General features: G+C 73.8%; 47 protein-coding genes (1 of these 47 running past the window's edge). 29 read left to right on the top strand and 18 right to left on the bottom strand.

The window, feature by feature from the left end; genetic code table 11:
- The 7 genes from cobN to ABT095_RS00205 all read left to right on the top strand — a co-directional run.
- Positions 1 to 2,052, top strand: partial view of a cobaltochelatase subunit CobN gene (gene cobN / locus ABT095_RS00235; RefSeq protein ID WP_350526955.1) — the 3' portion only. Its footprint begins 1,569 nt before the window's first position; only the last 2,052 of its 3,621 coding nucleotides appear in the window; the start codon falls outside the window, past its left edge; its stop codon occupies positions 2,050 to 2,052.
- Positions 2,053 to 2,525: 473 nt separating this feature from the next.
- Positions 2,526 to 4,364: an NAD-dependent epimerase/dehydratase family protein gene (locus tag ABT095_RS00230; RefSeq protein ID WP_350526954.1), complete on the top strand. Its 1,839-nt coding sequence runs from the start codon at positions 2,526 to 2,528 to the stop codon at positions 4,362 to 4,364.
- Positions 4,361 to 5,812 carry an MFS transporter gene (locus tag ABT095_RS00225; RefSeq protein WP_350526953.1) on the top strand — a complete coding sequence of 484 codons (1,452 nt, stop codon included), beginning with the start codon at positions 4,361 to 4,363 and terminating at the stop codon, positions 5,810 to 5,812. Before ABT095_RS00230 ends, ABT095_RS00225 begins: the two co-directional genes overlap by 4 nt.
- Positions 5,813 to 5,894: 82 nt before the next feature.
- Complete coding sequence (locus ABT095_RS00220; RefSeq protein WP_350526952.1) at positions 5,895 to 7,157, top strand: nucleotide sugar dehydrogenase; 1,263 nt, start codon at positions 5,895 to 5,897, stop codon at positions 7,155 to 7,157.
- Between the two features lie 37 nt (positions 7,158 to 7,194).
- Positions 7,195 to 9,036, top strand: a complete 1,842-nt coding sequence (gene asnB / locus ABT095_RS00215) for an asparagine synthase (glutamine-hydrolyzing) (protein WP_350526951.1) — start codon at positions 7,195 to 7,197, stop codon at positions 9,034 to 9,036.
- Between the two features lie 97 nt (positions 9,037 to 9,133).
- Complete coding sequence (lnt, locus tag ABT095_RS00210) at positions 9,134 to 10,762, top strand: apolipoprotein N-acyltransferase (RefSeq protein ID WP_350526950.1); 1,629 nt, start codon at positions 9,134 to 9,136, stop codon at positions 10,760 to 10,762.
- Between the two features lie 5 nt (positions 10,763 to 10,767).
- The gene (locus tag ABT095_RS00205; protein ID WP_350526949.1) at positions 10,768 to 11,871 is read left to right on the top strand and encodes an NADAR family protein; all 1,104 of its coding nucleotides are present in this window, start codon (positions 10,768 to 10,770) and stop codon (positions 11,869 to 11,871) included.
- A 7-nt stretch (positions 11,872 to 11,878) separates the two neighbouring features.
- Here the strand turns inward: ABT095_RS00205 and ABT095_RS00200 are convergent, their stop codons facing one another.
- Positions 11,879 to 12,640, bottom strand: a complete 762-nt coding sequence (locus tag ABT095_RS00200; protein WP_350526948.1) for a VOC family protein — start codon at positions 12,638 to 12,640, stop codon at positions 11,879 to 11,881.
- Complete coding sequence (locus ABT095_RS00195; protein ID WP_350526947.1) at positions 12,637 to 13,557, bottom strand: NADP-dependent oxidoreductase; 921 nt, start codon at positions 13,555 to 13,557, stop codon at positions 12,637 to 12,639. Before ABT095_RS00195 ends, ABT095_RS00200 begins: the two co-directional genes overlap by 4 nt.
- Positions 13,558 to 13,728: 171 nt before the next feature.
- Between ABT095_RS00195 and ABT095_RS00190 the strand changes: the two genes are divergently transcribed.
- The 7 genes from ABT095_RS00190 (at position 13,729) to ABT095_RS00160 (ending at position 18,687) form a co-directional block, all read left to right on the top strand.
- A complete protein-coding gene (locus ABT095_RS00190) occupies positions 13,729 to 14,376 on the top strand; it encodes a GTP cyclohydrolase II (RefSeq protein WP_350526946.1) in 648 nt (215 codons plus the stop codon).
- Between the two features lie 198 nt (positions 14,377 to 14,574).
- Positions 14,575 to 15,372, top strand: a complete 798-nt coding sequence (locus ABT095_RS00185; RefSeq protein WP_350526945.1) for a GNAT family N-acetyltransferase — start codon at positions 14,575 to 14,577, stop codon at positions 15,370 to 15,372.
- A gap of 414 nt (positions 15,373 to 15,786) precedes the next feature.
- A complete protein-coding gene (locus ABT095_RS00180; protein ID WP_350526944.1) occupies positions 15,787 to 15,957 on the top strand; it encodes a hypothetical protein in 171 nt (56 codons plus the stop codon).
- Between the two features lie 6 nt (positions 15,958 to 15,963).
- Entirely contained in the window at positions 15,964 to 16,233 is a 270-nt protein-coding gene (locus ABT095_RS00175; protein ID WP_350526943.1) for a hypothetical protein, read from the top strand.
- 164 nt (positions 16,234 to 16,397) lie between these two features.
- Positions 16,398 to 16,832 (top strand): hypothetical protein, encoded by a 435-nt coding sequence (locus ABT095_RS00170; RefSeq protein WP_350526942.1) that lies wholly within the window; start codon positions 16,398 to 16,400, stop codon positions 16,830 to 16,832.
- A gap of 64 nt (positions 16,833 to 16,896) precedes the next feature.
- Positions 16,897 to 17,784 carry a peptidoglycan-binding domain-containing protein gene (locus ABT095_RS00165; RefSeq protein ID WP_350526941.1) on the top strand — a complete coding sequence of 296 codons (888 nt, stop codon included), beginning with the start codon at positions 16,897 to 16,899 and terminating at the stop codon, positions 17,782 to 17,784.
- A gap of 72 nt (positions 17,785 to 17,856) precedes the next feature.
- Positions 17,857 to 18,687 carry a CHAP domain-containing protein gene (locus tag ABT095_RS00160; protein ID WP_350526940.1) on the top strand — a complete coding sequence of 277 codons (831 nt, stop codon included), beginning with the start codon at positions 17,857 to 17,859 and terminating at the stop codon, positions 18,685 to 18,687.
- Positions 18,688 to 18,907: 220 nt separating this feature from the next.
- Here ABT095_RS00160 and ABT095_RS00155 read toward each other — a convergent pair whose 3' ends face one another.
- Both ABT095_RS00155 and ABT095_RS00150 read right to left on the bottom strand, forming a co-directional pair.
- Positions 18,908 to 19,591: a beta-glucanase gene (locus ABT095_RS00155; protein WP_350526939.1), complete on the bottom strand. Its 684-nt coding sequence runs from the start codon at positions 19,589 to 19,591 to the stop codon at positions 18,908 to 18,910.
- Positions 19,592 to 19,756: 165 nt separating this feature from the next.
- Complete coding sequence (locus ABT095_RS00150) at positions 19,757 to 20,998, bottom strand: glycoside hydrolase family 16 protein (RefSeq protein ID WP_350526938.1); 1,242 nt, start codon at positions 20,996 to 20,998, stop codon at positions 19,757 to 19,759.
- 289 nt (positions 20,999 to 21,287) lie between these two features.
- Between ABT095_RS00150 and ABT095_RS00145 the strand changes: the two genes are divergently transcribed.
- Positions 21,288 to 22,481, top strand: a complete 1,194-nt coding sequence (locus ABT095_RS00145; protein ID WP_350526937.1) for an NAD(P)-binding domain-containing protein — start codon at positions 21,288 to 21,290, stop codon at positions 22,479 to 22,481.
- Here the strand turns inward: ABT095_RS00145 and ABT095_RS00140 are convergent.
- The 11 genes from ABT095_RS00140 to ABT095_RS00090 all read right to left on the bottom strand — a co-directional run bounded on the left by ABT095_RS00140 (position 22,445) and on the right by ABT095_RS00090 (position 36,478).
- The gene (locus tag ABT095_RS00140; protein WP_350526936.1) at positions 22,445 to 23,674 is read right to left on the bottom strand and encodes a carboxylate--amine ligase; all 1,230 of its coding nucleotides are present in this window, start codon (positions 23,672 to 23,674) and stop codon (positions 22,445 to 22,447) included. The genes ABT095_RS00145 and ABT095_RS00140 overlap by 37 nt on opposite strands.
- Positions 23,675 to 23,686: 12 nt before the next feature.
- Positions 23,687 to 24,997, bottom strand: a complete 1,311-nt coding sequence (locus tag ABT095_RS00135) for a family 16 glycosylhydrolase (RefSeq protein ID WP_350526935.1) — start codon at positions 24,995 to 24,997, stop codon at positions 23,687 to 23,689.
- The gene (locus ABT095_RS00130) at positions 24,994 to 26,892 is read right to left on the bottom strand and encodes a glycosyltransferase (protein ID WP_350526934.1); all 1,899 of its coding nucleotides are present in this window, start codon (positions 26,890 to 26,892) and stop codon (positions 24,994 to 24,996) included. Before ABT095_RS00130 ends, ABT095_RS00135 begins: the two co-directional genes overlap by 4 nt.
- A 41-nt stretch (positions 26,893 to 26,933) precedes the next feature.
- Complete coding sequence (locus ABT095_RS00125) at positions 26,934 to 27,746, bottom strand: polysaccharide deacetylase family protein (protein WP_350526933.1); 813 nt, start codon at positions 27,744 to 27,746, stop codon at positions 26,934 to 26,936.
- The gene (locus ABT095_RS00120) at positions 27,743 to 28,726 is read right to left on the bottom strand and encodes a glycosyltransferase family 2 protein (RefSeq protein ID WP_350526932.1); all 984 of its coding nucleotides are present in this window, start codon (positions 28,724 to 28,726) and stop codon (positions 27,743 to 27,745) included. The genes ABT095_RS00125 and ABT095_RS00120 overlap by 4 nt, the downstream gene beginning before the upstream one ends.
- A complete protein-coding gene (locus ABT095_RS00115) occupies positions 28,723 to 30,081 on the bottom strand; it encodes a lipopolysaccharide biosynthesis protein (RefSeq protein ID WP_350526931.1) in 1,359 nt (452 codons plus the stop codon). Before ABT095_RS00115 ends, ABT095_RS00120 begins: the two co-directional genes overlap by 4 nt.
- Positions 30,078 to 31,256 carry a glycosyltransferase family 2 protein gene (locus ABT095_RS00110; RefSeq protein WP_350526930.1) on the bottom strand — a complete coding sequence of 393 codons (1,179 nt, stop codon included), beginning with the start codon at positions 31,254 to 31,256 and terminating at the stop codon, positions 30,078 to 30,080. The genes ABT095_RS00115 and ABT095_RS00110 overlap by 4 nt, the downstream gene beginning before the upstream one ends.
- A complete protein-coding gene (locus ABT095_RS00105; protein ID WP_350526929.1) occupies positions 31,253 to 32,569 on the bottom strand; it encodes a glycosyltransferase family 2 protein in 1,317 nt (438 codons plus the stop codon). Before ABT095_RS00105 ends, ABT095_RS00110 begins: the two co-directional genes overlap by 4 nt.
- The gene (locus ABT095_RS00100) at positions 32,566 to 33,339 is read right to left on the bottom strand and encodes a glycosyltransferase family 2 protein (protein ID WP_350526928.1); all 774 of its coding nucleotides are present in this window, start codon (positions 33,337 to 33,339) and stop codon (positions 32,566 to 32,568) included. Before ABT095_RS00100 ends, ABT095_RS00105 begins: the two co-directional genes overlap by 4 nt.
- Before the next feature lie 233 nt (positions 33,340 to 33,572).
- On the bottom strand, positions 33,573 to 35,675 hold the full coding sequence (locus tag ABT095_RS00095) for a putative bifunctional diguanylate cyclase/phosphodiesterase (RefSeq protein WP_350526927.1): 2,103 nt from the start codon (positions 35,673 to 35,675) through the stop codon (positions 33,573 to 33,575).
- On the bottom strand, positions 35,672 to 36,478 hold the full coding sequence (locus ABT095_RS00090; RefSeq protein WP_350526926.1) for an SAM-dependent methyltransferase: 807 nt from the start codon (positions 36,476 to 36,478) through the stop codon (positions 35,672 to 35,674). The genes ABT095_RS00095 and ABT095_RS00090 overlap by 4 nt, the downstream gene beginning before the upstream one ends.
- Positions 36,479 to 36,622: 144 nt before the next feature.
- Between ABT095_RS00090 and ABT095_RS00085 the strand changes: the two genes are divergently transcribed.
- The gene (locus ABT095_RS00085) at positions 36,623 to 38,404 is read left to right on the top strand and encodes a glycoside hydrolase family 15 protein (RefSeq protein WP_350526925.1); all 1,782 of its coding nucleotides are present in this window, start codon (positions 36,623 to 36,625) and stop codon (positions 38,402 to 38,404) included.
- A gap of 23 nt (positions 38,405 to 38,427) precedes the next feature.
- Entirely contained in the window at positions 38,428 to 39,588 is a 1,161-nt protein-coding gene (locus ABT095_RS00080; protein ID WP_350526924.1) for a winged helix DNA-binding domain-containing protein, read from the top strand.
- Here the strand turns inward: ABT095_RS00080 and ABT095_RS00075 are convergent.
- Complete coding sequence (locus tag ABT095_RS00075) at positions 39,575 to 40,165, bottom strand: antibiotic biosynthesis monooxygenase (RefSeq protein ID WP_350526923.1); 591 nt, start codon at positions 40,163 to 40,165, stop codon at positions 39,575 to 39,577. The two genes, ABT095_RS00080 and ABT095_RS00075, sit on opposite strands and share 14 nt — an antisense overlap.
- A gap of 112 nt (positions 40,166 to 40,277) precedes the next feature.
- Here ABT095_RS00075 and ABT095_RS00070 point away from each other — a divergent pair, with 112 nt between their 5' ends.
- The 8 genes from ABT095_RS00070 to ABT095_RS00035 all read left to right on the top strand — a co-directional run bounded on the left by ABT095_RS00070 (position 40,278) and on the right by ABT095_RS00035 (position 50,452).
- Entirely contained in the window at positions 40,278 to 41,387 is a 1,110-nt protein-coding gene (locus tag ABT095_RS00070; RefSeq protein ID WP_350526922.1) for an aminotransferase class I/II-fold pyridoxal phosphate-dependent enzyme, read from the top strand.
- Between the two features lie 172 nt (positions 41,388 to 41,559).
- The gene (gene egtA, locus ABT095_RS00065) at positions 41,560 to 42,852 is read left to right on the top strand and encodes an ergothioneine biosynthesis glutamate--cysteine ligase EgtA (protein ID WP_350526921.1); all 1,293 of its coding nucleotides are present in this window, start codon (positions 41,560 to 41,562) and stop codon (positions 42,850 to 42,852) included.
- Positions 42,849 to 44,177, top strand: a complete 1,329-nt coding sequence (egtB, locus tag ABT095_RS00060) for an ergothioneine biosynthesis protein EgtB (protein ID WP_350526920.1) — start codon at positions 42,849 to 42,851, stop codon at positions 44,175 to 44,177. The genes egtA and egtB overlap by 4 nt, the downstream gene beginning before the upstream one ends.
- A complete protein-coding gene (gene egtC, locus ABT095_RS00055; protein ID WP_350526919.1) occupies positions 44,177 to 44,920 on the top strand; it encodes an ergothioneine biosynthesis protein EgtC in 744 nt (247 codons plus the stop codon). Before egtB ends, egtC begins: the two co-directional genes overlap by 1 nt.
- Before the next feature lie 14 nt (positions 44,921 to 44,934).
- The gene (gene egtD / locus ABT095_RS00050; protein ID WP_350526918.1) at positions 44,935 to 45,909 is read left to right on the top strand and encodes an L-histidine N(alpha)-methyltransferase; all 975 of its coding nucleotides are present in this window, start codon (positions 44,935 to 44,937) and stop codon (positions 45,907 to 45,909) included.
- A 149-nt stretch (positions 45,910 to 46,058) separates the two neighbouring features.
- Positions 46,059 to 47,225 carry a nitric oxide synthase oxygenase gene (locus tag ABT095_RS00045; protein WP_350526917.1) on the top strand — a complete coding sequence of 389 codons (1,167 nt, stop codon included), beginning with the start codon at positions 46,059 to 46,061 and terminating at the stop codon, positions 47,223 to 47,225.
- 39 nt (positions 47,226 to 47,264) lie between these two features.
- Positions 47,265 to 48,470 carry a phosphotransferase gene (locus tag ABT095_RS00040; protein ID WP_350526916.1) on the top strand — a complete coding sequence of 402 codons (1,206 nt, stop codon included), beginning with the start codon at positions 47,265 to 47,267 and terminating at the stop codon, positions 48,468 to 48,470.
- 89 nt (positions 48,471 to 48,559) lie between these two features.
- Positions 48,560 to 50,452 carry a hypothetical protein gene (locus tag ABT095_RS00035; RefSeq protein WP_350526915.1) on the top strand — a complete coding sequence of 631 codons (1,893 nt, stop codon included), beginning with the start codon at positions 48,560 to 48,562 and terminating at the stop codon, positions 50,450 to 50,452.
- Between the two features lie 54 nt (positions 50,453 to 50,506).
- On the opposite strand, the gene ABT095_RS00030 is transcribed toward ABT095_RS00035, so the two are convergent.
- On the bottom strand, positions 50,507 to 51,133 hold the full coding sequence (locus ABT095_RS00030) for a TetR/AcrR family transcriptional regulator (RefSeq protein WP_350526914.1): 627 nt from the start codon (positions 51,131 to 51,133) through the stop codon (positions 50,507 to 50,509).
- Positions 51,134 to 51,287: 154 nt separating this feature from the next.
- On the opposite strand from ABT095_RS00030, the gene ABT095_RS00025 reads away from it, so the two are divergent.
- The 4 genes from ABT095_RS00025 to ABT095_RS00010 all read left to right on the top strand — a co-directional run bounded on the left by ABT095_RS00025 (position 51,288) and on the right by ABT095_RS00010 (position 56,098).
- The gene (locus tag ABT095_RS00025; RefSeq protein WP_350526913.1) at positions 51,288 to 52,436 is read left to right on the top strand and encodes an acyl-CoA dehydrogenase family protein; all 1,149 of its coding nucleotides are present in this window, start codon (positions 51,288 to 51,290) and stop codon (positions 52,434 to 52,436) included.
- 72 nt (positions 52,437 to 52,508) lie between these two features.
- Positions 52,509 to 53,696, top strand: a complete 1,188-nt coding sequence (locus ABT095_RS00020; RefSeq protein WP_350526912.1) for a thiolase family protein — start codon at positions 52,509 to 52,511, stop codon at positions 53,694 to 53,696.
- Between the two features lie 32 nt (positions 53,697 to 53,728).
- Positions 53,729 to 54,487 (top strand): 3-oxoacyl-ACP reductase FabG, encoded by a 759-nt coding sequence (gene fabG / locus ABT095_RS00015; protein ID WP_350526911.1) that lies wholly within the window; start codon positions 53,729 to 53,731, stop codon positions 54,485 to 54,487.
- 225 nt (positions 54,488 to 54,712) lie between these two features.
- A complete protein-coding gene (locus ABT095_RS00010) occupies positions 54,713 to 56,098 on the top strand; it encodes a S53 family peptidase (protein WP_350526910.1) in 1,386 nt (461 codons plus the stop codon).
- A gap of 55 nt (positions 56,099 to 56,153) precedes the next feature.
- On the opposite strand, the gene ABT095_RS00005 is transcribed toward ABT095_RS00010, so the two are convergent.
- A partial coding sequence (locus tag ABT095_RS00005; RefSeq protein WP_350526909.1) for a hypothetical protein occupies positions 56,154 to 57,671 on the bottom strand: 1,518 nt, incomplete at its 5' end.

Genomic DNA, 57,671 nt, shown 5'->3' with positions numbered 1-57,671 from the left:
ATCCACCTCGGCAAGCACGGCAACCTCGAGTGGCTGCCCGGCAAGACCGCCGCCCTCTCCGCCGAGTGCGGACCGGACGCCGTGCTCGGCGACCTCCCCCTGGTCTACCCCTTCCTGGTCAACGACCCGGGCGAGGGCACCCAGGCCAAGCGCCGCGCCCACGCGACCCTGGTCGACCACCTGGTGCCGCCGATGGCCCGCGCCGACTCCTACGGCGACATCGCCCGCCTGGAGCAGCTGCTGGACGAGCACTCCAACATCGCGGCGATGGACCCGGCCAAGCTGCCCGCGATCCGCGCCCAGATCTGGACGCTGATCCAGGCCGCCAAGCTCGACCACGACCTCGGTCTGGACGAGCGGCCCGAGGACGACGGCTTCGACGACTTCCTGCTGCACGTCGACGGCTGGCTCTGCGAGATCAAGGACGTGCAGATCCGCGACGGCCTGCACGTGCTCGGCCAGGCCCCGGCCGGCACCGACCGGGTCAACATCGTCCTTGCCATCCTGCGCGCCCGCCAGATCTGGGGCGGCGTCAGCGCCCTGCCGGGTCTGCGCGAGGCGCTCGGCCTGGACGAGGCGGCGCTCACCCTCGGCGCCACCGACGCGGCCGAGGCCAAGGCCCGTGAGCTGGTCGAGGCGATGGAGGCCCTGGACTGGGCCCCCGAGGCGGTCGAGAAGGTCGCGGAGGGCCTGGGCCAGGACGTCAAGAACGTCCTCGCCTTCGCCGCCACCCAGGTCGTCCCCCGTCTCGCCAGGACCACCGACGAGCTGGACGCCGTGCTGCACGCGCTGAACGGCGGCTTCGTCCCGGCCGGCCCGTCCGGCTCCCCGCTGCGCGGGCTGGTCAACGTGCTGCCGACCGGCCGCAACTTCTACTCCGTCGACCCGAAGGCCGTGCCCAGCCGCCTCGCCTGGGAGACCGGCCAGGCGCTGGCGGACTCCCTGATCGAGCGCTACCGCGCCGACAACGACGGCGCCTACCCGCCCAGCGTCGGCCTCTCGCTCTGGGGCACCAGCGCGATGCGCACCGCTGGTGACGACATCGCCGAGGCCTTCGCCCTGCTGGGCGTCCGCCCGGTCTGGGACGACGCCTCCCGCCGGGTCACCGGCCTGGAGCCGATCCCGCTCGCCGAGCTGGGCCGCCCCCGGATCGACGTCACGCTGCGCATCTCGGGCTTCTTCCGGGACGCCTTCCCGCACGTGGTCGCCCTGCTGGACGACGCCGTCCGGCTGGCCGCCCGCCAGGAGGAGGCGGACGCGGACAACTACGTCCGCGCCCACGTCCAGGCCGACCTCGCGGTGCACGGCGACGAGCGCAAGGCCACCGTCCGCGTCTTCGGCTCCCGCCCGGGCACCTACGGCGCCGGTCTGCTCCAGCTGATCGACAGCCGGGACTGGCGCACCGACGCCGACCTCGCCGAGGTCTACTCGGTCTGGGGCGGCTACGCCTACGGCCGTGACCTCGGCGGCCGCCCGGCCCGCGAGGAGATGGAGACGGCGTACAAGCGGATCACGGTGGCGGCCAAGAACACCGACACCCGCGAGCACGACATCGCCGACTCGGACGACTACTTCCAGTACCACGGCGGCATGGTCGCCACCGTGCGCGCGCTCACCGGCAAGGCCCCGGCCGCGTACATCGGTGACTCGACCCGCCCGGAGACGGTCCGCACCCGCACCCTGACCGAGGAGGCGGCCCGGGTCTTCCGCGCCCGGGTGGTCAACCCGCGCTGGATGGAGGCCATGCGCCGTCACGGCTACAAGGGTGCCTTCGAGATGGCCGCGACCGTCGACTACCTGTTCGGCTACGACGCCACCACCGGCGTGGTCGCCGACTGGATGTACGAGAAGCTCACCCAGGAGTACGTCCTCGACCCGACCAACCGGGAGTTCATGAACGAGGTCAACCCCTGGGCGCTGCACGGCATCAGCGAGCGCCTGCTGGAGGCCGCCGAGCGCGGCCTGTGGGAGCAGCCGGACCCTGCCCTGATCGACGCGCTGCGCACCGCCTTCCTGGAGACCGAGGGCGACCTCGAAGGCGACGACGCCTGATCTCTGTCGTCACCAATAGCCGGCCCGCGAGCACACGCTCGCGGGCCGGCTTTTTTTTCAGGGCCGTGAAACACCACGCAATTGCGTTGTTCCGAACGCATCGCCCGCCTCCGGGGGACTGGTCTAGACCAAGCATGCAAGGGCATCCGGCGCCGCGTCAACCCCTGCCCTGGCAGCTTCCTGACGTGCCGTCGAACGGTGGACGGTCCTTGACCGCCCGTTGGTCCACCTCGTAGGGTCAGGGCCGATTCAACACAGCACCTCCACATCTACGAATGAGTGGTGGAGTTGCCGAAATCGTCCACTCCCTCATTTTGGACGATGTCCAGGAATTCACCACCGAATGCTTCGAATCAGTCGGGGAGCTTTTCCGCCCCCGAAGATCTCGTGGTGCACCGAGACATCCACGACCGATTTCTGCGCGGCGAGATCGCCACCGGAGACCGGTGCATGCTCTGAGAGAAGGAACCCCCTTGAGTCCTGTCTTCCTGTCCGGCGCCGTCATGACCCATCCGAGACGGATCGAGGCGGCCCGGGCCCTCGCCGCGGCGGACCCGCAGGGGCGCATCCGCGTCGTGGCCGACCCCGATCCCACCGGGCCGCCGACCGCCCTGCGCGTCGCCGACCCGTCCTGGAGCTGCGTCGCCCCGGAGGCCACCCACCACCTGGTGCTCCAGGACGACGTGCTGCTCGCGGCCGGGTTCTTCGAACACCTCGAGCAGGCCGCCGCGGCCGCCCCGGGCGAGGCGGTGGCCTGCTACGAGGGCTGGGACGGCCGCAACAGCGGAGTCGTCCGGCTCGGGGCGCTGCTCGGCGCCGCCTGGGCGTACGCCATCGACGAGCACGTGCCCTCGCTCGCCCTGCTGCTGCCGGCCGAAGCAGCCCGCGGCTACCAGGAGTTCGCCGCCGCCCACGGTGACGGCTGGCCCTATGACGTGGTGATCCAGCGCTACCTGAAGCACCTCGGCATCCCCGTCCGGATCGCCGTCCCCAGCACCGCCGACCACGACGACCTGCCCAGCATCGCGGGCAACAGCTCCCACGGCTGGCGCTGCGCCACGTATTTCACCGAGCAGGCCGCCCGGGCGACCCCGGCCGGTCCGGCCGACTGCGCGGACTTCTCCGTGGTGCCCTTCTACCAGTACGGCTGGGCCCGCTGCGCCGTGCGCCACGACTCCGGGTGGGAGTACCTGGAGACCGAGCGGTACCTGCGCCGGGCCGGAGTGCTCGACGCCTGCCTGGCGGCGTTCGACGCGGCGGCGCGGCCCGACCTGCCCGCCGAGGTGTGCCGCGAGGTCTGGCTCACCGGCTTCGCCACCGGTCTCGTGCTGGCCGGGCTGACCAAGGAGGACCCGGCACCGGAGGTCGCCGCCGCCGTGATGGAGTCGCTCGGCCCGGGCGGGCTCTGCGAGGAGTACACCCGCGCCGAACTGCTGCCGATGATCCCGCCGATCCGCGACCTCGCACTGGCCGCCCTCGCGGCGGGCCGGGCCACCGAGAGCACCGGACGGCCCCCTGCGCCGGCCACCGTCGCCGTGAGCGGACGACCCGGATACGCTGCCCAACTCACCGGCCTGCTGAGCGACTTGGGGCACCAGGCGGCCCCGCTCGGCACACCGGGCCCCACCACCCTGATCCACCTGGGCGATCCGCTCGCCCGGCCGGTCGCCGAAGTCCTGGCCGCCGCACGGCAGTCGGGCGTGCGCCGACTGGTCTACGCCGGGTCGACCGCCGTCTACCGGGGCGCGCCGGACAGCGCCGAGGACAGCCTCACCGCGTGCCCGCAGGACGGTACGGCGGCAGCCTGGTGGAGCGAGGAGCAGGCCTGCCTCGCCTGGGGCCGGGCGCAGGGCGTCCCCGTCCAGATCGTCCGCTTCGCCGAACCGGTCGGCCCGCACGCCCCGTTGGAGGGCGCCCTCGCCACCTGGATGCACCGGGCCTGGACGCGCCTCCCGCTACCGGTGGCGGCCGGCCCGCGCACCCACCAGCTGACCGACTACCGCGACCAGGCCGGGGCGCTCGCCGCCGTACTGGCCCACCCGGCCGGCCCGGCGGTGCTCAACGCCGCCTCCGCCACCCGCACCGAGCAGGAACTCGCCGAACTGGTGGCCCAGGTGGCCCGTCGCACCCCTTGGGAAGCGACGGCCGCTCCCGCCCCGCACACCCCGCCGGTGTCCACGGCCCGGATCACCGCCGACCTCGGCTGGACCCCCTCCGCCGACCTCGTCCAGGGCGCCCGCGCCCTGGCCCAGTGGCTGGCCTGCGACACCCACGACACCCCCACGGACCCGTTCGGCGGACCGGCGCGATGACCGACCGACCGGACTTGGCCCACCCCGGGACGACGGTCCGTCCCGAGACGACGGCCCACCCCGAGACGACACGCCGGCCCGAGGCCGAAGCCCGGCCCGAGGCGGCAGGCCTCTTCGCCCGGCCCCACGCCGCGGCCTCGGCCACCTTCACGGCCGTGATGTTCCTGACCGGCTTCGCGGCCCTGGCCGTCATGCCGATCCTGCCGACGGCGGCCCGGGAGCTGGACGGCGTGGCGCTCTTCCCCGTGGTGGCGGGGTGCTTCGTCGCAGCGAGCCTGCTCGGCGGGGTGCTCGGCGGCCACTGGGCGGACCGCGCGGGCGCCCGGCGACCGCTGGCCGCCGGGATGGTCCTGTCCGTCCTGACGCTGGTGGTCTCCGCCACCAGCGGCTCGATCTGGCAGCTCGCGGCCGGCCGGTTCCTGGACGGCCTGGCGGCCGGGATGGTCGCCGTCTCCGTCACCACCGCGATCGGCCAGGCCTATCCCGAGCACCTGCGCCCCCGGATGCTCGCCCTGCTGAGCACCAGCTGGATCGTCCCCTCGCTCGCGGGCCCGCCGCTGGCCGGGCTGGTCGCCGAGTGGTGGTCGTGGCGGGTCGTCTTCTACGGCCTGGCGGCACTGACCGTGCTCCCCGCCCTCGCCCTCGTCCTGGTCCTCCGCGCCGGCCCGGCGCCCGGGCCGGACGGCTCCCAGCCGACCGGCTCGCGCCCGCCGGTGCTGCTCGCCGCCCTGCTCAGCCTGGGCGCGGCCCTCGGCCAGTACGGCGTCTCGGCCTGGGACGCGCGGCACCTGCCGTTCGCCGCGGCTGGCATCGGCCTGCTCGTGGTGTTCGCCCCCCGGCTGCTGCCCGCGGGCACCTGGCGGGCCCGGCGGGGGCTGCCGACGGCGGTGCTGCTGCGCGGGCTCACGGCAGGCACGTACTTCACGGTCGAGGCCCTGGTGCCGCTGATGCTGGTCACCGAGCGGCACGTGGCGGCGGCGGTCACCGGCATCGCCTTCACGGCCTCCGCCGTGGTCTGGTCGGGCGCCTCCTGGGTGCAGGGCAAGCTGCTCCAGCACGTCGCCCGGCACCGCCTGGTGGTGGTCGGCGCGGTGGTCATGGCCGTCTCGGTCGGCCTCGCAGCCGCCGGTTCGCTGCCCGGGGTGCCCCCGCTCACGGCGGCTGCCGCCATGCCGCTGTCGGCCGCCGGCATGGGCCTGCTCGACCCCTGCGTCACCGTGCTGTCCCTGAGCCACAGCCCGACCGGTCGGCAGGGCTGGGTGACGAGCGTGATGCAGACCACCATGAACCTCGGCCAGGTCGTGCTGCTGGCATCGGCCTCCGTCGTACTCAACGGCTTTCTCACGGCCGGTAGTTCGCAGCTCCCCGGGTACGCCGCCGCCTTCGCGCTGCTCCTGGTGCCGATGGCGCTCGTCGCCCTGCTCGCCGGGCGCGCCCGCGCCGCGTGAGCACCGCTACCTCAGAACCGCTGTCTCAGCACTGCTGCCTCAGCACTCCTACCTCAGCACTGCCACCTCGGAGAGGACCACTGTGCCCACTGATCTGGTCGTCATAGGTCTCGGCTACGTCGGACTGCCGCTCGCCCGCGAGGCGACTGCCTCCGGGCTGACGGTGGCCGGGCTCGACACGAGCGCCGGGCTCGTCGCGAGTCTGAACTCCGGTGTCTCGCACGTCGACGACATCACCGACGCCGAGGTCGCCGCCATGCACGCGGCCGGGTTCCGCGCGACCACCGACGAGAGCGTGATCGCCGGAGCCGCGACCGTCGTCATCTGCGTGCCGACCCCGCTCGCCGAGCACGGCGGGCCGGACCTGGCCATGGTCGAGTCCGCCTGCGCGGCCGTCGGCCGCCACCTGCGGCCCGACACCCTCGTGGTGCTGGAGTCCACCACCTACCCCGGCACCACCGACGAGGTGGTCCGCCCGATCCTGGAGCGCTCGGGCCTGCGCGCCGGCGCCGACTTCCACCTGGCCTTCTCCCCCGAGCGGGTCGACCCCGGCAACACGGTCTACGGCATCCGCAACACCCCCAAGGTCGTCGGTGGCCACACTCCCGGGTGCACGGCCGCGGCCGCCTCCTTCTACGGCAAGCTGGTCGACGAAGTCGTCCAGGCCGCAGGCACCCGCGAGGCCGAGATGGCCAAGCTGATCGAGAACACCTACCGGCACGTCAACATCGCGCTGGTCAACGAGATGGCGGTGTTCTGCCACGAGCTGGGCATCGACCTCTGGGACGCGATCTCCTGCGCAGCCACCAAGCCCTTCGGCTACCAGGCCTTCCGCCCCGGTCCGGGCGTAGGCGGCCACTGCATCCCGATCGACCCCAACTACCTGGCCCACAAGGTCCGCACCCTCGGCTACCCGTTCCGGATGGTCGAGCTCGCCCAGGAGATCAACACCCGGATGCCCCGGTACGTGGTCGAGCGGGTGCAGCACCTGCTCGACCGCACCGGCCGCACGCTCAGCGGCGCCCGGGTGCTGCTCCTCGGCGTCACCTACAAGGCCGACATCGCCGACCAGCGCGAGACCTCGGCCCGCGATGTCGTCCGCCGCCTGCGCGCCCTCGGCGCCGAGGTGACCTTCCACGACCCGTACGTACCCGCCTGGGAGGTCGACGGCGTGCCGGTCACCGCCACCGCCGCCGAGCTGCCCGAGGCACTGGCCGCGTCCGACATCGCCGTCCTGCTGCAGCGCCACCGCGCGTACGACCTCGACCAGCTCGCCGCCCACGCCCCGCTGCTGCTCGACACCCGCGGCGCGCTGGCCCCGCAGGCGCACGTCGAGCGTCTGTGACCCGAAGTCCCCCACTACTTCCTCAGGAGCAACTGACATGTGCGGTATCGCAGGCTGGGTCGACTACTCCCGGGACGTCGCCCGGTACCAGGACATCGCCGAGGCCATGACCGTGACGATGGCCCGGCGCGGCCCGGACGCCACCGGCACCTGGTACGGGCGGCACGTCGCCCTCGGCCACCGACGGCTCTCCGTCATCGACCTCGAGGGCGGCTGCCAGCCCATGGCGGCCGACGAGGGCCCCGGCGCCCGGGCCGCGCTGACCTACAGCGGCGAGACCTACAACTTCGAGCGGCTGCGCGCCGAACTCGCCGCCCTGGGCCACCGCTTCAGGACCCGCAGCGACACCGAGGTGGTGCTGCGCGCCTACCTCCAGTGGGGGCCCGGCTTCGCCACCCGCCTGGAGGGCATCTACGCCTTCGCGATCTGGGACGCCGACCGCGAGGAGCTGCTGCTGGTCCGGGACCGGATGGGCGTCAAGCCGCTCTACTACGCGACCACCCCGACCGGCGTGCTGTTCGGCTCGGAGCCGAAGGCGATCCTCGCCCACCCGGACTTCAAGGCCGTGCTCGACGCGGACGGGCTGCGCGACGTGCTCTCGGTCGCCAAGGTCCCGGGCCGGGCCGTCTTCCGGGGCATGCGCGAACTCCCCGGCGGCTGCACGCTGCGCGTCTCCCGCTCCGGCGCCCGGGAGGAGCGCTACTGGCAGCTGCGGGTCGCCGAGCACACCGACTCGCTGGAGCAGACCATCGGTACCGTCCGCGGGCTGCTCGAGACCGTGGTCACCGAGCAGATGGTCGCCGACGTGCCGCTCTGCACCCTGCTCTCCGGCGGCCTCGACTCCAGCTCGCTGACCGCTCTCGCCGCGCGCATCTCGACCGCCCAGGGCGGCGGGCGGATCCGCTCCTGCTCGGTCAGCGACCCGGACCTCGACGGCACGGCCGGCCGCGCGGCCAACGAGGACCACATCTACGCCCGCATCCTCGCCGAGCACGTCGGCTCCCTCCACAGCGAGCTGCCGCTCAAGGCGCCGGACCTGCTGGACCCGGCGCTGCGCGCCTCGGTGCTCACCGCCTACGACCTGCCGATCGCCAAGGGCGACGAGCACGCCTCGCTGCACCTGCTGTTCCGCCTCGTCCGGCAGCACTCCACGGTCGCCCTCTCCGGAGAGTGCGGCGACGAGGTCTTCGGCGGCTACCGCTGGCAGCGCGAGCCGGACACGGTGTTCTCCCCCACCTTCCCGTGGGTCCACGAGGGCCGGGCCGCCTACCAGGGCAACGACGTCCTCTTCGCCCCCGACCTGCTGGCCAAGCTCGACCTCGCCGCGTACGAGCGGGACAGCCACAGCGCCGCCGTCGCCGAGATCTCCGCCCACGAGCACCTCGCCGACCCGGCCGAGGCACGCTACCGCGAGGTCACCTACCTGGCGCTCACCCGGCACGCCCAGGTGCTCTTCGATCGCAAGGACCGGATGAGCATGGCCTGCGGGCTCGAAGTCCGGGTGCCGTTCGCCGACCACCGGCTGGTCGAGTACACCTTCAACGTCCCGTGGGCGATGAAGAGCTTCGACGGCCGCGAGAAGAGCCTGCTGCGGGCCGCCATGCGGGACCTCCTCCCCGAGGCCGTGGCCCAGCGGATCAAGACCCCCTATCCGTCCATCCGCGCCGAGGCTTACGACCGGACGCTCCGCGAGCGGCTGGCCGGGACGGTCCGGACCGGCGAGAGCCGGCTGGCGCCGTTCTTCTCCGAGCAGCTGAAGAAGGCCGTCGCCCGCGAGGGCGCGGCGGCGCTCGAACGGGGGATGAGCCGCGCGGCCCTGGAGACGACGCTCCAGCTGCACGAGTGGCTGAGCGGCTACGACGTCGAGGTGGTGCTCTGAGCGCCGCTGCTCCCCCGTCCCGTCGAATCTGACGGTTTCGCGGGAAACACCTGCGAAGACGCGGGTGCGGGCGGCCCGAAAAGAAGACAATCGGTGCATGACATTTCGGGCCGCCTCCCCCCGGACCGACGGCGCTCGGAACCGGGGCGTCTTCCCCCGGCTCCGGGCCGCCTTCTCCCGACCGCCCCGGTACGCCGCGCTGCTCGCCGGGGCCGTCCCGGTGCTGGCCTTCCCGGCGCCCGGACTGTCCGCGCTGGCCTGGGTCGCGCTGGTGCCCGGCTTCCTGCTGATGCAGCGGGCGCCGAGCGCCCGGGAGGCGGCCGTGCGGGGATGGTGGTTCGGCGCGGGGTTCATCCTCACCGGGATGTACTGGCTGATCCCCTCGGTCGGCCCGGGCCTGCTGGCCATCGCGCTGCTCTTCGGCGCTCTCCAGGCGGCCGTCGGCCTGGCCGTCCACCGGCTGCTGCACCCGCCGCTCACCACCCGACGGGCGCTGGCCGCCCTGGTGGTCGTGCCGGCCGTCTGGGTCACCACCGAGTACGCCCGCTCCTGGCACGCGCTCGGCGGGCCCTGGGCCCTGCTCGGCGCGACCCAGTGGCGGCACCCGGCCGTCCTGGCGCTGGCCTCGGTCGGCGGCGCCTGGCTGGTCAGCGCGGCCGTGGTGGCCGCCAACACGGCCGCGGTGATCCTGCTGACGGCCCGTCCGCTCTCGCTGAGAGCGCTCGCCGCCGGCGCCCTCGCGCTCACCGTGGCCGCCGGGCCGGTCCTGTTCGCGTTCCGCACCCAGCCCTCCCCGGGCCGGAGTGTCACCGTGGCGCTCGTCCAGCCCGGCATCGTCGAGGACCCGCAGGCCCGCTTCGACGCCAGCGCCCGGATCACCGCCTCGCTCACCGGGCAGCCGCTGGACCTGATCGTCTGGGGCGAGAGCAGCTCCACCGCCGACCTGGACCGCGACCGCCCGGCCCTGGACCGGCTCCGGCAGCTCTCCGCCGCCACCGGCGCCCAGCTGCTCGCCGGGGAGGACGCCCGCAAGGCCGACGGCCGGATTTCCAAGGACACCGTCCTGATCACCCCCGACGGCATCGCCGCCCGCTACCGCAAGATCCGCCTGGTGCCCTTCGGCGAGTACATCCCGCTGCGCCCGGTGCTCGGCTGGATCGCCGGGGTGAGCCGCGCGGCGGGCGAGAACCGGGCCCCCGGCACCGCCTTCCACCTGCTGCCGGCCGTCGACCGCGGCGGGCAGCCCCTGCCGCTGGGCGCGCTGATCTGCTTCGAATCGGCCTTCCCCGACATGTCCCGCACCGCCGCCGAGGACGGCGCCAGGCTGCTCGTGTACCAGTCGGCCACCTCCACCTTCCAGGGCACCTGGGCCCCCGAGCAGCACGCCTCGCTCGGCGCCCTGCGCGCCGCCGAGACCGGCCGCCCCGTCGTCCAGGCCTCGCTGACCGGCGTCTCCGTCGCGTACGACCGCCAGGGCCGCCGTCTCGCCCACCTGGGCACCGACGCCACCGGCGCGCTCACCGTCCAGCTCCCGCTGGCCGCCCCCGGCGCCCGCACCTGGTACGACCGCCTCGGCGACTGGGCCCCCGTCACCGCCGTCGCGACCACCCTCAGCGCCGCCCTCTACGCCTTCGGCCGGGGCTCCGGCTCCCGGCGCCCCGGCCGCACCGGCCGCACTTGCGTGCGAAATCCAGCTGCCGACCGCGAGGCCTCGCCCCTAACCTGACCGGCATGGCCATCCATCAGCCCACCTTCCGGCACGCCGACGGGGAGCGCATCCCCGGCACCTGGCGTCACATCTTCATCCGCAACGGCGGCTACCACCTCACCGACCTGATCATCTACGCCGACGGCCTGGTGGACTGCTGGGGCCTGGTCACCCTCGACGAGCTGGCCGAGAAGCTGCGCACCGGCTGGGTGGCCACCGAACTGCCGGACGGCGCCCGGGCCTCGGCCCACCATGTGGGCAGCTGGACCTTCGCCCAGGCCCAGTCCTGGATCTCCCCGGAGGAGCTGCTCGGCGAGGTCCGGGACGAGATCGACCGGCTCAACAACCGCCCGAACTCCACCCAGCGCTGCCTGGCCGCCGCCGACGCCTTCCTGGCCGATCAGACCGAGGAGCGCCGCGCCGAGCTGCGCCGGGCGTACCTGGACATCCCCGAGCACCTGAGGCGCTACGCGCTGGGCGACATGGACAGCAAGGACTGGCCGCTCAAGGTGCTGGTGGCCGGTCCCGGCGCCTGCCCGCCAGGGGCGGATCGGGTGGTCTCCGAGGAGCACTACGCCGGGGCGCTGGCCTACTTCGCCGAGCGCACGGCCGCGCGCGAGAAGCGCAAGGCCACGGCCCACCCGGACGAACCGCGTGGCACCGCGATCGACCTGCCGCACGTCCACCACCCGAACGGCTGGCCCGCCGAGCCGGGCCGGGTGGGGCTTCGCAACGACTACCCGGCCCCCGTCGTGGTCGACGGCGTGGAGTACCCGACGGTCAGCCACGCCTTCTGGGCGCTCTCCACCGAGGACGAGCAGCACCGCGCCGCGATCCGGGCGGCGAGCAACGGCTACAACGCCCGGAAGGCGGCCGAGCAGGCGCCCCGGCGGCCCGGCTGGGAGCCGGCCCGCACGGCGGTGATGGCCCGGCTGCTGCGCGCCAAGTACGCCCAGCACCCCGAGCTCGCCGCGATCCTGCTCGCCACCGGCGATGCCGCCCTGCGCTACTCCGACTCCGACTCGCCCCGCTTCTGGGGCCAGCACGGCGCCGAGGGCCGCAACTGGGCCGGCCGCCTGCTCGAGCTGGTCCGGGCCGAGCTGGCGGCCGAGGCCGCGGGGATCTAGGCGGGCCTTAGGCAGGCCGCACCTGGTGCACGCCGAACACGGCGCCCTGCGCGTCCCGCAGCACCGCCAGCCTCGGCCCGCCGTCCATCTTCGAGGGCGGCAGCACCACCTCGGCACCCAGCGCCACCGCCCGCTCCGCCGTCAGGTCCACGTCCTCCACGGCGAAGTACGGCATCCAGTAGGGCGGGACTCCGTCCGGGAACTGGTCCTTCATGTCCAGCATCCCGCCGAAGTCCCGCCCCTCCAGGCCCCACTGGGTGTAGGTCTCGCCCAGCGTGACGCTCCAGCCGAACACCCGGGTGTAGAACTCCTTCGCCCCGGCCGTGTCCCGGGTGGCCAGCTCCACCCAGCCGAGCGAGCCCGCTTCGTTCAGCACCCCGGCCCCGGCGAAGGCGCGCGCCTGCCAGACCGAGAACACCGCACCGGCCGGGTCGGCCAGCACCGAGAACCGTCCGAGGTCGAAGACCTCCATCGGCTCCATCGTCACGGCCCCGCCCCGGCTGCGGACGGCCTCGGCCACCGCGTCGGCGTCCGCCACCGCGAACGAGACCGTCCAGGCGGTCGGCTGCCCGGGCGCGTACAGCGGCGCCAGCCCGGCCACCGGGACCTCGCCCAGCAGGAGCGAGGTGTACCCGCCCGCCTCCGGCCGCGGGTCGGTCTCCACCTGCCAGCCGAACAGCTCGGCGTAGAACCGCTTCGCGGCCTCCGGATCACTCGTGCCGAGCTCCACCCAGCACGGCGCCCCGGTCTCCACCTGGGTCAACTTCATCTGTCCTCAGCTCCGATCTCCAGCACGACCTTGCCGCGCACGTGCCCCGTCTCCACGGCGGCGAGCGCCTGCCCGGCCTGCTCCAGCGGGTAAGTCGCGGTGATCCGCGGGTCCAGCTCACCGGCCGCCACCAGGGCGGCCAGCGCGTCGAGGGTGTCGGCGGTGTGGGTGCGGCGCACGAAGGTGCCGTCCAGCTCGACGGCGGTGACCGGGTCCACGGTCGACACCAGCCGGCCGGGCCGCCGCAGCGTCTCGGCCGCCGCCCGGGCGTCCTCCCCGCCGACCAGGTCGAGCACGCCGTCCACCCCCTGCGGCGCCGCCGCCCTGATCCGTCCGGCCACCCCCTCGCCGTGCCGTACCGGCGTCACGCCCAGCCCCTCGACGTACGCCCGGCCGGCCTCGCTCACCGTGCCCAGCACCACGAGGCCCGCCCGCCTGGCCAGCTGGGCGGCGACCGTGCCGACCCCGCCACCGACGCCGAGGATCAGCAGCGTCCCGCCCTCGCCGAGCGCGAGCTGCCCGAGCGCGTCGTAGGCCGCGCCGGCCGCCACCGGCAGCACCGCGGCCTGTACGTGGGAGACGTTCGGCGGCAGGCGGGCGCTCTGCGCGGCGGGCAGCAGCGTGTGCCGGGCGTACCCGCCGGTGAGCGTCGGACCGAAGACCGCGGCCCCCGCCTCGAAGCCTGCCACCCCCGGCCCGAGGCCCCGCACGACTCCGGCGACCTCGCTCCCGAAGACGTGCGGCAGCGGCAGCTCCCGCCCGAGCAGCCCGCGCCGGACCTTCCAGTCCACCGGGTTGACCCCGGCCGCCCGGACCTCGACCAGCAGCTCCCCGGGGCCGGGCACGGGTACGGGCCGGTCCAGGAACGCCTGGCCCTCCGGCCCGCCGAACGCCGTGAACGCGTACGCCTTCGACACAGCTCCCAGCTTGCGGGCGGCCGGCGGGCACGGCCGAACGGGCTGCGCCGAACGGGGCGCCGGTCACCTCCCCGCAACAAGGTTGTTCAAATTGGAACTACGGGGTACGGTCGACCCGCCCGAACTGGTTCGAATCTGAACCACAGCACCCACCCCGCCCGGAGGCCCGGCATGCCGACCACTCACCCCGCCCCGCTGCCCACGGCCTCCGTCCGCTCCCGGGTGCACGTCCCCCTCACCTTCCCCGACGACTACCGCACCGAGGCCGAGGTCTTCACCTTCCACGGCCTCGCCGACGGCCTCGAGCACCTCGCGCTGGCGCTCGGCACCCCCGACCCCGCCCGGCCCCCGCTGGTCCGCCTGCACTCCGAGTGCCTCACCGGCGACGTCTTCGGCTCGGCCCGCTGCGACTGCGGCCCCCAGCTGCGCGAGGCCGCCGAGCGCATCACCGAGGCCGGCGGCTACCTTCTCTATCTCCGCCAGGAGGGGCGCGGCATCGGCCTCTACAACAAGCTCGACGCCTACGCCCTCCAGGACTCCGGCCTCGACACCTACGCCGCCAACGCCGCCCTCGGCCTGCCCGAGGACGGCCGCGACTACACCGCCGCCGCCCAGATGCTCACCACCCTCGGCGCCACCACCCTGCGCCTGCTCAGCAACAACCCCGACAAGGCCGCCCAGCTCACCACCCACGGCCTCACCGTCACCACCCGCCTCCCCACCGCCCTCCACCTCTCCCCCGCCAACCGCCACTACCTCCGCACCAAGGCCACCGGCACCCCCACCACCACGGCCCACACCCTCCCCCTCACCGCCTAGTGCTGTGACCGCATGGGTTCACCGACGTCTTGGCCGCACAGCGTCGCGAACGCGCCCGCATCCGCATCCGCATCCGCAGCGAGAAAGGAACCCGCTGGGGCGGCCGTCTCCCGACGCGTGCCGCGTGATCAGTCACGTCTGCTGGGAACAGGACAGAACTCAATGGCGAGGCCGCCCGCCTCATGCTGGAGTGGGCGGATGGATCATGAAGAGGTGCTCGCCCTGTTCGACCGCCAGATGAGGCGCGATGCGCAGCCCGACAGTGCCGGAGCCCGCGTCGAGCGTGACGGCGACGTCGTGCGGCAGATCGGCGAGGATCACGACTGGAACGGCGTCCTCTGGTCGGACCTCGACGATGCCACAGCGGATGCGGCGATCTCGGCGCAAGTGCGCTACTTCGGCACGCTGGGGCGCGAGTTCGAGTGGAAGGCATACGCCCATGACCGGCCCGGCGATCTCGGGAGGCGGCTGCGGTCGGCCGGGTTCACAGCCGAGCCCGAGGAGGCGGTGATGGTGGCCCGGATCCAGGATCTGCCGACCGACCTCGCGCTGCCCGAGGGCGTCCGCCTGCTCCCGGTGACCGATCCCGCGGGAGTGGATCTCGTGGTGGACGTCCACGAGCAGGCCTTCGGCACCAGCGGCACCGGTCTGCGGCAGCGGCTGCTCGCCCAACTGACCCAGGACTCGGGAACGGTCAGCATGGTCGTCGCGATGGCCGGCGACCTGCCCGTCTGCTCGGCGCGGATGGAACTGAACCCGGGCACGGAGTTCGCGGGCCTCTGGGGCGGCGGCACTGTGGCCGCCTGGCGAGGCCGGGGTATCTACCGGGCCTTGGTCGCCCATCGCGCCCGGATCGCCGCCGGCCTCGGCTACCGCTACCTTCAGGTCGACGCGACCGACCAGAGCCGCCCCATCCTGCAACGACTCGGGTTCGCCGTCCTGAGCACAACGACTCCATACGTCTACCCGCCCCAGCGCAACGACCGCGAGGCGTAGCGCGGCAACGCGGCCACCGGGCGCAGCACAGGGGTGTCGGAGTCATTTTGCGGAAGCTGTCCTGGAAGCCGCTGCGGACAACCACTGCCACGGGAGCCGGCCGTGGACTGAAGCAGCGTCAGCTCCAGCAGCCCGTCGGGTGCTTCACGCGCCTGCGCCTCCCCCGGGCGCAGATTACCGGCCAGGGTCGTGCGGGCACGGACGACCCGTACGGCAGCGCCGAAATGGCCCGCACCCGACCATAAATGATCTTGCACCTAGGTGCCAAGAGACTTGGTGCCACCTCGACAGCCGTGACATCGCCCCACCTGGACGGCAGGATCTTTCTCAGCAGCGGAGAACGCCGGAGAAACCGGCCAAGCTCCGCGAACTACCAACGGACACACATGAGTTGAGAAACAGGGGAGAACAGTCGTGGATCACTCGATACACCTCGCGTGCGCTGCCACGGTCGTGGCGTTCACCGTCGGCCCGGGCGCCACCGCCGCGGCCGGCGCCGCAGACCACTCGACCGTCCAACGCACCGCCACCGCCTCGGGCTTCGACTGGGACACCCCTCACGCCGCACTGCCGCACAGCATCTGACCCGATGTGCATCCGGTCGCGGTGACCCTCAACCGTGCTGATCCGGCGTCATCGCACCTGACTGCCGAGACGGTCACCGATCCGACCTGGATCCACCACCGACGCGAAGACCGGCTGGACCACCTCCGCGCCCGCGTCGACCTCGACCACTGCCGCATCGCCGCCGCAATCATCGCGGCCAGTTCGGATGCGGCGACCGCGAGCCCGGGCCGCGTCTGCGAACGCGCCCTGCGGCACACGCCGACCCCGCGCGGCCGGCGCCTCGCCCTCACCTAAGACCTTCACGCAAGACCTCACGAACCACGCCCACGGCTCTGCTGCGTGCTGCCCGCGCGCCCCGAGTCCCTGGCCGGCCAGTCGGCCGGGTGGACCGGCGCCACGTGCCTGCCGCCGCGGGCATCTCCTCCAACTCCCTTTCCCTGAAAGAAGGTTGCTTCGCCATGCGCTTCCTCGCCAAGATCGCTTCCGTCGCCGCCCTTGCCGTCCCGATGCTCGTCGCGGTTCCCGTGACCGCTCAGGCCTCCACCCCGTCCGGCTGCTCCAGCGTCACGCAGATCGGCAGCACCGCTCTCCTCACCGTCAACGGGGAGACGATGGCCTCGGTGAAGCAGTACAAGGGCTGCGGCAAGAACTACGCCTACCTGTACGTCTGGCAGGGCTACCGCAACGCCCACAGCAGCTGGGATGCGTGCGCGGCCATCGTCACCGGCGGCGGCCACGACGTCCAGGACCCCATGTGCGGCCACAACGACGTGGAGATCTGGTCCCAGGGCGCCGCCACCCTCACGCAGTGCACCCAGGCCCTGGGCTTCAACGGGACCGGCCCCATCCCCTACCCCGGCGACGTCGCCGTCAAGACCGACGTCCGCTGCTGACCTCTCGGCTCATAACTCCCAGCGCTCACCCGGCTTTTCTCCACCGAACCAGAAGGAACCACCCATGGCGTCCGCCAGCAAGACCCGCACCACCGCAACCCGACTGCTCGCGGCCGTCGCCGTCCTGAGCGGCCTGGTGCTGAGCACCGCACAGGCCCACGCGGCGACCCCGTCCTCCGCCGAGGTATCGGCGGCCACCGCCACCGTGCTGCCCGTGGTGGACATGGAGGCCACCGTCCTGGCCGCCCAGATCGATCCCCGACGCGCCGACAGCACGCAGACCCCTGGGGCCCACGACTCCGTCCTGGCCGTCGAGCAGGCCCTGCAGGCCCGTGGCTTCCTCGACGCCAAGTGGGTGGACGGCTACTTCGGCACCAGCACCACCACCGCCTACGCCGCCTACCAGCGCTCCCTCGGCTTCAGCGGCCTGGACGCCAACGGACTGCCCGGCGTCACCTCCCTCACCGCACTCGGGCAGGGCCGGTTCACCCTCACCCACCAGATCGGGCCCGGCGCGAAGCTGCAGCGCGACGGATACACCGTCGACACCCGCACCCAGAACATGCTCGCCGAGGCCCAGCGCCTCCTGGGCTTCAACCTCACGCTCTCCCAGGGCTCCTACAACCCCGGCGGCGATCCCACCTCCGCGGGCACCCACGACGGTGGCGGCGTCGTGGACATCAGCGTCGACGGCATGTCCAGCACCACCCGCACCGCCGTCGCCAAGGCACTGCGCCAGGTCGGTTTCGCCGCCTGGGTCCGCAACCCCACCCAGGGCGACTGGCCTTGGCACATCCACGCCGCGGCGATCAACGACACCGACCTGTCCACCCAGGCCCAGAACCAGACCGGCGACTACTACCTCGGCTTCAACGGCCTGGCCAACCACGGCGCCGACGACGGCCCCCGCATCCCGATCCAGACCTGGGAGCAGTACCAGCGCACCCACTGACGGCACACGCACGGCACCACCCTGGCACGACCCAAGAACCCATCGATGACACGTCACGAAAAGAGACCAGCCATGAAGAAGATACGCACCTCGCTCACCGTCGCCGGCACCGCACTGGCTCTGGCCGTCCCCCTCCTCGGCGCCACCTCCGCCCCGGCCTTCGCCGCCGGCCGCGACGGAGTCTGCGACTCCGGCGAGTTCTGCCTCTACTACAACAGCGACCAGGCCGGCTCGGTCTCGGACTTCACCGGCTCCATCAGCGACTACGGCGCCACCCAGCCGTCCTGCTACGAGTTCAAGGGCGCCGGCAACGGCCAGGGTGTCTGCGTCAAGAACAACGCCGCGTCGGTGTGGAACCGCACCGGGCAGACCGTCCGCGTCTACTTCAACAGCAACTTCGGCGGCGCCAGCCAGGACTTCGCCCCCGGCGCCAAGGCCAACCTCAACACCACCCTGAAGAACAACGAGGCCTCCCACCAGTTCCTCAGCGGCGGTGGCGGCAGCACCGGCAACCAGAGCCCCACCGACGACTTCGACCACGGCACCCGCGGCTTCGCCGCCGACAACTGCACCGCCTTCGCGGCGTACCGCATCGCCAGCCGGCTCGGCGTCCCGAACTTCACCAACTCCTGGGGCGGCGTCACCTGGGGCAACGCCGAGCACTGGGACAACGCCGCCAGCAGCGTCGGCGTCACCGTCGACACCACCCCGACCGTCGGTGCCATCGCCGTCAACGACACCCACGGGGCCTACGGCCACGTCGCCTACGTCAACGCGGTCTACTCCGACGGCTCCTTCGACGTCGAGGAGTACAACTGGAACAACTACCACGCCTACGGCACCCGTAGCCACCTCCGCGTCAGCAGCGCGGAGAACTCCTTCCAGCACATGCTCCACTTCTGAGCAACCACCGGCAGGACACCGGCACACCTGAGCAACTGGCGGCAGAACAGCCGGGGTGATCCGGTGGGAGTGCGGGCCACGGCGGTGTGACGATGTCCGCCGAAGCCGCAGCGGTACGCATCGAAGCCCTGTCGGGCGAAGGCGACTTGGAAAAGTCGCCGGCCCGACGGGGCTTCGCCGTGTCGTGGGACGGTTCGAAGCCTCAGGAGTGAACCGCCGGTCAGCGATGGACCGTCAGATTCCGGCACTGCCAGCTGATCCGGCGCTGGTTGGGCGCGGGAGCGAGGTGGCCCCAGTGGCCGGCGGCGATTGAGAGACTGACGATCAGGTAGGCCCGCCAGTCGGGGCCGACGCCCGCGCCGTCGGAGTGCACCTGCTCGCCGTCCACGTACCAGACCACCGCATCCGCCCCGAAGCGGCAGCCGATCCGGAACCACCGGCCGGGCGTGACCAGGCCGTCGGCGTACGCGGACTCGCCCGCCCTTACGTGGTTGGTGAGTTCGAGCATCTGCGGGTGGTCGTCGTGGTACTCGAAGACGTCCACCTCGCCGTGGCCCGGCTGGGGGTGGCCGGGGGTGACGTCCCGGCCCCAGGTCCAGATCGCGGGCCAGGCGCCCTGCTCCTGGAGCACCTGGCAGTCGGCCTCCAGCAGATCGCCCGGGAGCAGTTCGAAGCCGCCCGCCGTGCCCTCGGTGGTCACCAGCGGGGTCTTCCAGCGCCCCCGGCCCAGGACGCGCGGCAGCCGGACGGCGGCGAAGGTGTCGCCGTCCGGGCCGTAGCCGCGCACGATGCGGTCGAGTTTGTTGTCGCCGGTGTTCTGCCCACTGGGCGGGTAGGCACTGCTCACCCCTGCCGCCCACTGGGTCGAGTCGGAGAACGGGGCGTCGAAGACCAGATCAGCCATACCTCCGGAGTGCCCGGTTCGTGCACGGAATACTCTCGAACTGACGATCAGTCGGGCACTCGAGGTGGCCGTTCCGGCGCATGGCCCGAGATCCGCAGCGGCCCGCCGCACCACCGCAGGGGACGCGGTGGTGCGGCGGGCCGGTGTGCCGTGCGGGCCGTCGGGTCAGTGCTGCCAGACCCGGACGTAGTCGACCTGCATGTCGGCGCCCGCGACGATGTGGCTGGTGTCGAAGGAGGCGACGGCGTTGTTGAGGATCAGGTAATGCGGCGACGCGGCGATGCCGGAAGTGATCTTCCCGACCTCCTTGCCGTCGTAGTAGTACGTCACCGAGCCCGGCTCCCAGTCGGCGCCGTAGGTGTGCCAGCCGCTGAAGTCGCCGACGGCGCAGTCGCCGGGGCCGCCCGAGGGCGAGTGGTAGTGGTAGCAGGCCTTGCCGTTCAGGCCCTCCATGACGTCGTTCTCACCGTCGGCGGGCCAGTTCTGGCCGTCGGTCCAGAAGGCCGGCCAGTTGGCGACCGCGCCGCCCGAGGCGGGCAGGTAGATCCGGGCCTCGAAGGCGCCGTAGGTGAACTGCGCCTTGCCGTTGCTGTTCACCATGCCCGACTTGTACGGGTAGGTGGTGCCGTTCACCGTGGTCGGCTGCTGCGCGACGGCCAGGTGGAGGCTGCCGCCGCTCTCGGTCGCCTGGGAGGGCGCGTACGCGGTCTCCTCGTAGCTGTTCGCCGGCCCCGTGGTGCAGGTCGGGCAGCCGAACCAGTTGGCGGTCCACTTGGACTGGTCCACCGAGCTGCCGTTGAACTCGTCGGCGAAGACCGACCGCCAGGCACCGGGGATCCCGACCGGGCCACCGCTCGGCGCCGGGGTCGGCGTGGGAGTGGGGGTCGGCGTGGGAGTGGGGGTGGGGGTCGGAGTGGGGGTGGGGGTCGGAGTGGGGGTCGGCGTCGGCGTGGGAGCCGGGGTCGGCGTGGGCGCGGTGCCGGCCGTGAAGCTCCTGGTCGGCGTCAGGCTGTGCCAGGTGCTGTTGGTCTCGTACGCCACGAAGTAGGTGTAGCTGCCCGCCGGGAAGGTACGGGCCGGCGGGGCGAAGGTGCGGCCCTGGGCGGTCAGGGTGGTCGGCCCGGTGCCCTGGAAGTCGTAGTTGGCGCCGGTGGCCGAGCGGACGGCGACGGTGAGCGCCTGTACCTTGAGCCGCTGGGCGGAGTGCAGCTTGGCGGTCGCGGTGACGGAGCCACCGGCGGTGGCCGGGCTCACGGTGAGCGAGTCGACGGTGACCGGGGCGCTGGCCTTGGCCGGGGCCGCCCAGGCGGCGGTGCCGACGCCGGCGGCGGCGAGGGCCAGGGCGAGGGCGGCGGCGCGACGGCGGCCGTGACTGCGGTTACGGCGGTGCTTTGCTGTGGTGGGCATGCGGCGGGGTAGGCCCTTTCGTGTCCGTGGTCCCCCCGGCGGCAGGCGCGGACCCACCCCGCTCCGCTGGCCGGGAGCCGTGGACCCACACCGATGGAGCCTGCGCGAACGACCCGCCGCAGGCAAGCCCCCTCGGTCACCGACCGGCCCGATCTCGCCATGGACACGCCCAAAGAGCCAGGTCGGAGGGGGTGGCGGTCACCAAACGTGATGTCGGCCACGCAACGTGCCGGGCCGGGCCGGGCGGCGCATCCTGGATGGAGGGGCCCTACTGGCGAGGGAGTGGGCAATGAGTCCGGAACCACCCGTCACCGTGATCGGCGCGGGCCCGTACGGCTTGGCCGTGGCCGCCCACCTGAAGGCCCGTCAGGTGCCGATGCGCGTCCTGGGCGAGCCGATGGAGAGCTGGCGCGAGCGGATGCCCGCCGGGATGTACCTCAAATCGACCCCGCACGCCTCCGCGATCTCCGATCCAGTTGGGCGGTACCGCTTCCTCGACTTCCGGGCCCAGGAGGGCACCGGCTGGGTGGGTGACCGGTACCCCATCCCGGTCGAGGAGTTCATCCGCTACGGCGAGTGGTTCCAGCGGCGCTGCGTGCCGGAGCTGGAGCGGGCCACCGTGCTGGGTGTGAGCTCCGGGCCGGGCGGCCTGCGGGTGCGACTGGACAGCGGCGAGGAGTACCCGAGCCGGGCGGTGGTGCTTGCCACCGGCCTCGGGCCCTACCCCCGCGTACCCGAGCTGCTGGCCCCGCTGGTCAAGGCCGGGCTGGCCTCGCACACCGCCGACCACGCCGACCTCTCCCGCTTCGCCGGGCAGCGGGTCGCGGTGATCGGCGCCGGGCAGTCGGCGCTGGAGAGCGCGGCGCTGCTGCACGAGGCCGGGGCAGAGCCGACCGTGGTGGCCCGCGCCCGGCACCTGGTCTTCGGCACCCCGCCCGTGCGCGAGCGCAGCCGGGACCGCTCCCCGCGCGAGCGTCTGGCCCACCCCGGGTCCACCCTCGGCCCCGGCTGGCCGCTGCTCGCCTACAGCAAGCTGCCGGGCGCCTTCCGGCAACTGCCGGACCACACCCGGGCGGCGAAGGTGCGCAGCGTGCTCGGCCCGGCGGGCGCCTGGTGGCTGCGCGAGCGGGTGGAGGGCCGCTTCCCCACGCTGGTCGGCCACAGCCTGCGCGCCGCCGAGGAGAACGGCGCCGGGGTACGCCTCGAACTGCAGGGGCACACGCCGACCTTGGAGATCGACCACGTTCTCGCGGCCACCGGCTACCGGCCGGACGTGAACCGCCTCACCTTCCTCGACCCGGTGGTTCGCCTGGGCGTGCGCCACACCCCCGAGGGGTCGCCGCGCCTGGCCCCCACCTTCGAATCCTCCGTCCCGGGCCTCTACTTCGCCGGTCTCTCGGCCGCCGACACCTTCGGCCCGGTGATGCGTTTCGTGGCCGGCACCGGCTACGCCGCCCGGCGGATCAGCGCCGCCCTGGCCTGAGCGCCTGCGGCCCGCGCCAGGTGCGCCACCGCGCGGCCGCCGAACCGGCCCGCCTCCGCCAACGCGGGAAGCGGGTCGTCGGCGCTGAGCCAGGCCCGCTGCCGGGAGCGCCGCGGCAGCCGCGGCAGCCGCGCCGGCAGGGAGCGGGAGGCGACCGAGGTCATCAGGTCGAGCTGGCCGACCACGAAGTCGCGTTCCAACTGCGGCCCTTGCGGCACCGGCCGGCCGGTGCGGTCGAGGTGCAGGGCGCGGACCACGTCCACCCCGCACACCGTCTCGAAGAGCCGGAACTGCGCGCCCACCCGGGGGTTGAAGTCCACCAGCTTGTACCGGCCGTCCCGCAGGTCGAACCGCCAGTCCAGGTCGGCAGTGCCGCAGTAGCCGATCCGTCGGCAGAACTCGGCTGCCAGTGAGGCCAGTTCGGGATTGAACTCGGCAGCGGCCCGGACGGTCACCCCGCCGTCGGGCGGCCACGAGCGGTACTTGCGCCCGGTGAAGACGGCCAGCGGCGTGCCGCCGGGGCCGCAGCACAGGTGGGTGAACCAGTCCTGCGCCGACTCGGCGGGCAGGTACTCCTGGACCAGCACGGCACCGTCGGCAAGGCAGGCCGCGAGCAGCGCGGTCTCGTCCGCGACCATCGTGGTGTGCCCGACCGCGGGCCGGCTCAGCCGGGCGAACGGCGCCAGGTTCTTCAGCACCACCGGGTACCCCAACTCCCTTGCCACCGCGACAAGTTCTTCCTTTCCTTCGGCCGCCCGGGACTGCGGAGCGGCCACCCCGTGCGCCCGGCAGAGCCCGTACAGACCGCCCTTGTCCGCCAGTCGGCGCGGCAGCGCGGCGGGCACCGGCGGCAGCAGCAGGTACGGCGACAGCTCGGCGGCGTGCTCGGCGAGCAGCACGGCCGATTCGTCGTCCGTGGCCACCGCGACGCTGCGGCGCCCGACCGCCCGCGCGGCGGCGGTGATCCCGGCGAGCAGCTTCTCGGGCGGCTCCCGGCCGGTGCTGGGGCGGACGACGGCCCGCGCCAGGTAGCGCGAGAGCGCGGTCGGGGTGTACCGGTCCTCCACCATCGCGTGCACCGGCACGCCGAGCCGACCGAGCGAGCGGGCCACGCCGAGCGTGCTGTACGACTGCGGGTAGTGGCCGGTCTTGACCAGCAACACCGGTACTTCGCGGTCGAGTTCGGGCTGCATGAGCTGCTCCCCTCAGTGCTGCCAGACCCCGACCCAGGCCACGTGCAGCTGGGCCGAGTCGACGCTGGCGGGCGGGTCCACCTCGAAGCCGACGGCGAGGTCGAAGACCACCTCCATCGCCACGTGCGGGATCATCGAGGGCTTGGTGACCTGGAACCGCTGCACCCCGTCCACGTACCAGGTCACCGAGTCCGGCTCCCAGTCCATCGCGAAGACGTGGTAGGTGCTGGCGAAGTCGGCGGCGCTGGTGGTCTGGCCGACGTGCCCGTCGCTGCCGTCGGAGGTCTTCCAGTGCAGGTTCATGTCCACGCGCTGGTTGGTGTTGATGAATTCGGCGATGTCCAGCTCGGGCGGGGCGCTGCGGGTCTCCGCAGGGATCAGCCAGAAGGCGGGGAACATCCCGGTGGCGTCGGCCGGCACCTGGATGGCGGCCGCGAAGTAGCCGTAGGTGAAGGTCCGCCTGGGGGTGTCGTTCCAGGAGTCCCGGCCGGTGCTGACCATGCCGGAGGCCCAGGGGTAGACGGTGCCGTCGCTGCCCTGGGTGGGCCGGCGGGTGGCGGTCAGGGTCAGCCCGCCCTGGCCGGTCTGCACCTGGCCGGGCTGGTACCACTCGGTCTCGTGGTTGCCCTGGTTGGTGCAGCCGTCCTGGTTCCAGTCGTAGCAGGTGGTCCAGGTGGTGCGGTCGAGGGCGGGCGCGGCGAAGTCGTCGTGCAGTACGGAATGCCACGGGCCGGGCGCGGCCGGCTGGTCGACCGGGTCGGTGCTGGTGGTCGCGTCCGCGGTGGCGTTGGGCATCCGGGACGCGGGGGCGTGCGTGGTGCCGGGCTGCTGGGCCATCGAGCCGCCGCCGCAGGCGGCGGTCAGCGTCAGCAGCGCCGCTCCGGCGAACTCGGCCTGGTGCCGCCGAGGACGGGGGGAGCGGTCCCCTGACCGCCGCAGACCGGCGAGGGCCCGACGCCCCCAGCGCGGCAGCAGCACCAGCACCGTGGTGAACGCGGCCAGCAGGATCACCAGCCGCCCGGCGGTGAACCCGTGGGCCAGGTAGAGCACCACGGTCGTGACGGCGGTCAGGGCGGCACTCAGCGTCACGCTCAGCAACGCCGCCCCGAGCAGTCCGAAGGATCGGCCGCCCGCCCCGGGCCAGGCCGCCCGCACCACGGCGGCGCCGGGGCAGGCGAACAGGAAGAGTACGGGCAGCACGGCCCGCAGCGGACTGCCCGCGTCGAGCGCGACGCTCGCCAGCGCGAGCCAGCCGGAGGCGGCGAGCAGCCAGAGGGCGAGGGTGAGCTGCACGGGTGCCGGGGGGAGCGGTGAGGCGTTCATGGCTGGTCACTCCCGATCGGGGCCGAGCCCAGGCTCTCCGGGACGGATGTCGGGCTCACGGGGGAGGCGCCGGTGCCGGCGGGGACGCCGGGGGCGTAGAGGTAGACCACCGCGTCCTGGTTGGCGAAGACCGGGCGGTAGTCCGGGGAGGAGGCGGCCGCGGCGCGGGCCCGGTCCACGGTGTCGGCCGGGAAGACACCGGTCAGCCGGCACCCGGCGGCCTGGGCCCGGGTGAGCACCAGGTAGGAGGGGCCGATCAGGGTCCGGTCGTCCAGACTGGCGGCGAGTTCGGCGGCCGGGTCGGCGAGCAGCCGGTGCCGCTCGGCCAGCGGTGTCTGGGCCAGCACCAGCCACTGGTGCTCGTCGTAGCGGTCCTCGCCGCCGGGCAGGTCGGCCGTCACGCTCACGATCCGCGAGCCGGCCGGGGCCGTCCGGGCCACGTACTGCGCGGCGGCGACCTCCTGGGGCGTGAAGTAGTTCATCGCCTCCTTGCTGTAGTAGCCGCAGAACAGCCCGCCGAGCAGGGCGAGGGTCAGCCCGGTCGACACCGCCGCCTTGGCCCGCGGAGCCCGGCCGAGGTGCAGCAGCGCCGTGGCGGCGAGGAAGGCCGCGGCCGGCAGCGCGAAGAGGTACGCGCGCATGACCATCTCGCCGCCGTAGTTGTTGGCCAGCAGCAGCGGCAGCGGGGCGAGCACCATCCAGGGCAGCGGGGTGCGCCGCGTCCACCGGTGGCGCAGCAGGGCGTACACCGCCAGGAGCAGGACGGTGCCGGTGGTCGCCCAGGCCAGATAGGAGGCCACGACCTGCTCGGGGTCGACGACACCGAGCTTGATCTGGCCCGGTGGCCGGATGTTCTGGTCCCCGGCGAACAGGGCGGCGACCAGGCTGTCGAGGTTCTGGCTGATGTAGGGGCGGGCGACGGTGGCGTCCCAGAGGAAGGTCAGGCCGACGGCCGTGGCCAGCACCGGTAGCACCACGGCGCGGTAGCGGCGGCGCAGCGCGAGCAGGGTCAGCGTGCTGATCAGCATCAGCGGCGTGAGCTGGTGCGAGCAGACGATCGCGGCGATCAGCGCCACCACCGCCAGGAACGGTCCGGGCCGCCAGCCGCTGCCGGACCGGCTGAGCGCCCGCGCCCCGGCCGGCGCCCCGGCGGGCGGTTCGCTCGGCTGCGGCAGGCGGCGCAGCACCAGGGCGAGCACCACCAGGTACAGCAGGTAGGCGAAGGCCTGCGGTGCGAAGTAGTCCTGGCCGATCCAGGAGGTCGCGAAGTACAGCCACAGCGCGCCCCAGACCAGCCGCCGGTCGCCGGTGAGCGCCCGGAAGATCAGCACCAGCGGCACGATCAGCAGCAGGTTGGCCAGCAGCGGGTACCAGGCGGCCAGGCCGGCCACCGAGGAGAGCCCGGTGGCCTGGAGCACGGCGCCGTTCAGCTCGAAGAAGCCGGGCCACTGGTTGTAGATGTCCAGGTGGCCGGCGTTCGGGACGGTGCCGCCGTGCCGCAGCATCGCGTCGATGATCGCCAGGTGCTTCCACGACCACGCGTAGCGCACGGTCGGGTAGAGCAGGCTGGGGGTGGCGTGGATGACCACGATCAGCGCGCAGACGTAGGCGGCGGGCCAGCGCCGGGAGGTGAGCGGCCCGCGCAGGGCGGTGACGAAGCCGACGGTGAGCACGGCCACCGCGGCCCAGTACGTCGGGGGGAGGGCCTGCATCAGGCCGAGGTCGCCCATCCGGCTCAGCCGGGTGCCGCTCAGGGCGAGGGCCCACAGGAGCAGGGCCAGCGGCAGCAGTACCCGGACCGCCCACTCCGTACGGCTGGTGGGCAGGTGCCCACGGGCGGGGGCCGCGAGAACGGCCGGGGGACGCGTGGCGTCCGCGGTCTGCTGATCGACCATCGGGGTGCCCTCCTCGGGCTGTCGGGTCAGCTCACTGCGGTTCAACTCTGCGAGGGGCCGCCGACGGGGCTGCCGATCGCCGCCCGGAACCGGCGGTAGGTACGCCAGTAGCGGGTGTAGAGGGTCTCGTTGAAGGGCGCCGTGCGAGCGCCCCGGCCCTCCGTCCAGTGCCGGAAGACCTCCTTGGGGGTGTCGTGGTGCAGCATCAGGCGGCTGATCCGCAGGGGATCGTCGTCGGCCGAGCTGAAGCTGTTCTCCACCGCCGTGGCCGAGTGCCAGCCCGCCTCGCGGACGGTGCGGCGCACGGCGGGGCTGGAGTACCCGTGCGGGTAGGCGAAGGCCGAGACCTCGTGGCCGAGCGCCTCCTCCAGGCGGTGCTTGCTGGTGACGATCTCGTCGGTGACCTGCGCGCCCCGGACGACGTCCAGCTGGGCGTGGGTCTGCGAGTGGCCGCCGATCTCGATGCCGGTGGCGTCCAGGGTGGTCACCTGCCGCCAGTTGAGCATCGGGGCGGGCGGCAGCACGCTGCCGGTGGCCCGGCCGCCGGGCGGGTGGATCGCGCCGACCGTCACGTACAGCGTGGCGGGCAGGCCGAGGTCGCCCAGGATCGGCGCGACCGTCCAGTAGAAGTCGGCGAATCCGTCGTCGAAGGTGAGCACGGCCGCCTTGGCCGGCAGCGCCGGGCCGCCGTGGATCGCCGCGACCAGGCGGCGCAGCGGCACCACTTCGAGGCCGCTGTCCACGATCCGGGCCAGCTGCTCCCGGAAGGCGGCCGGGCGCACCGTCCAGGGGGCGATCCAGGACGGCGGGTCGTCGGAGACGGAGTGGTAGAGGAAGACCGGTACGGCTCTCATGTCGTCCGCCCCCTCGCGGCCGGACTCACCGGCTCGGCCTCGGGCTCCGGGCGGGCGGGCGCGGCGACCGGCCGGACGCCGGGCGCGAGGCGGCCGCCGGCGTAGCCGACCACGGTGGCCGAGACGCCGCCGAGCAGCGCACCCGCCGCCGCCCAGCGCCGCTGCCCGAGCGAGCGCCCGAAGGCCGCCGGGATGGTCCGCCGCAGGTAGCGCCGCTCGCTGGCGAGCGCCGAGCGGGTGCCGGTGTACCCGGCCACCCGGGCCTTGGAGCGGCCCTCGGCGTAGCAGCGGCTCACGAAGTAGGAGACCTTGGCGCGGGCCGGCGGCACGTGCTGGCGCACCACCGCGCTCGGCTCGTACCGCAGTTCGGCGCCGGGGTGCAGCGCGGTCAGCCGCAGGCACAGCTCGGTCTCCTCGCAGCCGTACGGGCTGGTGCCGACCCGCCCCAGGTCGCTGCGGAAGCCGCCGGCGGCGACCACCGCCGCACGCCGGAAGGACATGTTGGCGCCGATGAAGTTCCGTACCGCCGAGGTGTGTTCGGGCGATCCGGGGTACGAGCAGCCGACCACCCAGTCGAACTCGGGCGGGAACCAGCCCGGCCGGCCGCGCTCCCACCAGGAGGTGACCAGGCCGCCGACGCCGAGCACCGCCGGGTCCCGGTAGGGGGCGAGCAGCTGCCTGGTCCAGTCCGGTTCGGCCACCGCGTCGTCGTCGAGGAAGGCCAGGATCTCGCCGCTCGCCGCCGCCAGGCCGGTGTTGCGGGCGCCCGAGACGCCGGGGCGTTCGGCGCTGAGCACCAGGCGGGCGTCCGGGTCGTGCCGGGCGAGCCGCTCGGCCAGCTCGGGGCAGTGGTCCACCACCAGGACGACCTCCTCGGGCGGCCGCTGCTGGGCCCGGACGGAGGCGAGGGCGGCGCGGACGTCGTCCCAACGGGCCATGGTGTAGCTGCAGATCACGACGGAGAGGGTCGGGGTGGTCATCGCGTGCTCCGGGAGGGTGAGGGCAGCCAGCGCGGCAGGGTGAGCAGCAGCGCGAGCGCCAGCAGGCTGGAGGTGAGCAGCCAGGCCAGGCCGACCCCGGTCAGGCCGAGGATCGGCAGCAGGGTGAGCACCAGGCTCAGCAGCATGGCGGCGAAGGCCAGTTGGGCACCGAACAGCCAGCCGAGCGCCCGGCGCACCCGGGCGGCGCCGATCGCGACGGCTAGCACCGCGTTCGGCAGGGCGGACAGCGCCATCAACCGCAGGGCGGTGGTGCCGTGTTCGGCGTAGGCGGGGCCGAACAGCCGCAGGATCCAGGGCGCGGCCAGCGCGACGGTGCCGGTCGCCACGATCAGCAGCAGGCCGCTGTGCCGCAGCATCCGGCGGGCCAGCTCGCCCAGGCGCTCGGGGGCCCGGGCGGCCTCGACCACCAGCGAGCCGCCCATCGAGAAGGCGATCACGTAGAGGGTGTCGGACATGATGTAGGCGAGCGAGTAGTACGCGTTCTGCTCGGCGCCCAGCTTGCCGAGCACCAGCAGCGGCACGGTGCAGTTGGCGGCGATCCCGGCCAGGTTGCCCAGGTAGTCGGCGGTGGCGTAGCGGGCGATCCGCTCGGGCGCGGGGGCGCCGGTGCGGTCGGCCCGGTGGTGGGCGGGCACGGCGTGGCGGAACAGCACCAGGTTGGTGAGCACGATCGCCACCACCATCGCTCCGGCCCAGGAGAGCAGGATTCCGCTGGTCACCGCGAGGGCCGCGCAGGCGGCCAGCAGGACGGCCTTGGCCACGGCGAAGACCGAGTTCTCGCCGAGCACCCAGCCCATCCGGCCGAGCCCGGTGAGCGCGCCGTCCTGCAGCACGAAGAGGGAGAACGCGGCGGCGGCACCGGTGAAGGCGACGGCCAGGCCGGGGGTGCGCAGGTAGGACAGGCCCGGTGAGAGCCAGGGCACGGCCAGCAGGAACAGTCCGGCGGCCAGGGCGCTGGCCGCCGCGCTGACGGCGTAGCAGCGCAGCACCAGCCGCCGGGTGTGCCGCCCGGCGGTGGGCAGGAACCTGGTCAGCACATGGTCGAGGTTGAACCGCCCGAGTGCGGACAGCAGCCCGACGGCGGAGATCGCGGCGTAGCTGCGCCCCACCGTCGCGGCGTCGTACCACCGGGTGGCGCACACCCAGAAGACCGACCCGAGCGCCGCCGCCACCACCGAACTCGCCGCCAGCAGCTGCCCGTTGCGCACCAACGGCTCCGCGGCCCGCAGCGCCCGCAGCCGGGCCGCCAGCAGCGTCCCGAAGCCGCACTGGCAGGGCAGCGGCACCGGGCAGGAGCACTCCCGGGCCCGCGGCGCGGCCACCTCGGCGGTCACGGCCGCTCACCTCTTCGCTCCAACTTCCGCTGCAGGCGTCGGCTGGCCGCGTAGGCGGCCGGGCCCTGCAGGACGCCGCGCAGGTCGATCCGGTCGAGCGAGGCCGCGCCGTCGCCGCGGCCGGCCTGGCGCAGGCCGGCCGGGAGGCGGCGGAGCAGGGCGAGGAGCAGGCGGGGGCGGTCGAGCACGGCGGCCGTCAGGTAGGCGCCGTAGCCGACGCCGAAGCCGTGCAGCTGGGTGTCGAGGGCGGCGCCGGTGCGGCGGTGGCGGTGCCAGAGCAAGGCGTCCGGCTGGTAGGCCAGGGTGTGCCCGGCGGTGAGCACCTGCAGGAAGGCGAGCAGGTCCTCGCCGCCCCCGGTGGGGGTGCCGGTGCCGGTGGCCGGGTCGAAGCCGCCGATCCCGCGCAGCACGGAGGTCCGGAAGGCCATGTTGGCGCCCGTCCCGTACCGGCTGCCCGCGAAGGGGAAGAGCGGGTCGGCGGGCGGCTCGCGCAGCGACCAGCGCCGGGGCGCGAAGCCCCGGCCGAAGCCGAAGTCCCGTTCGAACAGCACCTGCGCCTCGGTCTCCAGCTCGGCGGGCAGCACCAGCCCGGTGACGCACCCGACCGCGGGCTCCGCCCGGAAGGTCGCGGCCAGCGCCCCCACCCAGCCGGGCTCCACCAGGGCGTCGTCGTCGGTGAAGGCGCAGACCTCGCCCCGCGCGGCCGCCAGCCCGGTGTTCCGGGCCCTGGCCAGACCGGGCAGCGGCTCGCGCAGGTAGGTGATGCTCCCGGCGTAGCGCTCGCGCACCAGCCGCTCGGTGGCGTCGGTGCCGGGCGCGTTGTCGACCAGGAGCAGTTCGAGCGGCCGGTGGGTGGTGCGCAGCAGTGCGTCCAGGCACCCGGGCAGCAGTGCGGTGCGGTCCCGGGTACACAGGATGACGCTCACCGGGAGCCCGTCGGCGGCGGCCACGGCCGGCCCGGGCTCGGGCAACGCACCGGCGGCCCGGGCGAGTTCGCCCATCAGCGGGGCACCGCCGACCGCCTTGGCGAGCCCGAGCGGGTGCCCGTGCCGGCGCAGCAGCGCCAGCACCGGCCCCCCGCCCGCGGTGGTGGGCAGCCCGCCGGGGGCGCGCAGCACGGCCGGTTCGTCCAGCTCGTACGAGACCACCTGGGCCGGCTCGACGGTGACGGTCATGACGTTTCGCCGGCCCGGACGAAGGCGTGCTGGCGGCGCACGCTGCGCAGGTAGCCCACCGGCCCGTACAGCAGGCCGCGGAACTCCAGCCGGGCCAGCGCGCCGTCCCGCACCGTGGAGACCTGGGCACCGGCCCGCCGGGCCGCGTACCACTTGCGCACGCCCGACGGCAGTCGGCGCACCAACTCGCCCAGTACGGCGGGCTGATGGGTGACGGCGGCGGCCAGGTAGGCGCCGAAGCCGACGCCGAAGCCGAAGACGTGGTCCGCCAGGTCCTGCTGGGTGCGCGGGTGCCGGTGCCAGACGATCGCGTCGGGCTGGTACGCGATCGTGTGCCCGGCGCCCAGCACCCGGAAGAAGGCGAGCAGTTCCTCGCCGCCCCGGGCGGGGGTGCCGGTGCCGGTGGCCGGGTCGAAGCCGCCGAGCCGGCGCAGTACGTCGGTCCGGAAGGCCATGTTCGCCCCGGAGCCGAAGCGGCCGACGGAGAACCGCAGCAGCGGGTCGGTGGCGAGCTCCTGCCGCGACCAACTGCGGGCGATGAAGCCCCGCGAGTAGCCGCCGTAGCGCTCCAGGGTGGCCTGGGCCTCGGTCTCCAGCTCGGCGGGCAGGACCAGCCCGGTGACGCAGGCGACGCTCTCGTCCTCGCCGAAGCGCTCGGCGAGGGCCTGCACCCAGCCGGCGTCCACGATCAGGTCGTCGTCGGCGAAGGCGCACAGCTCGCCGCGCGCGGCGGCGAGGCCGGTGTTCCGGGCCCGGGCCAGGCCCGCCACCGGCTCGCGCAGGTAGCGGACCAGGCCCGGGTAGCACGCCTGGACGAGTTCCTTCGTGGAGTCGTCGCTCGGCGCGTTGTCCACGACGATGACCTCGACCCGCGGATAGCCGGTCCGCAGCAGGGAGTCGAGGCACTGCCGCAGCATCCCCGCCCGGTCGCGGGTGCAGACGACCACGCTCACGGTGGGGAGGTCCGCTGGCACCCGGGCGCGGCCGACCCGACTTCGGCGCGCCACGGGTGTCGCGGTGGACAGGGCGGGAACGTGCAGTTCCCGGTAGGCGGCATCGACCAGCGCCCGGCGCAGCCCGGCGGTGTCGCCAGGAGCCCCGGTGGCCGTGACCAATCCGAGCGGGTGTCCGTGCAGCCGCACCAACGCCAGCACGCGGCCGTCCGGGTCGGCCGGCCCGAGCCCGCCCGGCGAGCACAGCTCACCGGGTGCGTCCAGGTCCAGTTCGGCGACACCGACGGGGGTGCGGAGCGAGTCGCGGGCGGCAGGGCGCGGGCAGGCAGCTGCGGTGCGCCGGTCGGGGCCATTCATCATCGCTCCCCCACGGAGTGGACCGTCTGGGACCGGGCGCCGGGGCGCTCGGCGAGCAGGGTCCGCAGCACCCGGCGGCCGTCGGAGACGGCGTGCAGGTGGGAGCGGCCACTGCGGCGGGGAAGTTCGAGACTGGGCACCTCGGCGATCCGAAGGCCCGAGCGGAGGGCGTGCGCGATCATCTCGGCCTCGATCTCGAAGCCGGAGGAGCGCAGGTCCAGGGTGTCCAGGAAGCTGCGCCGGAAGGCGCAGTAGCCGTAGCACAGGTCGGTGAGCCGGGTGTGGTACAGCCGGTTGACCACCGCGAGCAGCGCCCGGTTGCCGAGCGAGCGGGTGCGGGTGAAGTCCAGCGATCCGCCGCCGGCGATGCAGCGGGAGCCCTTGACGAAGTCGTAGCCGTTGTCGAGGAAGTGCAGGAAGTGCGGGATCTCCCCGGGCCACATCGAACCGTCGGCGTCCATCATCACGATGTACTCACCGGTCGCGGCCTCGAAGCCGGTGCGCAGGGCGTTGCCCTTGCCGGGGCCGCTCTGCTGGACGCTGCGCACGCTCGGCAGGCAGTGCGAGGCGATCGCCACGGTGGCGTCGGTCGAGGACCCGTCGACCAGGATCACCTCGCCGACGCAGCGCGGGATCTGCTCGAACACCCAGGGGATGTTCCGCGCCTCGTTCCGCGCCGGGACGACCAGGCTGACGCTGTGGCGGCTGCGGTAGCCGTCGGTCGAACGGCGCATGGGCTGCGGGGAGTTCAGCTGATCGCTGGACCGGCGCATGGGCCGGACGTTGGGAGGCAGAGTACTGCTCATCACGGGAGGGCCTCTCGTGAGGCGGGAGGTACGCCGGGAACTCAGGCGTACGACTGAACAGGGGCCGAAGCCCCATCGGTACCGCAAATCCCCCGGTACAACCCCCACACCCCCTGGATGAGCCCATCATTCGCGCCCGGGGAAGGGGCTGTCAACCGATATCTCCGCATGACGTAGGTTTTCCTACGCTATGGACCGATTCAGTCCCCGCTGGAGATCCGGCGCGCGATCTCCGCCGGCCGCATCGGGCGGCCGAAGTGCCAGCCCTGGGCCCAGTCGCAGCCCATCAGGCGGAGCCGTTCGGCGTCGGAGCCGCTCTCCACGCCCTCGGCGGTGACGGTCAGGCCCAGGGTGTGGGCGAGCGATACGAGGCCGCTGACGATCCGCCACCCGAGGTGGGCGTCCTTGGTGGGGTCGTGCAGGTCGCCGACGAAGGATCCCGCGATCTTCAGTCCGGAGACCGGCAGGTCGCGCAGGTAGGCGAGGTTGGACCAGCCGGTGCCGAAGTCGTCCACGGCCAGCGAGACGCCCATGTCGACCACGCCGTGCAGGGCCTTGAGGGCCTCGTCCTCGGGGCCGACCACGGTGCTCTCGGTGATCTCCAGCTGCAGCTTGGCCGGGTCGAGCCCGCTCGCCCGCAGGATGCGGTCGATGTCCCCGACCAGCCCCGCGTTGCGGGCCTGGCGGACCGCCAGGTTGACGTTCATCTGCGGCGCGGCCGATCCGAACCGCCTTACCCAGTCGGCTGCCTGACCGCACGCCTGCTCCAGCACCCACCGCCCGAGCGGCATGATCAGGCCGGTCTCCTCGGCGGTGCCGATGAACTCCTCCGGGCCCAGCACGCCCAGCTGCGGGTGCCGCCAGCGCACCAGCGCCTCGACCGCGACCAGCGTGCCGTCGCCGAGCGAGCAGAGCGGCTGGTAGTCGATGAAGAACTCGCCCCGGTCCAGCGCCGCGGGCATCCGCACGGACACCGCGTACCGGCTGACCGCCCGCGCGTTCTCCTTCGGGTCGAAGAGCGTCCAGCGGCCCCGCCCGGCCTCCTTGGCCCGGTAGAGCGTGAGGTCGGCGGCCCGTACGGCCGCGCCGGGGGTGGTGGTCGACACCCGGCGCTCGAGGACGCCGATGCTGGCGCCCACCGCGAGCTTGTGGTCGCCGATCAGCACCGGCTTGTCCAGCGCGGCGAGCACCGTCTTGGCGGCGGCCACCGCCTCCTGTTCGCCCCGGCAGTTCTCGAGCAGCACCACGAACTCGTCCCCGCCGAGGCGGGCCACCAGGTGCCCGAGCGGGGTGAGCGCCGACTCCAGGCGGCCGGCCACGGCGGCGAGCAGCTGGTCCCCGGTGTCGTGGCCGAGGCTGTCGTTGACCACCTTGAAGCCGTCCAGGTCGACGTAGCAGAGCCCGAACCTGGCCCCCGCCTCCGGCTCCTCGAAGAGCCGCTCCAGACGCTCGAAGAAGGCCGAGCGGTTCGGCAGCCCGGTCAGCGGGTCGTGGGTGGCCTGGTGGCGCAGCCGCTCCTGGAGGCGGTAGCGGTCGGTGATGTCCTCGAGCATCGCCACCTGGTACTGCGGGCGGCCCTCGTCGTCGCGGATCAGCGAGACGGTCAGGTGCGTCCAGACCACCTCGCCGTCACGGCGGTAGTACGGCTTGTCGAACTGCAGGTACTCGCGCTTGCCGGTGATCAGCTCCTCGTACGCCTCCCAGACGCCCGGGGTGTCCTCGGGGTGCACGAGCTCGTCGACCCGGTGGCCCTGGAGGTCCTCGGGGCGGGCGCCGAAGATGTCCTGCAGCGCGCGGTTGACGGCCAGGATGTTGCCCTCGGTGTCGCCGATGCCGATGCCGATCGCCGCGCTCTCGAACAGCGCGCGGAACCGGTTCTCGGAGGCCCGCAGCGCCTTCTCGACCTCCTGGCGGGCGATGTCGGCCGCCATCCGGATCGACTCCTGCTCGCGCAGGGTGCGCTCGCGCAGGGCGGCGGCCCAGCCGGCCGCGAAGGCGCCGCACAGGGCGGGGCCGCGGGCGCCGGGGGCCGGGTGGGCGTGCAGCAGCTCGACGGCCCGGGCCAGCACGGCCGGGTCGGTGAAGTGCTCCTCCACCAGCAGCGCGCCCGCCTCGGTGGCGAGCGTGGCCTGGAAGGGCTCCTCGTGCTGGGCCCGGTGCAGCAGGTTCGCCGTCCGCTCGGTCAGCCGGCGCAGGATGCCGGGGTGCACGGCCACGCCGTGGCCGCTCTCCAGGAGCCTGGTCCACTCCTCCTGGAAGCGTCCCGTGTCCGGGGTGGGCCCTGGCGGCCGGTCGATGCTCACCGGAGGAATCCGACGCCTGCCATGCCGGTCATCCGCTCGGGGTGCGGGCCGACGGCGTCGGGGTTCTCCGGGCGCCACTCGGGGAGGTAGACCACGCCCGGCGCGACCAGCTCGAAGCCGTCGAAGAACTCCGTGATCTGCTCCCGGCTGCGCATGGTCAGCGGTGTCGGCGTGAGCTTGTAGAGGTCCTGGTGCGGGCCGGCCTGGTCCGGGCGGCCCTCGAGCGAGGCGTGCGAGAGCACCAGCGCGCTGCCCTCGGGCAGCCGCTCGCGCAGCGCGGCCAGCAGCTTGCCGGGCTCCTCCTCGTCGGTGACGAAGTGCACGACGGCGACCAGCATCAGCGCCACCGGCTCCCCGGCGTCCAGCAGCGCGGCCACCTCGGGGCGGGCCAGCAGGTCGGAGGTGTCGCGCAGGTCGGCCTCGACCACCTCGCTGAGCGGGTCGCCCTTGAGCAGCAGCCTGCTGTGCGCGACGGCGACCGGATCCCGGTCCACGTACACCACCCGGGCCTCGGGCCTGGTCACCCGGGCCACCTCGTGCACGGCGCCGAAGGTCGGGATGCCGGAACCGATGTCCAGGAAGCGGCTGACGCCGCGCTCGGCCAGGTACTGCACGGAGCGGCGCAGGAAGGCCCGATTGGAGCGCATGATCGCCGGCAGGTCGGGCCAGAGCTCCATCGCCCGGCGCGCCATCCGGCGGTCCACCTCGAAGTTGTGCGAACCGCCCAGGTAGTAGTCGTACACCCGGGCGGCATTGGGCTTGTCGAGATCAGTACCGGCCGGTACCCAGTTCGGTCGCCGCATCACGGCACCCCTTTCCCGGTCCGGTACCTCAAGGTGACAACAGGATATGACGATCTTCCTCCCGGTTCGTCCCCCTCGCAAGCCGGGCCCCTGCCGTGCGGACCGACTGGCCGGTGCCTCGGGGGCGCGGAGAATGGGAGGGCGATGGCCGGACTCATCGAGGACTACGCCCTCATCGGAGACCTGGAGACGGCCGCCCTGGTCGGCAGGGACGGCTCGGTCGACTGGCTCTGCCTGCCCCGGTTCGACTCCCCCAGCTGCTTCGCCGCCCTGCTCGGCTCGGACGCCCACGGCGGCTGGCGGATCTCCCCGGCCGGCGGCGGGCCGTGCACCGAGCGGCGCTACCGGGGCGACACCCTGGTGCTGGAGTCCGACTGGCACACCCCGACCGGCTCCGTCCGGGTCACCGACTTCATGCCGAGGCGCCACCGCGCACCCCAACTGGTGCGCATCGTCGAGGGGCTGACCGGAGAGGTGGCGGTACGGGGCGAGCTGCGGCTGCGCTTCAACAACGGCCGGGTCGCCCCCTGGGTGCGCCGCACCGGGCACCACCGGGTCGCCGTGGCGGGGCCGGACTCGGCCTGGTTGCGGGTGCCGCCCGGGGTGCACACCTTCGGCGAGGACGGCACCACCGTCTCGGAGTTCACCGTCCACGCGGGCCAGCGGGTGCCGTTCACCCTCACCTGGCAGCCCTCCCACGTGACGGCCGCCCCGCGTGCCGACGCCGAGCGGGTGCTCACCGGCACCCTGGAGTACTGGCGGCACTGGGCCGCCGCCTGCCGCTACCAGGGCGAGTGGCAGGCGCAGGTGCTGCGCTCGCTGATCACCCTCAAGGCGCTCACCTACGGCCCGACCGGCGGCATCGTGGCCGCCCCCACCACCTCGCTGCCCGAGGTGATCGGCGGCGAGCGCAACTGGGACTACCGCTTCTGCTGGCTGCGCGACTCCAGCCTCACCCTCTCCGCCCTGCTGCGCGGCGGCTTCCGCGAGGAGGCCGCCGCCTGGCACACCTGGCTGCTGCGCGCCATCGCGGGCGACCCGGGCGATCTGCAGACCGTCTACGGGGTGGCCGGCGAGCGCGGCCTGCCCGAGACCACCGCCCCCTGGCTGCCCGGCTACCAGGGCTCCAGCCCCGTCCGGCTCGGCAACGCCGCCATGCACCAGCTCCAACTCGACATCTACGGCGAGGTGGTGGACACCCTGCAGCTCGCACTGGCCGCCGGGCTGCCGATGGAGCGCAAGGTCTGGCGGCTGCTGCTCGCCCTGATGGACTTCCTGGAGAAGCACTGGCGCGAGCCGGACGAAGGCCTGTGGGAGATCCGCGGCGAGCGGCGGCACTTCGTGCACTCCAAGGTGATGGCCTGGGCCGCCGCCGACCGCGCGCTGAAGATGGCCGAGGCCACCGGCCTGCCCGCCCCGGTCGAGCGCTGGCGCACCATGCGCGCCGACGTCCGGGCCGACGTGCTGGCGCACGGGTACGACTCCGGGCGCGGCGTCTTCGTCCAGCACTACGGCGGGCGGGAGTTGGACGCGGCCACGCTCTTCGTGGTCAAGACCGGCTTCCTCCCGCCGGACGACGCCCGGGTGATCCGCACGGTGGACGCGGTACGCACCGTCCTCGACCACGGCGGGTTCGTCCGCCGCTACCAGGCCACCGGCACCGACCGCCGCCCCGGCGCGGACGGGCTGCACGGCACCGAAGGCGCCTTCCTGGCCTGCTCGTTCTGGCTCGCCGACGCGCTGGCGATGACCGGCCGCCCGGCCGAGGCCCGCGACCTGTTCGGCCGGGTGGTGGCGCTCGGCAACGACCTGGGCCTGCTCTCCGAGGAGTACGACCCCGTCGCCCGCCGCCAGTTGGGCAACACCCCGCAGGCCTTCACCCATGTCGCGCTGGTGAACACCGCCTTCGCCCTGGCAGACTCCTGAGTTCCCCGATGAAGGACCGTGCCATGGCCACCGTGATCGACGACGACCAGCGCCGCGCCCGCCTGGCGCGCCGTCACCTGCTGGGCCCCGCCCACCGGGCCGCCTCGCCCGAGCAGGTGGCCGAGGCGGTGCTGGTGCTGCACGCCAGCGACCCGGCCACCGTCTTCCTCTCCACCGCCGCCCGCGCGGCCGGCACCGGAGTCGCCGCCCTGGAGCGCTCGCTCTACCAGGACCGCACGCTGCTGCGGATGCACGGCATGCGCCGCACCCTCTTCGTGCTGCCCGCCGACGTGGCCCCGCTGGTGCACTCCTCCACCACCCGCAAGGTGGCCGTCACCGAGCGCCGCCGCCTGCTCGCCTTCCTCGCCGAGGGCGGCTGGGACGCCGACTGGCTGGCGGGCGTCGAGCAGCGCGCCCTCGCCGCACTGGCCTCGGCCGGGGAGGCGAGCACCAAGCAACTGGGCGACTTGGTGCCCGAGTTGCGCGAGAGCGTGCTGATGTCCGCCGGCAAGCCGTACGAGGCCCGGCAGAGCGTGGGCAGCCGGCTGCTGGTGGTGCTCGGCATGGACGGCACCATCGTCCGGGGCCGCCCGGTCGGCGGCTGGACCAGCGGGACGCACCACTGGGAGCCGCACCGGGCCCCGGCGCGGCTGCCGGTGGCCGAGGCGCAGGCCGAGCTGGCCCGCCGCTGGCTGGCGAGCTACGGGCCCGCCACCGTCGAGGACTTCAAGTGGTGGACGGGCTGGGGTCTGCGGGAGGTGCGGGCCGCGCTGGAGGCCTGCGGCGCGGTGCCGGTCACCCTCGCCGCCGGGGCGGGCGTGGCACTGCCCGGCGACCTCGACCCGGTGGAGCCGCCGGAGCCCTGGGCGGCGCTGCTGCCCGCGCTCGACCCGACCCCGATGGGCTGGCAGCAGCGCGACTGGTACCTGCCCACCGAGCACCGGGCCGAGCTCTTCGACCGATCGGGCAATATCGGCCCCACCGTCTGGTGGAACGGCCGGGTGGTCGGCGGCTGGGCCCAGCGCGCCGGCGGCTCACTCACCTGGGAGGCCCTGGAGCCGCTCGACGGCGCGGCCACCGCGGCGGTAGAGGCCGAACTCGACCGCCTGCACGGCTGGTTGGGCGACACCCGGGTGACGCCCCGGTTCCGCACCCCGCTGGAGCGCAGGCTCAGCGCTTCCTGACCGGGCTCTGGCTGTTCGGGCCCTGCTTGTTCGGGAAGAGCCAGGGCTTGAGCAGCCGGTTCACGAACGGGAGCATCACGTAGACCATCAGGCTGCTGAACACGCAGCCGAGGATGATCGAGCGCAGCACCACCGGCATGTGCAGGTGCGGGGTGAGGAAGAGACTGCCGGTGACGGTCAGCGGGTTGATCGCCAGTGCGGCCGCGACCGCCATCTTCCAGCGCGGCGGGCCCTTGCGCTCCCCGCCGCTCGGGGCGGCCGTGAACCAGCCCTCCAGCCCGCGCAGTTCGTGCCGGTCTATCGCGTGGTGGTGGTCGATCGAGCCGAGCCGCTCGGCCCGCTCCGGCGAGTCCTGCCAGGCCTGGAAGGACTCGGCGTCCTTGAAGTGCATCACCAGCTGCCACGGCCCGCCCGGCTCGGCCGGCCGCAGCAGCCCCGTCCGCAGGTTCCCCGGCTGCGCCGCGGCGGCCGCGAGGATGCCGTTGGCCCACACCTCGAAGGACTCCTCGTAGCCCTGGTCCACCTCGTGCGCCACCAGGAGGGTGACGGCACCTCCGGCCTGCGTCGTCTCAGTCATGACATGCCCCCATCGCGTGATCCACCCCAGCCTAGGCGGACCGCGCACCCCGCGCCCGGCCGACGGCAGGAGTCTGCCGCGACTGTGTCAGCACCCCGGTAGCGTGGGGCACATGGGCATGTTCGACCGCAGTGGGACGGGGAGCATCAAGTGGGCGCGGGCGGGCGAGGGGCGGATCGCGCTCGGGCTGGCGGACATGGACCTGCCGGGGCCGCCGGAGATCGGGGCGGCGCTGGCCGAGCGGGCCCGGCACCCGGCGTACGGGTACACGGTGTGCGATCCGGGCGGGCGGGAGCTGGTGGCCCGTTGGTACCGGGAGCGGCACAGGGTGGTGGTCGACCCGGACTGGGTGCTGCTGCTGCCGTTCAGTGCCCGGACGGCGCTGCGGCTGCTGCTGGCGGCGGTCGGGCCGCGCGGGCCGGTGCTCTCGCCGACACCGGACTGGGGCGGGTTCCGGCAGCTCTGCGAGGTGGCCGGGCTGGCGTACCGGGCGGTGGAGCTGGCGCGGGACGGCGGCGGGTACCGGCTGCCGGTGGCGGAGTTCGCCGGGGCCGGGCTGGTGCTGCTGAGCAACCCGCACAACCCGTCCGGCCGGGTCTGGCAGGCCGCCGAGCTGCGCGCCCTGGCCGAGCAGGCGGCCGGGCGCGGCGGGCTGCTGGTCTCCGACGAGGTGCACAGCGACCTGGTCCACCCTGACCTGGGCCTGCGCCACCCGGTCGCCGTCGCGGTGGCGGGCGAGGCGGCCCGGCACACCGTGACGCTCAACTCGGTGGGCAAGACCTTCAACACCTCGGGCATCCCGAGCTGCTTCGCCCTGGTGCCGGACCCGGGGCTGCGCGAGCGGCTGCTCACCCTGATGGGCGGCTACGGCCTCTGGGAGGGCGGGCTGGTGCCGCAGCTGGTGCAGCGGGCGGCGCTCGAGCACGGCGGGCCGTGGCTGGACGCGCTGCTCCAGCGGCTGGCCGGGCACCGGGAGCTGGCCCTGGCGGCGCTCGGCCCGGCGGTGGCCTCCCGGCCGGAGGCCTCCTACCTGCTCTGGCTGGACGCCACCGCGCTCGGCCTCCCGGCCGAGGGAGCGCGGGAGCTACTGCTCACCGAGCGTGACGTCGAGCTCTCGGCGGGCACCGACTTCGGACCGGCGTGGGGCTCGCACCTGCGGCTCAACTACGCGCTCCCCGTCGAGCGGCTGCGCGCCGCGCTCACCCGATTGACCCCATGCTGACCTGCTGGGATATCGCTCCGGATGCCGTACATGAAGCGTTCATGTTTGGTTCGTAGCAGACTGAGCAAGAGAACCGGGCCGCAATCGCGAACCGAGGATGGTGAGTCCGGTGACACCGGTACGTGCACACCAGGTAACGGGCCGGGCGGAGCCGAGTCAGGCGCCACCGAGCGTGACGCCCCTGACCGAGTCGACCGCCGAGGACCATCTGCTCGGCATCTGCTTCAAGATCGGGCCGCCCCGGCTCACCGGGGTCGAGGCCGAGTGGTTCGTCCATGACGCCCGATGTCCCGGCACGACGCTCAGCCCCGAGCGCGTCGCGGCCGCCCTGGCCGCCCTCCCCGAGGAGCTCCCCGCGGGCTCCCGGCTGACCCGCGAACCCGGCGGGCAGGTCGAGCTCAGCTCCCCGCCCGCCGCCGACCCCGCCGACTGCGCGCGGGGCCTGCTGGCCGACCAGGCCGCCCTGCGCGAGGCACTCGCCGCCCAGGGCCTGCGCCTCACCGGCGCCGGCACCGATCCCCACCCGCGCGAACGCCGGATGCAGCTGGAGCTGCCGCGCTACCAGGCGATGGAGCGCTACTTCGACGCCCGCGGCCCCTGGGGCCGGATCATGATGTGCGGCACCGCCTCGGTGCAGGTCAACGTGGACGCGGGCGCCGCGAGCGGCCCGCACGCCTTTGCCGAGCGCTGGCAACTGGCCCACCGGCTCGGCCCCGTCCTGGTCGCCGCCTTCGCCAACTCCCCGCTCCTGGACGGGAAGCCCACCGGCCACCGGTCCACCCGCCAGCTGGTCTGGTCCCGGATGGACCCGAGCCGCACCCTCGCCCCGGCCGCCGACGCCGATCCGCGCGCCGCCTGGGCCCGGTACGTGCTGGACGCCCAGGTGCTCTGCGTACGCCGCCCCGACGGGCAGCCCTGGACGGCGCCCGCCGGGCTGACCTTCCGCGACTGGCTGCGCGGCGCGGGCGACCGCCCGCCGTCGGCCGCCGACCTGGACTACCACCGCACCACGCTCTTCCCGCCGGTGCGCCCGCGCGGCCACCTGGAGCTGCGGATGATCGACGCCCAGCCCGGCGAGGGCTGGCTCGCCCCGCTGGCCCTGGTCACCGCGCTGCTCGACGACCCGCTGGCGGCGGACGCCACCCGCGCGGCGCTGGCCCCGCTCGGCTCCCCCAACGGCACCCGGCCGCCGCGCACCGAGCTGTGGCGCCGGGCCGCGACCCTCGCCCTGACCGACCCGGAGCTGCGCCGCGTGGCGCTGGCCTGCTTCGGCATCGCCGACCAGGCGCTGGCCCGCCGCCCCGGCGCCGGCCGGCTGCGCGCCGCACTCGCCGAGTTCGCCGAGCGCTACCCCGCCCGGGGCCGCTGCCCCGCCGACGACCAGCTGGACGCCCTGCGGGCCGGCGCCGACCCCGCCGGCCACACCGACGTCGCCGGCCCGTCCGGCCTGGAGGCCGCACGATGACCGACACCCTCGACCCGGCCGCGCTCACCGACGAGCCGCTGCGCGAGCACATCGCCGCCGAACTGCTCGCCGCCCGCGCCCGCACCGCCGCGCTCACCGACTGCGTGGACGAGCAGGACCTCACTGCCCAGCACTCCCCGCTGATGTCACCCCTGGTCTGGGACCTCGCGCACATCGGCAACCAGGAGGAACTCTGGCTGCTGCGGAACGTCGGCGGGCGGGACCCGATGCACCCCGAGATCGACCCGCTCTACGACGCCTTCGAGCACCCGCGCGCCGAGCGCCCGAGCCTGCCGCTGCTGCCGCCCGCCGAGGCCCGCGCCTACGCGCACGAAGTACGCGGCCGGGTGCTCGACCTGCTCGCCGCCAGCCCGCTGGGCGGCGCCCCGCTGCTCGACGGCGGCTTCGCCTTCGGCATGATCGCCCAGCACGAACAGCAGCACGACGAGACCATGCTGATCACCCACCAGCTCCGCCAGGGCCCGGCCGCCCTCTTCGCCCCGCCGCCGCCCGCCCACCAGGAGCTGCTGCCCGCCGAAGTGCTCGTCCCCGCGGGCCCGTTCACCATGGGCACCGACACCGAGCCCTGGGCGCTGGACAACGAACGCCCGGCCCACCAGGTCGACCTGCCCGCCTTCTGGCTGGACACCACCCCGGTCAGCAACGGCGCCTACCAGCAGTTCATCGCCGACGGCGGCTACCAGCATCAGCAGCTGTGGAGCGAGGCCGGCTGGGCCCACCGGCAGCAGGCCGGCCTCACCGCCCCGCTGTTCTGGCACCAGGAGGGCGGCCAGTGGCTGCGCCGCCGCTTCGGCACCCTGGAGCCGGTGCCCGCCGAGGAGCCCGTGCTGCACGTGAGCTGGTACGAGGCCGAGGCGTACGCCCGCTGGGCCGGGCGCCGGCTGCCCACCGAGGCGGAGTGGGAGAAGGCCGCCCGGCACGACCCCGCCACCGGCCGCTCCCGCCGCTACCCCTGGGGCGACCAGCCCCCGACCACCGCCCGCGCCAACCTGGGCCAGCGCCACCTACAGCCCGCCCCCGTCGGCAGCTACCCGGAGGGCGAATCACCCTGCGGAGCGCGGCAGTTGATGGGTGACGTGTGGGAGTGGACGGCCAGCGACTTCCGCCCCTACCCGGGTTTCGAGCCCTGGCCGTACAAGGAGTACTCCCAGGTGTTCTTCGGCCCCGAGTACAAGGTGCTGCGCGGCGGCTGCTTCGCCGTCGCCCCGGTGGCCTGCCGGGGCACCTTCCGGAACTGGGACTACCCGATCCGGCGCCAGATCTTCGCCGGGTTCCGCACCGCCCGCGACGCCGAGGCGCGCTGATGTGCCGACATCTGGCCTACCTCGGGCCCGAACTGCCGATCGGCGAGCTGCTGGTCGCACCGTCGCACGGCCTGGCCGCCCAGGCCTGGGCGCCGCGCCTGCAGCAGTACGGCAGCATGAACGTGGACGGCTTCGGCCTGGGCTGGTACGCGGCGGGCGACGAACGGCCCGCCCGCTACCGGCGGGCCGGACCGCTCTGGGCCGACGAAGGCTTCGCCGATCTCGCCCGGGTGGTGCGCACCCGGGCGCTGCTGGCCGCCGTCCGCTCCGCCACCACCGGCTGCGCGCCGGGCGAGGCGGCGGTGGCCCCCTTCGCCGACGGGCCCTGGCTGTTCAGCCACAACGGCGCCCTGCCCGGCTGGCCGGCCGCCTACGCCAAGGCGGCCGCCACGCTGCCGCCCGAGGACTTGCTCGACCTGCCGGCCCGGACCGATTCGGCCCTGGTCTGGGCGCTGGTGCGCCACCGGCTGCGGTCCGGCGCCCCCGCCGGGCAGGCCCTCGCCGAGACCTGCCGCCGGCTGGCCGAGCAGGGCCCGGCCCGGCTCAACCTGCTGCTCACCGACGGCGGTTCGATCACCGCCACCGCCTGGGGCGACACCCTGTGCTACCGCGCCGGCCCCGGCCAGGGCGTGGTGGTCGCCTCCGAACCCTTCGACGACGCCCCCGGCTGGCACCACCTGCCCGACCGCAGCCTGCTGCTCGCCACCCCCGAGAGCCAGGCCGTCCGGCCCCTGCTCCCCTGAGAGGACACCCTCCCGTGAGTGACTTCGACCTCAGCCGTCTGCTGCCCGCCGACCACTTCGACCGGGCCCTGCGCCAGGACGTCCGGCACGGTCTGACCGCCCGCCCCAAGTGGCTGCCGCCCAAATGGTTCTACGACGCCCGCGGCAGCGAACTCTTCGAGGAGATCACCCGGCTGCCCGAGTACTACCCGACCCGGGCCGAGCGGGAGATCCTGACCACCCGGGCCGACGAGATCGCGGCGCTGACCAGGGCCCGCACCCTGGTCGAGCTCGGCTCGGGCTCCTCGGAGAAGACCAGGCTGCTGCTCGACGCGCTCAGCGGCTTGGGCACCCTGGTCGAGTACGTGCCGGTGGACGTGAGCGAGAGCGCCCTCGAGGGCGCCGGAAAGGCGCTGACCGCCGACTACCCCGGCCTCGCGGTGCACGCGGTGGTCTCCGACTTCACCCACGGCCTCGGCTTCTCGGCCGCCGCCGCGGCACCCAAGCTCGTCGCCTTCCTCGGCGGCACCCTGGGCAACCTGCTGCCCGGCGAGCGCGCCGACTTCCTGCGCTCGCTGCGCGAGGGGATGGCCCCCGGCGACGCCCTGCTGCTCGGCACCGACCTGGTCAAGGACCAGGGCGTGCTGGTCGCCGCGTACGACGACTCGGCGGGCGTGACAGCCGAGTTCAACCGGAACGTGCTGCAGGTGATGAACCGGGAGCTGCGGGCGGACTTCGCGGTGGAGGAGTTCGAGCACGTCGCGCTCTGGGACGCCGAGCAGGAGTGGATCGAGATGCGGCTGCGGGCGCTGCGGCCGATGACGGTGACCGTCCAGGAGCTCGGCCTGACCGTGGAGTTCGCGGCGGGCGAGGAGCTGCGCACCGAGATCTCCGCGAAGTTCCGCCGCGAGCGGGTCGCCGAGGAGCTGGCCGCGGCCGGGCTGCGGCTCACCCAGTGGTGGACCGACCACGCCGGGCGCTTCGGCCTCTCGCTGGCCGAACCGGTGTGACCACCGGCGCACTGTAGCCGCGATCTTCGCCGGGCGCAGCGTTATCCGTCACTCTGTGCGGTGGATCGGGGACCTCCGGTACTCATGGGTGCAGGAGGGGTGATTCCTTGATCTTCAGTCGGATTCGGCGTGCACCGCGGGCGTGCCCGGTGGCACATCACCACGACGTCCAGCTGCCGGAGCAGCAGCAACCGGCCCCGGCCGGGCCCGACGAGCACCCGCTCGTCGGGCCGGCCGTCGCCTTCGTGCGGCAGTACCACCAGGAGCTGCCCGGGGCGGGGGACGCGGCGCCGCGGGTGCGCGAGGTGCTGGCCGAGATCGAGCGGACCGGCAGCTACCGGCACACCCCGCAGGAACTGGCCTTCGGCGCGCGGGTCGCCTGGCGCAACGCCGCGCGCTGCATCGGGCGGCTGTACTGGCGCAGCCTGGTGGTACGGGACCTGCGGCACCTGAGCGGGGCCGAGGAGGTGGCGCAGGAGTGCTTCGAGCACCTGCGCCTGGCCACCAACGGGGGCCGGATCCGCCCGGTGGTCTCCGTCTTCGCCCCGGACGCCCCCGGCTCCCCGGGGCCGCGGCTCGAGGGCCCGCAGCTGATCCGCTACGCGGGCCACCGGCAGCCGGACGGCTCCTGGATCGGCGACCCGGCGACCGGGGAAATCACCGCATGGGCCCGCGAGTTGGGCTGGAAGGGCGGCCAGGAGCCGTTCGAGGTGCTGCCGCTGCTGGTGACCGAGCCGGGCGCGCGGCAGCCGCGCTGGTTCGAGCTGCCGGAGGACACCACGCTCGAAGTGCCGATCAGCCACCCGGAGTACGGCTGGTTCGCCGAGCTGGGCCTGCGCTGGTACGCGGTGCCCGCGATCAGCGACATGGTGCTGGAGATCGGCGGGGTGCGGTACCCGGCGGCGCCGTTCAACGGCTGGTACATGGGCACCGAGATCGGCGCGCGCAATCTGGCGGACGCCGACCGCTACGACCAACTGGGTGTCGTCGCTGAACACTTGGGGCTCGACACCTCCAGTGAGCGCACCCTGTGGCGGGACCGCGCCCTGGTCGAGCTCAACCGCGCCGTGCTGCACTCCTTCCAGGAGGCGGGCGTCACGATGGCCGACCACCACACCGAGTCCGACCGCTTCCTGCGCCACATCGCCCAGGAGGCCCGGCTCGGCCGCCCCACCCCGGCGGACTGGAGCTGGATCGTGCCCCCGGTCTCCGGCGGGCTGACCCCGGTCTACCACCGCTACTACGACCCGGTGGATCCGGCCGCCCGCCCGGCCTTCCTGCCGCGCCAGGGGCTCCCGGCGGCGGCCGGGGATTAATGGCTGGCGCCCGCGCCGGGCAGGCCCCACAATGCGCCAGTGGATCTTGAACTGAACCGTACCGTGACAGCAGTGGTGACCTACCTGGGCGAGCAGCTCGGCGAGTTCGGCCCGTTCCCCGTGGAGACGCTCCGCTGGCAGGACGTCGCCCCGGTGGCCCGGGCGGCCGAGGAGAGGCTCGGGGTGCCGGTCGTGGTGCTGCGGCTGGTCTCGGTGGAGGGCGGGGAGGACTACCAGGGCGGTCACGTGACCTACCAGGTGGAGGCGCTCCAGCGCCCCCGGGCCGGCCTCGACCCCTCGGACCGCCCGCTCGGCGATCCGGCCCGCCGAGCCGGCTGGGCCACCTCCGAGGGCGCCCGGGCCTCGCTCGCCTGGGCCGAGGAGGCGCTGGTGGCGGCCGGGCGGCCGCTGACCGGCCCGGCCGAGCAGATCAAGACCTGGAACCTCTCCGGCGTCCACCGGCTGCCGACCGGGGCCGGGCCCGCCTGGCTGAAGAGCACCCCGGTGTTCGGCGCCTGCGAGGCCGAGACGATCGCGCTGATCGCCGAGGTGGACCGGGAGTTGGTGCCCACCGTGCTCGCCGCCGACACGCCGGGGCGCCGGGTGCTGCTCGACCACGTGCCGGGCCAGGACTGCTGGGGCTTCCCGGAGGACACCATGCTCGCGGTGGTCGGCCGCTGGGTGGCCGCCCAGGCCGCCCTCGCCGAGCGGGTCGCCGCCCTCGGCACCGGCACCACCCTGCCGCTGCGCACGCCGGAGCGGCTGACCGATCAGGCCCGCGCCCTGCTGGACCGCGAACTCGGCCTCACTGCCGACGAGCTGGCGGCAGCGCGCGAGCTGGTGGGCGGATTCCCCGCGATGGCCGAGGAGTTGGCCGCCTGCGGCCTGCCCATCACGCTGGTGCACGGCGACTTCCACCCCGGCAACTGCCGCTCCGACGGCACCGGCAACGTCCTGGTGGACTTCTCCGACGCCTGCCTGGGCCACCCGGCCTTCGACGGCCTGCGCCTGCGGCCGATGCTCTCCCCCGAGCGCTGGGAGCAGGTCCGCGCCCTCTGGTGCGAGGCCTGGCGCAAGGCCGCTCCCGGCAGCGACCCCCAGCGCGCCCTCGAGCTGGCCCGCCCGATCATGCGGATCGGCTACGCCGTCCGCTACCAGGAGTTCCTCGACGGCATCGAGGCCAGCGAGCGCATCTACCACCAGGACGACCCGGCCGCCGAGATCCGGGGCGCCCTGCGGGGTTAATCCCCTTGCTCCCCCGTCGTCGTCCGGGTCTATCGTGTGCGCCATCGGATTCCGCCGCTCGGCGGCGACAGGGGGAGGAACCCTTCAGCATGCAAAGACGTCTGACGCCGCGGCGGAGCCTGAGCTTCGCCGTGGCGTCCGCCCTCGGGCTCGCGGGGGTGCTCGCCACCGCGCCGTCGGCCTCGGCGGCGCCGGCGTTCGCACCGGTACCACTGGTCGCGCTGGCCTACACCGACGCCCACACACCCACCACCGGCTACCCGCAGCCGACCGGTGACCTGCCGCTCGGCAGCTCGGTCGACGCCCAGGGCGCCACCCACACCTCGCGGGTCTACGCGACCTTCGACCTGGCCGGGTTCGCGGCCAAGGACCCGGCCAAGCGGGTGGTGACGGCCAACTTCTTCTTCGGGGAGTCCCAGGCCGCCTCCTACACCCGGCGCAGCGTGGAGGTCTGGCAGACCGCCGCCCCGGACGCGCCGGTCACCTGGCGCCGTACGCCGGCCGAGCAGCAGCTGCTCGGCACGGTCACCACCACCGCGCCCGGCCCGGCCGGTTACCTGCACCTGGACCTGACCGCTGCCGCCGCCAAGGCCGCCGCGAGCAACAAGCAGACGCTCTCCGTCGAGCTGCGCCTGCCCGCCGCCGAGGAGAGCGACCCGACGCGCGGCCGTAGCCTCAGCAGCGGCAGCTGGACGGGCCTGCGGATGTCCGCCGCGGCCAACACCCGGCCCGGCACGCCCACCGACCTCTACACCGACGCGCGGCCGTGCGACACACCGCCGTACGTGTCGAGCCTCACCCCGTCGCTGACGGCCATGCTGCACGACGCCGACGCCAACGACCGCACCCTGACCGGCCGGTTCGCTGTCTGGCCGGTGGGGCACCCGGAGCAGCGCACCGAGTTCTCCCGCGAGTCGATGCCGGACGGCTACGCGACATCCGTCAACGTTCCGGCCGGGCTGCTGACCGACGGCGGCAGCTACGGCTGGCAGGTCCGCGGGGACGACGGCACGGACCAGTCCGGCTGGTCCAGGTCCTGCACCTTCCGGGTCGACGCCACCCGGCCGACCGCCGCGCCCGGGGTGACGTCCTCGAACTACCCGGCCGACCGGTGGACCCCCGGTGGGACGCCGGCCGAGTTCACGCTGACGCCGGGCGGCGTGACGGACGTGGCCGGCTACCAGTACTCCTGGACCCAGGACTTCCCCGTCCTCGGCTGGTCCCAGGGGCCGAACGGGATCCCGCAGTGGACCGACCCGTACACCTCGCCCGGCTTCGTCCGCGCCTCGCGGCTCGGCGGCCCGGTGCAGCTGAGCCTGATCCCGCCGAGCTCGGGCCCGCAGCGGCTCTTCGTGCGCAGCCTGGACCGGGCGTTCAACTCCTCGCCCGCCACCACGTACCAGTTCTTCGTCGGTGACACCTCGCCCGTGGTGACCGGCCTGCCGGCCAGCGCCCGGCTCGGGGAGCCCTTCACCCTGCACCTGGCGCCGAACGCGAGCGTCACCTCGGTGGACAGCTACACGGTGCAGGTGAACTACGACGCGCCGCAGACCGTGGCCGCCGCCGCCGACGGCACCGCCTCGGTGACTCTCACCCCCACCTACCAGTGGGGCACCACCATCACGGTGCGCAGCCACAGCACCAACGGCTGGGTGAGCTCCACCAACCAGCTGTTCGTCAACGTGGACACCACGCCGACCGTCAGCTCCGACGTCTACCCGGAGGACACCGGCACCCTGGTCAACGCGGGCGGCGTCGGCGTCACCGGCGTCTTCACCTTCGCACCGAAGGTGAAGAACGCGGTCTCCTACACCTACTCCTTCGACTGGAACGGTGAGACGACCGTCGCGGCGGGCCCGGACGGCACCGCGCAGGTCTCCTGGGCGCCGGACGCGAGCGGGCAGCACACCCTCTCGGTCTACGAGACCGACGCGAGCGGGCAGACGTACGACAGCTACTACTACTCCTTCGACGTGAACTGACGTCAGGCCGGTAGTGCTGGGGGCGCGGCGGTTGCCGCGCCCCCTTCTCGTTGCTCAGAGCGCTTCGTAGCGCAGCGCCAGCCCGTCGAGCAGGGCCGCCAGGCCGGTCTCGAAGGCGCCCTCGTCGATGGTGCGGCCGTGCTCGGCGAGGCGGTGGGCCTCGGCGAGGTGGGGGTAGTCGGCGGTGTAGAGCCGGGCGTCCTCGGGGAAGCCGCCGGCGAAGGAGGCGAGGGCCGAGCCGGTGATGAAGTAACGCATCAGGGCGCCGATCCTGGTCGCCTGCCCGCGCGGCCAGCCGGCCTCGGTGAGGCAGCCGTAGACGGCGTCGGCGAGCCGCAGGGCGTTGGGGCGCCGGCCCGGGCCCTGGGCGAGGACGGGGACGATGTTCGGGTGCGCGGCCAGGGCCGCGCGGTAGGAGCGCGCCCAGTCCCGCAGGGCCGGGCGCCAGTCGGCGCCGGGGTGGAACATCGACAGGTCGACCTCGCCCATCACGCTGTCCACCACCGCGTCGAGCAGGTCGTCCTTGGTGGCGAAGTGGTTGTAGAGCGAGGGGCCGCTGACGGAGAGCTCGGCGGCCAGGCGGCGGGTGGAGAGCGCGGCGAGCCCCTCGGCGTCGGTCAGCGCGAGGGCGGCGGCCACGATGCGCTCACGGCTCAGCAGCGGGGTGCGCGGTCGCGCCATGCCAGTCCCTCTCCTGTCGACCGGACTGCATATGGACAGATCGACATTCTTGCAGGCCCCTCTTCCCTGTCTCCCCGGCGCGGGCTACAGTCACGGTAAAACTTGCAGTGCTAGTTTACTGACCCGACCGAACCGGGACGAGGGGTCCGTCACCGTGAATCTTGAGCTCACCGAGGAGCAGGCCGCCGCTCGCACGCTGGCCGCCGACTTCACCGATCGCGAGATCGTGCCGCACGCCGCCGCCTGGGACCGGGCCGAGTCGGTGGACCGCGCGATCATCGGCAAGCTGGGCAAGGTCGGCTTCCTGGGGCTGACCATCCCCGAGGAGTACGGCGGCAGCGGCGGGGACCACGTGACGTACTGCCTGGTCCTCGAGGAGCTCGGCCGGGGCGACTCCTCGGTGCGCGGCATCGTCTCGGTCTCGCTCGGGCTGGTCGCCAAGTCGGTCAACGGCTACGGCACCGAGGAGCAGAAGCGGCACTGGCTGCCCCGGCTCACCTCCGGCGAGGCGCTCGCCTGCTTCGCCCTCACCGAGCCCGGCACCGGATCGGACGCGGCGAACCTGACCACGAAGGCCGTCCGGGACGGCGACGGCTGGGTGATCGACGGCGCCAAGACGTTCATCACCAACGGGACTTGGGCGGATGTCGCGCTGGTCTTCGCCCGCACCGGGGAGCCCGGGCACAAGGGTGTCACCGCCTTCCTGGTGCCCACCGACACCCCCGGCCTCACCCGCCGTGAGATCCACGGCAAGCTCGGGCTGCGCGGCCAGGCCACCGCCGAGCTGACCTTCGAGGGCGTCCGGGTGCCGGACTCCGCCCGGCTCGGCGCCGAGGGCAAGGGCTTCTCGGTCGCGATGGCGGCCCTGGCCAAGGGCAGGATGTCGGTGGCCGCCGGCTGCGTCGGGATCGCCCGCGCCTGCCTGGAGGCCGCCGTCGGCTACGCCACCGAGCGCGAGCAGTTCGGCAAGCCGATCGCCGCGCACCAGCTGGTGCAGGAACTGCTCGCCGACATCGCGGTGGACGTCGAGGCCGCCCGGCTGCTCACCTGGCAGGTGGCCGACCTGATCGAGCGCGGCCTGCCCTTCGCCACCGCCTCCTCCACCGCCAAGCTGTTCGCGAGCGAGGCCGCCGTGCGCGCGGCCAACAACGCGCTGCAGGTCTTCGGCGGCTACGGCTTCATCGACGAGTTCCCGGTCGGCAAGTACCTGCGCGACGCCCGGGTGATGACGCTGTACGAGGGCACCAGCCAGATCCACAAGCTGCTGATCGGACGCGCGCTCACCGGCGTCAACGCGTTCTGACGACCCACCGACGTCACAATATCGACATACCGGCAGCGATCCTGCCGGTCACTCGACAAGGAGACCGCACCAGTGCGTCCCGTCTACTTCGCCGCCGCCCGCCGCACCCCCATCGGGCGCCTGCGCGGCGCACTCTCCACCGTCCGCCCCGACGACCTCTCGGCCGCCGTGCTGCGCGCGCTGCTGGCCGAGGTGCCGCAGCTCGACCCGGCCCGGATCGACGAGGTCTACTGGGGCGCCGCCAACCAGGCCGGTGAGGACAACCGCAACGCCGCCCGGATGGCCGTGCTGCTCGCCGGCCTGCCCGAGACGGTGCCCGGCGCCACCGTGAACCGGCTCTGCGCCTCCGGCCTGGAGGCCGTCACCCTGGCCGCCCGCACCATCGGCTCCGGGGAGGCGGACGTCGTCCTCGCCGGCGGCTGCGAGTCGATGACCAGGGCGCCCTTCGTGCTGCCCCGGCCCGACGAGGCGATGCCGCACAAGCTGGAGACCTTCGACACCCGGCTCGGCTGGCGCCTGACCAACCCGAGGATGAAGGAGCTGCACGGCGTCCTCTCGATGGGCGAGACCGCCGAGGAGGTGGCCGAGCGCTACGGCGTCAGCCGCGAGCGGCAGGACGCCTTCGCGCTGCGCAGCCACCAACTGGCCGCCGCCGCCCGCAAGAACGGGCTCTTCGACGCCGAGCTGCTGCCGGTCGAGCGCCCGGACGGCGTGGTGGTCACCCAGGACGAGGGCATCCGCGAGGACACCACCCTGGAGAAGCTCGGCCGGCTCAAGCCGGTCTTCCGGGCCGGTGGCACCGTGACGGCGGGCAACGCCTCGCCGATGAACGACGGCGCCGCCGGGCTGCTCCTGGTGAGCGAGGAGGCCCTGCGCGACCTCGGCCTGGAGCCCCTCGGCCGGTACGTGGCCGGGGCCTCCGCCGGGGTGCACCCGGACGTGATGGGCATCGGGCCGGTGCCCGCCACCCGCAAGGTGCTCGCCCGGGCCGGCTGGCAGCTCGCCGACCTCGAGGCGGCCGAGTTCAACGAGGCCTTCGCCGCCCAGGCCCTCGCCTGCGTCGACGAGTTGGGCGTCGACCCGGAGCTGGTCAACCCGACCGGCGGCGCGATCGCGCTCGGCCACCCGCTCGGCGGCTCGGGCGCCCGCATCCTCACCACCCTGCTGCACCGGATGCGCCGTACCGGCGCCCAGCGCGGCCTGGCCACCATGTGCGTGGGCGTCGGCCAGGGCACCGCCGTACTCGTCCAGAACGACTGAACCGCCTTTACTGTCAAGGGAGACAGAGAACCATGACTCGTTTCGCAGGCAAGGTGGCCGTGGTCACCGGGGCCGCCCAGGGCATCGGCGCCGCGACGGCGCTGCGCCTCGCCGAGGAGGGCGCGGCGGTGGCCGTGGTCGACCTCAGCGCCGAGCGGGCCCAGGCCACCGTGGACGCGATCACCGCCAAGGGCGGCACCGCGCGCGCCTACGGCTGCGACGTGGCCGACTACGACGCCGTGGCGGCCGTCTTCGCCACCGTGGTCGAGGAGTTGGGTGCGCTGCACATCCTGGTGAACAACGCCGGCATCACCCGCGACAACCTGTTCTTCAAGATGGCGAAGACGGACTGGGACGCCGTGCTCACCGTCAACCTCACCAGCGCCTACAACTGCAGCCACGTGGCGCAGCAGTACATGGTGAAGCAGAAGTACGGCAAGATCGTCTCGCTCAGCTCCCGCTCGGCGCTCGGCAACCGGGGCCAGGCCAACTACGCCGCCGCCAAGGCCGGCATCCAGGGCCTGACCGCCACCCTGGCGATCGAGCTCGGCCCGTTCAACGTCAACGTCAACGCGGTGGCCCCCGGCTACATCGCCACCTCGATGACGGCGGCCACCGCCGAGCGGGTCGGCGCCACCCCGCAGGAGCACCAGGAGCAGGTCGCCAACCGCACCCCGCTGCGCCGGGTCGGCCAGCCGGAGGAGATCGCCTCGGTGGTCGCCTTCCTGGTCAGCGAGGACGCGAGCTACGTGAGCGGGCAGACGCTGTACGTGAACGGTGGGGCGCGTTGACCCGAAACCGGGTGATCCGTGCGGTAGCTTCTCCGCAGGGCTGACGGTATGTCAGATGGCCACTCCGGCCTGGTCCTTGACCAAGCCACGGGGTGGCCATTACCTGTTCTTGTGGCCCGATCGGGTGCGGTCGGCGGACCCGTTCTGGCTATGGCACGATCGCGCCCCGGCCGGTGGGATGACGGGGCCGCTCGCACGACCGGCACCGCCCCCAGAAGGAGTTCCATGGGCCACTCCCCCGCCACCGCGGGCTCCCGACGCTCCCTGTCCACCCGCACCCTCGCGCTGCTCGCCGTCGGGGCCACCGCCCTGACCGGCGCGAGCGTGACCGCGCAGACCACCGCCCTGGCCGGCCACCACGCCGCCGTGCCGACGGTGCGCGTGCACCCCGCCTCCCAGGGGCACATCAGCGCCACCTCGCGGGTCGCGCCGATATCGACCTCGGACTGCCTGACCCTGATCGGCATCCACTGCTACTCGCCGCTGCAGTACCGCAAGGCCTACGACCTCGACCCGCTGTACCAGCAGGGCGTCACCGGCAAGGGCCGCACCATCGTCATCGTCGACTCCTTCGGCTCGCCGACCATCCAGCACGACCTGGAGGTCTTCGACAAGCAGTGGGGGCTGCCGGACACCAGCCTCGAGGTGGTCAAGTGGGGCAACGTCCCGGTCTTCGACCCGACCGACCCCACCCAGACCAGCTGGGCCGGTGAGACCACGCTGGACGTCGAGTACGCCCACTCGATCGCGCCGGACGCCCACATCGTGCTGGTCGAGACGGCCGTGGCCGAGACCGAGGGCGTCACCGGGCTGCCCGAGATGATGGACGCCGAGCAGGCGCTGATCAAGGCCGGCAAGGGCGATGTCATCTCGCAGAGCTTCGACGCCACCGAGAACACCTTCCCCGGCTTCGACCAGGGCAACTACAAGTCGATCACCGACCTGCGCTACGCGTACAGAGCGGCGGCCGAGCGGGGTGTCTCGGTGCTCGCCGCCTCCGGCGACGACGGTGTCACCAACGCGGACAACAACGGCGGGCTCTACCCGTTCCCCGTGGCCGGCTGGCCCTCCAGCGACCCGCTGGTCACCTCGGTCGGCGGCACCGAGCTGACTCTGGACAACGACGGCAACCGCACCGCGCCGGACAAGGTCTGGCACGACGACTACGGCGCGGCCGGCGGCGCCGACTCGGCCGTCTTCGAGCGCCCCTGGTACCAGTGGGGCGTGCAGGGCGTCACCGGGAACCACCGCGGCACCCCGGACATCAGCATGAGCGCGGCGGTGGACGGCGCGGCCTGGACGTACGAGTCCTACGACCCGGCCCGGGTCGGCTGGCACCTGACCGGCGGCACCAGCGAGGCCACCCCGATCTTCGCGGGCATCACGGCCCTGGCCGACCAGTTGGCCGGCCACCGCCTCGGCCAGCTGAACTGGCGGATGTACGGCCTCGCCAACCTCCCGGCCAAGTGGAGCGGCATCGTCGACGTGACCACCGGCGACAACGGCTGGAACGGCGTCACCGGCTACCAGGCCGCCAAGGGCTACGACCTGGCCTCGGGCCTGGGCACCATCGACGCGGCCAAGTTCGTCCACGCGATCGCCGGTCGCTGACCGCGGCGGACTGACGGCGGGCCGGGCCGCACCCCTTGTGCGGTCCTGCCCGCCGTCAGTCCGCCTCCGCCTGGGCCGCCACGAGCTGCTTCAAGTACCGCTCGGAGGAGCGGAGTTTGCGCCCCTCCGGGCCGGGGAGGTGGGCGCGCAGCTCGATGATCTCCGGCGCGATCCGGATCGCCTCGGCGCGGTCGGACACCGCGCGCCAGCAGGCCTCCGCGTTGGTGGCGGCCTGCTGGGTCTCCGGGTGCTCGGGCCCGTGGGCCCGCAGCAGGGTCAGTGCGACCTCGCGGTAGATCTCCGCCGCCACCACCGGGTGCCCGGCCAGCCGGGCGACGTGCGCCCGCAGCTGGCGGGCCTGCAGCACCGGGGCGGCCAGCGGGCCGTGCGCGGCCAGCGCCAACCCCTCCAGCTCGCGCGCCAGTCGGTCGGCAGCCTGGTGCTCGCCCGCCTCGGCGCTGCGGACGATCCGGCCGGCCAGCTCCCGGTAGTCCACCTCGGCGGCCGGGGCCGGGGTCCCGGGCTTGTGCAGCAGCACCTTCTCGGCGCCCGGGGCGGCCGAGACCTTCAGCAGCGAGACCGGGCGCGACGGGCGGGGCGGGGTCGGCGGGACGCCCGCCTTGAGCAGTGTCACCCAGCCCCGCGCGGGGGCGCTCCCGCCCTTGGAGAGCTGCACCTTGGCGGCCTGCCCCGCCGTACCGCCGGGCTTCGGGCGGGCCGCGCGGGTGGGCGGCTTGGGCATGACGGCCGCCGGACGCGGGCCGGCCAGCTCCTCCGGGTCGACCGGGCCCTCCCCCAGGCGCCGGGCGGTGTTGCGGAAGAACGGCCGGTCGGCCAGGTAGGAGGAGAGGATGATCGCGTCCTGGCGCAGCACCGAGTGCACCTGCTGGCGCAGCTGCTCGGGCGTGAGCACCTCACCGGCCCCCGGGCGGCCGAGGTGCAGGGACTCGATCAGGGCGCGGGTGAACTTGCCGATCTGCTCCGGATCCGGGCTGACGGTGGCCCACAGCGGCACCCCGTCCATCAGCGGCGAGATCGCGCTCTGCACCTGCGGCCAGGCGGCCTGGTCGGCGCTCAGATCGCCGATCACCAGGGTGTCCCACTCGGTGGAGCGGTGGCGCAGCTCCTCGGCCAGCGCCTGCCAGGGCAGGCCGTCCTGGCGGACGGTGCCCGGCTTGGAGTCACGCAGCGTCAGGTAGAGGTGCCCGCCCCGGCGGTCGGCCACCAGGTGCCCGCCCACGTGGATGAGCAGCGGACCGACGTGCCGGGAGGCGGCCCGCAGGTGCGCCATCACCATCTGCGGGTCGGCGGCGCCGGGCAGGTGGACGGCGTCCACGGCGTCGGCGGCCAGCAGGATCTGCGGCGACACGGCGGCGAGCATCGCCGACAGCACCTGCGCCTGCCCGCCACCGGCCCGGCCCCAGGGGCGGCGGCCGGCGCCGCCGTACCCGCCCTCGATGACCAGGATGCGGCCGCGCAGACCGCTGCCGGGGCCCGACGGCCCGTTCGCCGCCGCGCCGATCGGCGCGGCGGCGGGGGTGGGCGCGCTGCACCCGGTGGGGGGCGGGGGGCG

It is taken from the genome of Kitasatospora sp. NPDC002227 (assembly GCF_040296285.1).
Classification (GTDB): Bacteria; Actinomycetota; Actinomycetes; order Streptomycetales; family Streptomycetaceae; genus Kitasatospora.
The sequence above is the reverse complement of the archived record's forward strand: the minus strand, read 5'-3'. Positions and strand labels throughout refer to the sequence as shown.

Coding starts and splice junctions, on each gene's coding strand:
- egtB (WP_350526920.1), top strand. CDS start 42,849: ATGACCGACACCCTCGACCCGGCCGCGCTCACCGACGAGCCGCTGCGC.
- ABT095_RS00090 (WP_350526926.1), bottom strand. CDS start 36,478: ATGCGGCGACCGAACTGGGTACCGGCCGGTACTGATCTCGACAAGCCC.
- ABT095_RS00010 (WP_350526910.1), top strand. CDS start 54,713: ATGGGCCACTCCCCCGCCACCGCGGGCTCCCGACGCTCCCTGTCCACC.
- ABT095_RS00080 (WP_350526924.1), top strand. CDS start 38,428: ATGGCCACCGTGATCGACGACGACCAGCGCCGCGCCCGCCTGGCGCGC.
- ABT095_RS00225 (WP_350526953.1), top strand. CDS start 4,361: ATGACCGACCGACCGGACTTGGCCCACCCCGGGACGACGGTCCGTCCC.
- ABT095_RS00165 (WP_350526941.1), top strand. CDS start 16,897: ATGGCGTCCGCCAGCAAGACCCGCACCACCGCAACCCGACTGCTCGCG.
- egtC (WP_350526919.1), top strand. CDS start 44,177: ATGTGCCGACATCTGGCCTACCTCGGGCCCGAACTGCCGATCGGCGAG.
- ABT095_RS00085 (WP_350526925.1), top strand. CDS start 36,623: ATGGCCGGACTCATCGAGGACTACGCCCTCATCGGAGACCTGGAGACG.
- ABT095_RS00135 (WP_350526935.1), bottom strand. CDS start 24,997: ATGAACGCCTCACCGCTCCCCCCGGCACCCGTGCAGCTCACCCTCGCC.
- ABT095_RS00125 (WP_350526933.1), bottom strand. CDS start 27,746: ATGAGAGCCGTACCGGTCTTCCTCTACCACTCCGTCTCCGACGACCCG.
- ABT095_RS00130 (WP_350526934.1), bottom strand. CDS start 26,892: ATGGTCGATCAGCAGACCGCGGACGCCACGCGTCCCCCGGCCGTTCTC.
- ABT095_RS00035 (WP_350526915.1), top strand. CDS start 48,560: ATGCAAAGACGTCTGACGCCGCGGCGGAGCCTGAGCTTCGCCGTGGCG.
- lnt (WP_350526950.1), top strand. CDS start 9,134: ATGACATTTCGGGCCGCCTCCCCCCGGACCGACGGCGCTCGGAACCGG.
- ABT095_RS00110 (WP_350526930.1), bottom strand. CDS start 31,256: ATGACCGTCACCGTCGAGCCGGCCCAGGTGGTCTCGTACGAGCTGGAC.
- ABT095_RS00170 (WP_350526942.1), top strand. CDS start 16,398: ATGCGCTTCCTCGCCAAGATCGCTTCCGTCGCCGCCCTTGCCGTCCCG.
- ABT095_RS00030 (WP_350526914.1), bottom strand. CDS start 51,133: ATGGCGCGACCGCGCACCCCGCTGCTGAGCCGTGAGCGCATCGTGGCC.
- ABT095_RS00145 (WP_350526937.1), top strand. CDS start 21,288: ATGAGTCCGGAACCACCCGTCACCGTGATCGGCGCGGGCCCGTACGGC.
- ABT095_RS00150 (WP_350526938.1), bottom strand. CDS start 20,998: ATGCCCACCACAGCAAAGCACCGCCGTAACCGCAGTCACGGCCGCCGT.
- ABT095_RS00075 (WP_350526923.1), bottom strand. CDS start 40,165: ATGACTGAGACGACGCAGGCCGGAGGTGCCGTCACCCTCCTGGTGGCG.
- ABT095_RS00200 (WP_350526948.1), bottom strand. CDS start 12,640: ATGAAGTTGACCCAGGTGGAGACCGGGGCGCCGTGCTGGGTGGAGCTC.
- ABT095_RS00105 (WP_350526929.1), bottom strand. CDS start 32,569: ATGATGAATGGCCCCGACCGGCGCACCGCAGCTGCCTGCCCGCGCCCT.
- ABT095_RS00185 (WP_350526945.1), top strand. CDS start 14,575: ATGGATCATGAAGAGGTGCTCGCCCTGTTCGACCGCCAGATGAGGCGC.
- ABT095_RS00155 (WP_350526939.1), bottom strand. CDS start 19,591: ATGGCTGATCTGGTCTTCGACGCCCCGTTCTCCGACTCGACCCAGTGG.
- ABT095_RS00070 (WP_350526922.1), top strand. CDS start 40,278: ATGGGCATGTTCGACCGCAGTGGGACGGGGAGCATCAAGTGGGCGCGG.
- ABT095_RS00160 (WP_350526940.1), top strand. CDS start 17,857: ATGAAGAAGATACGCACCTCGCTCACCGTCGCCGGCACCGCACTGGCT.
- ABT095_RS00190 (WP_350526946.1), top strand. CDS start 13,729: ATGCCGACCACTCACCCCGCCCCGCTGCCCACGGCCTCCGTCCGCTCC.
- ABT095_RS00100 (WP_350526928.1), bottom strand. CDS start 33,339: ATGCGCCGGTCCAGCGATCAGCTGAACTCCCCGCAGCCCATGCGCCGT.
- fabG (WP_350526911.1), top strand. CDS start 53,729: ATGACTCGTTTCGCAGGCAAGGTGGCCGTGGTCACCGGGGCCGCCCAG.
- asnB (WP_350526951.1), top strand. CDS start 7,195: ATGTGCGGTATCGCAGGCTGGGTCGACTACTCCCGGGACGTCGCCCGG.
- ABT095_RS00205 (WP_350526949.1), top strand. CDS start 10,768: ATGGCCATCCATCAGCCCACCTTCCGGCACGCCGACGGGGAGCGCATC.
- ABT095_RS00120 (WP_350526932.1), bottom strand. CDS start 28,726: ATGACCACCCCGACCCTCTCCGTCGTGATCTGCAGCTACACCATGGCC.
- ABT095_RS00140 (WP_350526936.1), bottom strand. CDS start 23,674: ATGCAGCCCGAACTCGACCGCGAAGTACCGGTGTTGCTGGTCAAGACC.